This window comes from Sphingomonas sp. Leaf343 (assembly GCF_001423765.1).
Taxonomy (GTDB): Bacteria; Pseudomonadota; Alphaproteobacteria; order Sphingomonadales; family Sphingomonadaceae; genus Sphingomonas.
The window spans coordinates 1-56856 of record NZ_LMPG01000002.1; the positions used below are offsets into that span (position 1 = coordinate 1).

A 56856-nucleotide genomic window follows, 5' to 3' on the forward strand; every position below is an offset into this window, starting at 1 on the left:
CGATGATCTGCTCCTCGCTGAACCTCGTCTTCTTCACTTCCGTCTCCTCGCGAAGGCGGACTCTAGCTCAAATTGGCAGAGTTTCTGGGGAGCACGTCATCACGCGCGCAGCGACTGCAGCCCGTTGGAAACGCAGATCGTTCACCTTCGCTGTCAGGCCCTGTATCGTCTCGATCCGATTGCCGAGCGTGTCAGTCGGCACAATCTCGTCATAATGCCAGGCAGGATCGATCGCCTTGATCTGAGCTGAAAGCTGCCGCGTTTGATTCTGCAGCACCTCCGCGGTCATTGCCTCTGCGGGGCCGGTGAGATCGAAGAGGTTGTCAGCCACTGCGACCACCGCGCCGCCGGGCGAGTTGCGAAGTCCTGGGAACGACTGTTCCAGGGTCATGGGGTCCTCGAAGGCTCGGGTGTTCCCACCCCGCCCAACGACCATTCTCTGTGGAGGCGCCGCAAGTTGCGCTTCGATAGGCTGTCCGATTGCCAGCGTGTTTAGATGGGAAGATGCCCGACGGACTCCCGTCTGCCCACCAAATGTCATCGCGGGGTCCAGCGCGTCCGAGTTCCGGGGGCGGACATTCGCATATCGTGCCGAAATCCCGCCAGTGCCCGACGCTCCGACGGGGGCAAAGGTGAACCGCCCGTTGCGGGGATCGTGGTAGGGATTGAACTTGAGCTCGGTTCCGTCAGCCAGCCGAACCGTGGGAAGACGCCCTGTCCTCAGCCAGCGCCCGAAAGCGCGCCCTTGTCCCTGCAAGTCGATGTCCATGATGCCGCCCCGCTCCAATGCAGCTGGAACATAAGAGCAACATTCTCCAACAAGTCAAGCCCAGGCTAGCGCGCGCGTTCTCGAGTCACCATCAGGTGACCAGTTCCGTCCTCTACGGTCCTAGATTCTATAGATTGGTGCCCCTGGCCGGACTCGAACCAGCATGCCTTGCGGCAACCGATTTTGAGTCGGTCGCGTCTACCAATTTCGCCACAGGGGCAGCGGCCGGCTGGCTAGACCAGCCCCCGCCCCCATGCAACCCGTTTCAAGTGCGATGCGCCTCGCGCGGTTCAGGAGAAGATCTCGCTGGGATCGCTCGGCCCCTTGGGATCCTCCCCGTAACGATTGGGGCCGCCCGTCCCTTCCATGCAAAAAAGGGCCAGCAACGCGATCGAACCGAGGATCGGGATCAGACTGATCCAAACCCACCATCCGGACCGTTCCGTATCGTGCAGCCGCCGGACCGCCACCGCGATCGACGGCACCGTCACGGCCAGCGCCACGATCGGTCCGGCCGGCCCTTCGCCACTCTCATACCCGATCGCACGATCGATGAACCCCGCGACGATCAGCAGCAGGATCTGGAATAGCGCGAACATCCAGAACTCGCGACGCCGCGACCGTCCCCGGAATGCGGCATAACGCTTCAGCGGCAGGATCATCCATTCCATCGGTCTTCCCCCTCAAACGGCTGACGCCCCCTTGCGCCGGCTGATCCCCCGAACGGCTCATCAGGCCCGCGGCGGCTGCCGGCGATAGCTGAGCGCCTCTGCGATATGGATGCGCGCGACATCCTCGTTTTCCGCCAAATCGGCGATCGTCCGGGCCACGCGCAGGATGCGGGTATAGCCGCGCGCGGTCAGCCGCATCGCCTCGGCCGCCTGCGTCAGCAGTTTGCGACCGGCCGCGTCCGGCGTGGCGACCGTGTCGAGCAGCGCGCCGTCGGCCTCGGCATTGGTCCGCACCGGATGATCGCGATAGCGCGAGGTCTGGATGGCGCGCGCCGCCGCGACGCGCGCCGCGATCTCCCTCGATCCTTCGGCGGGCGACGGCAGCATCAGGTCCGCCGCGCTTACCGCCGCGACATCGACGTGCAGGTCGATCCGGTCGAGCAGCGGCCCCGATACCTTGGACTGGTAATCCGCCGCGCATCGCGGAGCCCGGGCGCAGGCGAGCCCGGCATCGCCCAGATGCCCGCACCGGCATGGGTTCATCGCCGCGATCAACTGCACCCGCGCCGGAAACGTCACATGCGCGTTGGCGCGCGCGACGCTGACCGTGCCGGTCTCCAGCGGTTGCCGCAACGAGTCGAGCACCGCGCGCTGGAACTCCGGCAGTTCGTCGAGGAACAATACGCCCAGGTGCGCGAGACTCACCTCGCCAGGCTTCACCTTTAACCCACCCCCGGTCAGCGCCGCCATCGACGCGGAATGATGCGGACTACGGAAAGGCCGCGCCCGCGTCAGCCGCCCGCCGGCCAGCGTTCCCGCCACCGACTGCACCATCGACACTTCCAGCGCCTCGGCCGCATCCAGCGGCGGGAGTATCCCCGGCAGGCACGCCGCCATCAGCGACTTGCCCGCGCCCGGCGGCCCGCACATCAACAGATTGTGCCCGCCCGCCGCGGCGATCTCCAGCGCACGCTTGGCCGTTTCCTGGCCCTTCACCTGGCTCAGGTCCGGTCCGTGCCGCACCTCCTCCACCTCTCCCGCCGGGGGAGCCGCCAGTAATCCGCGGCCGTTGAAGTGGTTGAGCAGCGCCAGCAGGTCGGGCGCGGCGACCACCTCGACGGACGCCGCCCACGCCGCTTCCGACCCTTGCGATGCGGGGCAGACCAGTCCCTTCTGCTCGCTGCTCGCATGCAGCGCGGCCAGCAGCACGCCGGGCGACGGCGCGATCCGGCCGTCCAGCCCCAGTTCGCCGACCACGACGTAGTCGGCCAGCATCTCGACATCGACAACGCCCATCGCTCCGAGCAGCGCCAGCGCGATCGGCAGGTCGAAATGCGATCCCTCCTTGGGCAGGTCGGCCGGGCTGAGGTTCACCACGATCCGCTTCGGCGGCAGCGCGAGACCCATCGCCGCGATCGCGCCGCGCACCCGCTCACGGCTTTCGCCGACCGCCTTGTCGCCCAGTCCGACGAGGTTGAAGGCCGGCAATCCGGCGATCAGTTGCACTTGCACCTCGACCGCGCGCGCCTCGAGTCCCAGATACGCCACCGTCCGGACGATCGCCGCCACCATATGCCCCCATCAATCCACTTTTACCTATAGCAGTGTATTTTGAACAAGCGAGCGCGAGGCCGTCTTGCAAACACAATACACCCGTTCCAGATGCAGCGCGTGAGCCCCGCCCCACCCGTCCGCCGACCCGCGATTCGCCCGGTTTTCCGAATCGCGCAGCTGGTGTTGGGTGGCGTGTTGATCCTCGCTGCGCCGCTGCTCGCGCCGGTGCCGGGGCCGGCGGGCATTTTCCTGTTAGCGGGCGGTCTGGTGCTGATCCTGCGCAACTCCCCCGCCGCGCGGCTCCGGTTCGCGCGGGCGAAGCGGAAATGGCCGCGCACCGGCCGCATGATCGACCGCGCGATGCGCCGCGAAAGCGCGCTCCGCCGCCTTGCCCGGGAGCGCCAGAAGGTGCGGCGGGATACGCCCCGGTGATGCCCGATCCGTTGACTTCGCCGGGACCCTCGCCTATGCGACCGCCAACAAGGCCGTCCGCGTGGCGGCCCTTTCTGTTTGAACGATACCCAAGGGAATGAACGATGAAGCGGACCTTCCAGCCGAGCAACCTGGTTCGGGCACGCCGGCACGGCTTCCGGTCGCGCATGGCGACGGTGGGCGGCCGCTCGGTGATCCGGGCGCGTCGTGCGCGCGGTCGCAAGAAGCTGTCGGCGTAACGATTATCTCCCGCCGCCGGGATTTCCTGGCGGCGAACACCGGTCGTCGCGCGCCGATGCCGGGTTTCGTCCTGCTGGTGCGCGATCGCCGCGATGGGGATCCGGCCATGCGGGTCGGTTTTACCGTAACCAAGAAGATCGGCAACGCGGTCGTCCGCAACCGGATGAAGCGCCGGTTGCGATCGCTCGCGCGCGAACTGCTACCCTCGAACGGTGTCGGTGGTGCCGATCATGTGCTGATCGGGCGCAATGGTGGCATCGAGCGCGACTATGCCGCGCTTCGCACCGAACTGGTGAAAGCCCTGAAGAAGGTCGCGCGGTGAGTATCGCCTCCCGCGCCCTGATCCTCGCCGCGCGGGCGTGGCAGGTCGGGCCATCGGCGATCCTGCCGCCATCGTGCCGCTACGATCCCTCCTGTTCGGCCTATGCAATCACCGCCCTTCGCCGCTATGGCGCGATCAAAGGGGGTTGGCTGGCGGTGAAGCGTATCGCCCGTTGCCATCCATGGGGCGGTTACGGCCCCGATCCCGTGCAATGACGCGTGACCACCCTCTACCTGGCCGACCTCAACCGGGGCGACCTCCTTTACCGGGGCTGACGACTTGAAGAACGATCGCCAGAATTTCGTGCTGTTCGCGGTGATCGCGGCGCTGATCCTGTTCGGCTGGCCGCTGATCCAGAACCGGTTCTTCCCGGCCGCGAACCCGCCCGCGACCAAGATGGTCGACGGCAAGCAGGTCGCGCTGCCACCCAGGCCCGGCACCGATCCGACCGCGGACAGCCCCGCCGCCGTCCGCGACCGCCGCGTCGTGCTAGCCGAAGCTCCGCGCGTGCAGATCGAGACGCCGACGCTGCGCGGATCGATCAACCTGCGCGGCGCGCGGATCGACGACCTCGTGCTGATCGGCTACAACGAAACGGTCGCGAAGAATTCCGATCCCATCCGCCTCCTGTCCCCGGCCGGTGCGCCGCAGGCGTATTTCGCCGGCTTCGGCTGGCGTGCCGAAGGCTTGACGCCGCCCGCGCCCGACGCCGTCTGGACCGCCTCCTCGCAAAAGCTCGCGCCCGGCCAGCCGGTGATGCTGACCACGACCAACGCCACCGGCCAGCGCTTCGGCATTCAGCTGGCGGTCGACGACGGGTATATGTTCACCGTCCGCCAGACCGTGCAGAACGCCGGCCAACGCCCGGTGCCCGTCGCCGCCTACGGCTATGTCAATCGCAGTGGCGTGTCGAAAGACCCGGATAGCTGGACGATCCACACCGGCCCGATGTCGGTCGCGAATGGTGCCGCCAACTACAAGCCCGACTTCAAGGACGTCGATGCCGGACCTCAGCGTTTCACCACGCAGGGCGGCTGGCTCGGCTTCACCGACAAATACTGGCTGACCGCGCTCATCCCGGATCAGGCCGCGACCTTCGACGGCCAGTTCCGCGCCGGCGCGAACAGCGCCTATCAGGCCGACTTCGCCGTCCAGCCGCGCGTCGTTGCGCCCGGCCAAAGCCTGACCCAGACTTCACGCTTCTTCGCCGGGGCCAAGGAAGTCCGACTGCTCGACCGCTATACCGACGATCAAGGGGTGGCGAAGCTCGATTACGCGATCGACTGGGGCTGGTTCCGCATCGTCGAAAAGCCGATCTTCTATTATCTCGACTGGATCTTCCGCCACGTCTTCAACTTCGGCATCGCGATCATCCTGCTGACGCTGACGATCCGTCTGCTGCTCTTCCCCATCGCCCAGCGTCAGTTCGCCTCGATGGCGGCGATGCGCGCGATCCAGCCCAAGATGAAGGCGCTGCAGGAGCGGCACAAGGACGACAAGGTCCGCCTGCAGCAGGAAGTTATGGCCCTCTACAAGCAGGAAAAGGTCAATCCGCTTGCCGGCTGTGTGCCGACCCTAATCCAGATCCCGATCTTCTATGCGCTTTACAAGGTGCTGATGCTGACGATCGAGATGCGGCACCAGCATTTCGTCGGCTGGATCAAGGATCTGTCCGCGCCCGATCCGGCGACGATCATCAACCTGTTTGGCCTGATCCCCTTCACCCCGCCGCATTTCCTCGCGATCGGCGTTGTGCCGGTCCTGCTCGGCATCAGCATGTACTTCCAGTTCAAGCTGAACCCGCAGGTCATGGACGAAACGCAGAAGCAGGTCTTCGCCTTCCTGCCCTGGGTGCTGATGTTCGTGATGGCGCCGTTCGCGGTGGGACTTCAGGTCTACTGGATCACGACCAACTGCGTTTCGATCCTTCAGCAGCGTCTGCTCTACGCCCGCCATCCGGGCCTGAAAGAGCCGGTGAAGAAGTGAGCTTCACCGACGAGCAGCTGGAGGTCGCACGCAAGGCGTTCGCCGGGCCGGTCGCATTCCTCAAGTCCGCGCCCAAGCTGGAGCATCTGCCCGATCCGCTGGTGCCGGAGGTCGCGTTCGCCGGCCGCTCGAACGTCGGCAAGTCGTCGCTGCTGAACGCGCTGACCAACCGCAACGGCCTCGCTCGCACATCGAACACGCCGGGCCGCACGCAGGAGCTGAACTTCTTCGACGTCGGCAACCCCCTGGCGTTCCGGCTGGTCGACATGCCCGGCTACGGCTTCGCCAAGGCGCCCAAGGACATGGTGCGCCAGTGGCGCTATCTCGTGAACGACTTCCTGCGCGGGCGCGACGTTCTCAAGCGCGCGCTGGTGCTGATCGATTCCCGCCACGGCATCAAGGAGGTCGACCGCGACATCCTCGGCATGCTCGACAAGGCCGCCGTCAGCTACCGGATCGTCCTGACCAAGGCTGACAAGGTCAAGGCCACCGACCTTGCCGCCGTCACCGCCGCGACCGTGGAAGAGGCGCGCAAGCGCCCCGCCGCGCACCCGGACATCATCACGACGTCCAGCGAGGGCGGCATGGGCATCCCGGAATTGCGCGCTGCGGTGCTGGAAGCGATCGGCTGACCATTTCCCCCCTTCCCGAGCGGAAGGGGAGAAGAGCACATCACACCAGACCGCGCGCCACCGCGATCCGTTCGCGCAACGCCTCGGACCGGCTCGGCAATGCGGCACCGTCACGCCCGAATACGAACGTCGGCGCGGTCACGAACGCCGGTACGCGCGACGCCAGTTGCGCGCACAACGCGGCGTCCCTGCCCGTCGCGCCCGATGGCGACGATGTCACGGTGACTGCGGTCAGTGCGTTCATGCGATAGCTCATGCCAGGCATCCTCCGGGGCGTCGTGCCCCATGTCCGGCATAGCGCCTCTTCCGCTGACGCCCGGTGGACGAACGCGGTTAAGCAATCTTGCCGCCGCAGATCGCGCGTTCTACGCTTGCCATCAAACGGGGGACTTCCATGACATCATCGATCCGGGCCGCCGCCGCCCTGCTGCTCGCCTGCGCCACGTCAGCCGTCGCTCGGGAGTCCATTGCTCAGGATAGCGTTCGGCAGGACACCGTCACCCTCGCCTCCGTCCGCGCCCACGAACGCTTCCTGACCAGCGACGCGATGCGTGGCCGCGGCAGCGCAACCGCGGATGAGGCGCTCGCCGCCGCCTATGTCGCCGCACAGTTCGAGGCGGCGGGGCTGGTGCCGGTGCCCGGCATGACCAGCTACATCCAGTCGGCACCGGTGATCCGCCTGCGCGTAACCGGCCCCACCCTCCTGACCATCGGCGGCGCAGCGATGCCTGGCGCGCGTCTCGCCAGCGGCGCTGGACCGGCCGTCACCGGCACGTTGTTCGTGACCGACAAGGCCGGTGCCAAGATCCCGCGCGGCGCGGCCATCCTCTTCACAGGCCCCGCCGCCAAGCACCGCGCGATCTACAGCGCCGCCTCGAAAGCCGGCGCGACGATGTTGATGATCGTCGACGACAGCCCGGCCGACACCACACCGCCGCGCGATACCGTTCGCCTTGCAGACACGCCGCAGCGCGCGCGCATGGCGATGGTGGCCATTCCCGCCGCCGCGGTCGGAAAACTGAAGTCGGGCGCTGCCGTGACGCTCGCCACGCCGTTCGTGGAGGAAAAGGCCGCCACGACCAATGCGATCGGCTTCCTGCCCGGCACCGACCCCACCGCCAAGCTGCTGCTGCTGACCGCGCATCTCGATCATCTGGGCGTTCAGGACGACGGCATTTGCGCGGGTGCGAACGACAACGCATCGGGCACAGTCGCCGTCATCGAACTCGCGAAGGCGCTCGCCAGCGGCCCGAAGCTGAAGCGCGGCGTGATGTTCGTCGCCTATGGCGGGGAGGAGGCGGGGCTGCTCGGCTCGCGCTATTTCGGCGAGCATCCGCCCGTTCCCCTCGACACGATCGCCGCCAATGTCGAGTTCGAGATGATCGGCGCGCAGGACCCGAAGCTGCCGAAAGGCGCGCTGATGATGACCGGCATGGAACGCTCCGATCTCGGCGCGACGATGACGGCGCAGGGCGCGAAGCTGGCCGCCGATCCCTATCTCGACCAGCACTTCTTCGAACGGTCGGACAACTACTCGCTCGCGGTGAAGGGCATCGTCGCCCACACGCTGTCGGGTTGGGCTACGGTGCCGACCTATCACACGAAGGACGATAATTTCGCGAGCATCGACCTGATTTTCATGACCGACGCGATCCGCTCGCTGGTCACGCCGCTGCGCACGCTTGCGAACAGCGACGTGCAGCCCGCGTGGAAGCCGAATGGAAAGCCCAAGGAGTAGATTGCCCGATCCGGCCTCACCCCCTAACCCGGCGGGCATGAAGCTCATCATCGGCAACAAGGCCTATTCCTCCTGGTCGCTTCGCGGCTGGCTCGCGGCGAAACAGTCGGGGCTGCCGTTCGAAGAGGTCGTCGTGCCGCTGTACGACGACGACTGGGACCGCCGCCGCGCCGGCGACGAGTTCGCGCCGTCCTCCGGCAAAGTGCCGATCCTGTGGGACGGCGAGGCGGTGGTCTGGGACAGCCTCGCGATCATCGACTATCTGGCGGACAAGGTCGGCCGCGATGCGTTCTGGCCCGCCAATGACGCCGCCCGCGCGATGGCGCGGTCGATGGCGGCGGAAATGCACTCCAGCTTCCCCCATCTCCGCCGCCAGCATCCGATGAACATCCGTCAGGTCTTCCCACCCCAGCGCCCGACCGACGAGGTGCTGGTCGAACTGCAACGGGTCATGGAGTTGTGGGCGCAGGCCCGCGCGCGGTTCGGCGGCCAAGGCGAGTTCCTGTTCGGCGCATTCGGGGCGGTCGACATCATGTTCGCGCCCGTCGCCACGCGGATCGTCACCTACCAACTGCCGATCGCGCGCTTCGCCACGGGCTACATGCAGGCGCTGCTGAACCACCCCTTCATGCAGGACTGGATCGCCTCCGCGCAGGAAGAGGAGTGGATCATCCAGAAGTTCGAGCAGCCGGCGGCATGATCGATCCGGTCGCGCTCGCCGCGGCGTTGCTGCGTGCCGACAGCGTCACGCCAGCGCGCGGCGCGGTGTTCGACGTACTGGAGGCGGCGCTGCTGCCTCACGGCTTCGCGATCGGCCGCTTCGTGACGGGTGAGGCACCGGACGGTCCGGTCGAGAACATGCTCGCGACCCGCACTGGCACCGGTCCGCATCTCGCCTTCGCCGGGCATCTTGATGTAGTGCCACCCGGCGAGGGCTGGCGGGGATCGCCCTGGTCCGGCGAAGTTCGCGGCAACATGCTCTACGGGCGCGGCGCGGTCGACATGAAAGGCGCGATCGCCGCTTTCGCCGCTGCCACCGCGCGCGAGGACGGCCCGCCGTTGACCCTCATCATCACCGGCGACGAGGAGGGCCCCGCCACCTTCGGCACGCTCGCGCTGATCGACCGCATGGCCGCGCGTCGCATCACTCCCGATCTGTGCATCGTCGGCGAACCCACCTGCGCCGCGCGGCTGGGCGACACGATCAAAATCGGTCGGCGCGGCTCGGTCAACATCCACATCGACGTCACGGGCAAACAGGGTCACGTCGCCTATCCCCATCTCGCCGACAATCCCGTCACCCGGCTGGTCGCGATCCTGGCGGAGGTCGAGGCCATCGTCCTCGATCACGGCAATGCGTGGTTTCAGCCATCGAATATCGAGGTCACCGACCTCGTCTGCGGCAACCCTGCGCACAACGTCATCCCCGCCTACGCCGGCGCGCGCCTGTCGATCCGCTTCAACGACGAACAGCGCGGTGCGGCGCTGATCGACCGTATCGCGGAGATCGCCACCCGCCACGGCGGCACCGCGCACGGCCGCGTTTCGGGCGAGGCGTTTCTGACCCAGCCCGGCCCGCTGTCTGCCACCGTCTCCGCGGCGATCGAGGCGCGGCTCGGCATCGTCCCCGAACTATCGACCACCGGAGGTACCTCCGATGCCCGCTTCCTGTCGCGGCTCTGCCCGACGGTGGAGTTCGGCCTGCTCAACGCCACGATGCACAAGGTCGACGAAGCCGTGGCGGTCGCGGACCTGCTGGCGCTGACCGATGTCTACGCGGACGTGATTCGACGGGTCCGGGGCGTTTAGCGACACTGGATGTCTGTCGTTCCGCACCCATCCCTCACCCCGGGCCACACCGGGCAGCGAGCTTGCCGGGAAGAGGCTCGACGTATGTAGCTCCCGGCTTCGAGCCTCGGAATCAGTCAGACGTGCCGAAGGGGGCGCGCAATATCGAGACCTCGCAAAAGCCAGGAATCTGTTCGCGCGGAGGCGCGGAGCGCAGCGAGAAAATGGGTGGAGCCGGCCTCCCGACCGATCCGTCGTCGCGAGCGCAACGACGCGATCCAAAGCCGCGTGGAGCCAAGCTGGCCACACCTTACCCCACGTTCAGCCAGCATTCGCCAGCCAGCCTTCCAAGGCAAGAGAGTTCGAGAGTCAGTGTCGATCCACCCATCTTTGCGCTCCCTGAGCCTCTTGGCCTCCGCGCGTCCGCTCTTCTTCTCCGCGCCTCCGGGTGAACGAACATTTTCATGTCTTCGCGTCGTCGCGATTCCCCTCGTCGGGTTCCCGCGCGACGAGCTAACCCTGCTCGCGCCCCCGCCGCAGGATGATGTACAAAGCCCCCTGACCACCGTGCCGCGGATGCGCGCCCCGCACCGCCGCGATCGCATCGCAATGTCGCGAGGAGCCCAGCCAGTCCGCCACCGCCGCGCGGATCGCGCCGCGCGCATGTGGGCGCTCGCTCTCCGGCCGCGGCGGCTTGCCCGTCACCAGCAGCAGCACGCGATCGCCTCGCCGGATCGCCCGCTCCAGCCCCTGATCGAGCAGCGCGTGCGCCGACGCCAGCGTGTGTCCGTGTAGGTCGATCGAACTATCGGGCGAAACGATCCCCCGCCCCAGCTTCCGATCCCACGACGCGTCCAGCGTATTCTGCGCCACCCGCGCAGCCGAAACAGGTCTGACCGCGACCGGAGCCACCGTGCGCCGCACCTCCTTCACCCGCTGCGGAAACTCGACCTGCCTGGTCGCATCGGGAGCAACCGCCGCCACCGGCCGCATCGCGCGCAGCGGGCGGACCGTCGCCATCACCTTTCCCCAGGCGTTGGCCTCGTCAGGGTGCAGGCGACGCACCGAGGATCCCGTCGAGCCGCCCGGTCGGCGCGGAAGGCACCGGTGCGACATAAGGAGCGGCCGGCACCCGTCCCGCGTTCAGCCGCGCGACCGTGCCTACCGGCAACAGCAGGAACGCAGTTCCACGCCCGGACATGCCCCCGGCCGTCGTCTCCGCACCGGCACCCGCGCCCCAGAATGTATCGAACCGGTTGCTGCCCTTGATCGCGCCTCCGGTATCCTGCGCCACCCACAATCCACTGGCGTCCGTCCGGTCGAGCGACAGGAACACCGGCGCGCCCAGCGGCACGAACTTCGGATCGGTCGCCGCGCTGACCTGTCCGGTCACCGCATAGCCCATCGCGCCCTGCGGCGGTCCGTCCAGCTCGCGGAAGAACACGAAGCTCTTGTTCTCGCGCATCAACGCCCGGCCCTGCTCGGGATTCGCGCGCAGCCACGCAACGATGCCCTGCATCGACGCCTGCCCCGGCTGCAACAGCCCGCGCTGCCGCATCAGCGACCCGATACCCGTATAGGCGCGGCCATTCTGCGTATCGTACCCGATCCGGAGGATGTCGCCGTCAGATAGCCGCAGCCGCCCCGAACCCTGTATCTGCAGGAAGAACATTTCCACCGGGTCAGCCGCCCAGGCGATCACCGGCGCGGATTTTGCGAGCGCCCCCTCCTCGATCTGCGTGCGGTCGTAATAGGGCACCAGCGCGTTGCCCTCGACCCGCCCGCGCACCTTCTTGCCCTTCAGATCGTCGGAGAACTTGCCGAGGTCGACATCGATCAGGTCGATTGGCCGACCATAAACCGGCACTTCGTACCCCGATCGCCGATCCAGCGACCCGCGGATTTCCGGCTCGTAATATCCGGTCGCGAACGCCTTGCCGTCACCGACCTGCACCGCCTCGAAATAGCGCACGAAGAACGCCCGCGCGTCGCCGCCCGCCGCAGCCGCCGCACACGCCGGCTGCCAATCCACACCGCGCGTCAGCCCGGACGTCTCCGTCCGTCGCATCAATCCAGGACACGAGCGTGCGAACGCCGCACGCGCCGCGTCCGCCTGCGCGGGCGTCAATGGCAGCGAGGCGACCGGCGGCCCGGCCATCACTCCCGCGGCCACCGCCGTAACTGCCCCGGTGACCGGAACGACCGGCACGGCCGCCATCGGCACCGCACCGACGATGCGTCCGTCGGACGGCCGGACATTGACGCGAGCATCCGGGCGGGAGGAATGGTGCACGACCTTGCCGGGCGCGCGAGCCGGTATGCCAGGCAGGCTGGAAACGGGTGTCGGCGGCACGATACGCCCGCCGCAGGCCGCCAGCGCGAACGCCAACGGCAAAGCCAGATGAACCTTCATCCGGTGGCGATTATCAGGCTTCGTCGGTATCTACGAGCTTCCAGTTCGGATCACCGCTCTTCAACCGGCGCGCGAACGTCCACACGTCGTGCGTCTCGACCGCGTCGGTCAACGATCCTGCAATCACCTGCCCTTCGGCGTCCCGCGTGATCGCCGCGATATCGGCATCGAAACGCACCGTGATGCGCGCCTCGCCCGCCTGCACCGTCGCATCGGCGATCACCGCCTGTTCGATCCGGATCAGACGATTGTCGAGCGTCTGGCCAGCGTCACGACGCTGCCCGATCGCATCGTTGAACGCGCCCAGCACCGGCTCGTCGACCAACTCGGCCAAAGCCGCCTCGTCACCGCGCCAGAACGCTTCCAGAACCATCCGGTATGCGCCCTGCGCCCCGCTCAGAAACTGCCCGACATCGAAGCCGCTCTCCGCGCCGACGATCTGCCGCAGACCCGCCTCGGCACCGCTTTCGATGTTGCGAATGACTGGTTCGCGCGTCTCCGTCGTAACGTCGACCGTACGCGGCGCGGACGCCAGGGCACTGCGATCCTCGGCGGCACGCGCCAGCGGCTGCTGCTCGGCCCCCGTGCGCTTCCCGAGCATGGCGTACAGACGCAAACCGAGAAAGGCAGCGATCATCGCGAACACTATTACGTAGAGCACCATGCCTCCGATCCAGTGTGCCAACATAGGCCGCACCGCGCGTATTTCCAACCCGGCCCGTGAAACGCTCCCCGTTGAACGGAAGAGGAGGCGCTGCTAGGCGACCGACCTGATGGGTCGAACGCGCGAGCGCGCCGCTTCGCTCCGCCACCTAAAACGAAGGAAGACCAGATGGCTCAGGACAACGGCCCCGAATTCGGCGGTGATTTCGGCGGCGATTTCGGCGGGCAGGATGCCGCCCAGCCGCTTGCGAACGGTGCCGACACCGCCCCCGCCGCCGGCATGATCTCGCAGTACGTCAAGGATCTGTCCTTCGAGAATCCGACCGCGCCCGCCATCTATCAGGTGCAGACGCCGCCGCAGATCGACGTGCAGTTCAATATCGCCGCCAATCAGGTCGCCGACGACGTCCACGAAGTCGTGCTGAAGATCGACGTCCGCGCCGAAACGGAGGGTCAGGTCGCCTTCATCGTCGATCTCGCCTTCGCCGGCCTGTTCGGCTTCCGCAACGTCCCCGCCGACCAGATCCAGCCCTTCCTGCTGGGCGAGGCTCCGCGCCTCCTCTTCCCGTTCGCCCGCCGCGTCCTCGCCGACGCCGTCCGCGACGGCGGCTTCCCGCCGCTGCTGCTGGAGCCGATCGACTTCGGCCAGCTCTATCTTCAGCAGGCGCAGCAGCAGGGTCAGTCGCCCGTCGCCGGCGTCGCCTAAACGGATCAGGGTCGGGGCTCATCTCAGCGATCCCCGCCCCCTTTCCCCTCGTTGAAAGCAGAGCGGGGCAACCCGGTCCCGGATCTGCCGCACCGGATCACCCGCCGCTACTCCCTTCGCGACGACTAACGGCCCACTCCCCGGGTGTGCCGGGCCCGGTCGAAGCACAGGTCCCACGACCTGCATCAAGAGACTTCGCATGGGGCGAACGATAAAGCGGATCCCCTGCCGCCCCCGATCGGAAAACGCCATGCAATCTCGTCGCCTGACATGAAACTCGCTAGGGCGCTTGGCTCGATCGGCGGACTTACACTGGCAAGCCGGGTGCTCGGTGTCGCCCGCGACATGCTGTTCGCACGCTTCGTCGGGGCGAACTTCGCGTCGGACGCGTTCCAGATCGCGTTCCGCCTTCCCAACATGTTTCGCGCGCTGTTCGCGGAAGGCGCCTTCTCCGCCGCCTTCATCCCGATGTTCAACCGCAAGGTCGCGGACAAGGACGGTAAGGGGCTGCCCGACGGCGTCGCCTTCGCGGAGGACGCGCTCTCGGTACTCCTGCCGGTCCTCATCGTCATGACCATCGTCATGGAAGTCGCCGCGTGGCCGATGACCTGGCTGCTGTCGGGCGGTTTCCACGATGCCACGCCGGAGCAATTCGCGTTCGTCGTCTCGCTTGCGCGCATCACCTTCCCGTATCTGCTGCTCATCAGCATCGTCTCGCTGCTCGGCGGCATCCTGAACTCGCTGCACAAATTCTGGGTCAACGCCGCCGCGCCGATCCTGCTGAACCTGACGCTGATCGCCTCGCTGCTGCTCTTTCACGCTCACGAACCGCTCTTCACCGCCCGTAATCAGGCGATCGCCGTCACCGTGTCGGGGGTGCTGCAACTGCTCTGGCTGATGGACGCCTGCCGCCGCTCGGGCGTGCGGCTGCGGATCAAGCGCCCGACGCTCAACCCGGACGTGAAGAAACTGTTGTCGCTGATCTGGCCCGCCGCCGCCGGGTCGGGCGCGGTGCAGATCAACCTCGTCGTCTCCACCGCGCTCACCGCCGCGCTGCTGCCGGCCGGTTCGGTCAGCTACATCTATTACGCCGATCGTCTGAACCAGTTGCCGCTCGGCCTGATCGGTATCGGTCTCGGCACCGTCCTCCTCCCCACCATCTCGCGCCACCTCGGCCGCGGCGAAGAGGCGGAGGCGATGGCGACGCAGAATCGCGGCATGGAACTGGCGCTGTTCCTGACTTTGCCCGCCACCGTCGCGCTGATCGTGTGCGGGACGCCGATCACCGCCGCGCTGTTCCAGCATGGCCGCTTCACCGCGCTCGACAGCCTGCTGACCGCGCAGGCGCTCGCCGCCTTCTCGATCGGGCTGCCCTCCTACATACTCGTGAAGGTGCTGACGCCCGGCTATTACGCCCGCTCCGACACGCGAACGCCGGTGCGCTATGCCACCCTGTCGATGGCGGTGAACCTCATCCTCAACCTCGCCTTCATCATCCCGCTGAAACATGTCGGCCCGCCGCTGGCGACTGCGATCGCCAGCACGGTGAATGTCGGCCTGCTCTATCGCACGCTGGCGCAGCGCGGCCACTTCGTGCCGGACGCGCAACTGCGCCGCCGCGCGCCGCGCCTGCTGGTCGCCGCGGTGATGATGGGCGCAGCGATGTGGTTCCTGAACGCGCAGTTCCATCCCTATGTCACCGGCTCCAATCTCGAACGCTGGGGTGCGCTGGTCGTGCTGGTCGCTACCGGTGGCGTCGTCTATGCCGGCGCCACTATTCTGACCGGCGCGGTCCGCAAGAGCGACCTCGCGCGTCTGGTCCGCCGATCCACCTGAAGGAATTTCCGTTGCGCGTCGTCTCCGGCATCCAGCCCACCGGCAACCTCCATCTCGGCAATTATCTCGGTGCGATCCGCCAGTGGGTCGACATGCAGCATCAGGCGGAGTCGCTGTTCTTTCTTGCCGATCTGCACGCCCTGACCGTCGCCATCGATCCGAAGGAACTCGCGTCGAATACGGTCGAGATGGCCGCGACCCTGCTCGCCTGCGGAATCGATCCCACGAAGGCGATCCTGTTCAATCAGGCGCGCGTGCCGGCTCATGCCGAACTCTGCTGGCTGCTTCAGGGGACCGCCCGCATGGGCTGGCTCAACCGCATGACGCAGTGGAAGGACAAGGCGGGCAAGAACCGCGAGGGGGCCAGCGTCGGCCTGTTCACCTATCCCGTCCTGCAAGCCGCCGACGTTCTCCTGTATCAGGCGACCCATGTGCCGGTCGGCGACGATCAGAAACAGCATCTGGAACTTGCCCGCGACATCGCCACCAAGTTCAATCAGGATTTTGGCGTCGAGCTATTCACCCTGCCCGACCCGTTCATCTCCGCCGCCGCCCCGCGCATCATGTCCTTGCGCGACGGCACCGCCAAGATGTCCAAGTCCGATCCGTCGGAGGCGTCCCGCATCGCCCTCGTCGACAGCGACGATGCCGTCGCCCAGAAACTGCGCAAGGCGAAGTCCGACGCCGGCGAACTCCCCGCCACCGCTGCCGAACTCGCCGACCGACCGGAGGCACGCAACCTCGTCACGATCTATGCCGCGCTTGCCGGGACCGGGGTCGACGCGGTCCTGACCGAATTCGCCGGCAAGGGCTTCGGCACCTTCAAACCCGCCCTCGCCGATCTCGCGATCGGCGTTCTCGCCCCGATCCGCGAACGCCTTGTTCATCTGCTGGATGACCGCACCGCCGTCGCGAAGGTCCTGGAAGACGGCGCCGACCGCGCCCGCACGCTGGCGGCTCCGACGCTGCTCGCGGCCCAGCAAGCGATGGGCTTGCAAATCTGACCCGCAACCACTCCCCTCCCCTTCAGGGGAGGGGCTGGGGGTGGGGCGTCGCCACGAGCGCCCGGCACATGACGACTGCCGGCTGTCCTACACACCCCGAATCCTGCATAGACAGCCGGAGACATCAGCCCCACTGCGCGCTCGCCGAACCAAGCACGTTGGACTAACCTTAGCCTAGCTTTCCGATCGCTCGATCAAGCCAACCCGCTCGAACTCACCCGTAATGCCCCCGAAACCACGCGGCGAATCGCTCCAGTCCCACGTCCAGCATCACCTTTGGCCCATACCCCGTCAGCGCGTGCAGCTTCGACACATCGGCGAAAGTCGCCGTCACGTCGCCCTTCTGCATCGGCCGCATCACCTTTTCGGCCGTTCGCCCGAGCGCCCGCTCCAGCGACTCGATCATCTCCATCAGCCCCACCGGGTGGCTATCCCCGATGTTCAGCACCCGGTGCCGCGCCGCCCCCTCGCCTGCCGGCGGGTGATCCAGCGCTCCGAGGATGCCGTCGACGATATCGTCGATATAGGTGAAGTCCCGCGCCATTCGCCCTTCGCCGAACACCTCGATCGGTTCGCCCGCCATGATCTTCTGCGAAAACGAGAAATACGCCATATCGGGCCGCCCCCACGGTCCGTACACCGTAAAGAATCGTAGCCCCGTCTGCGGCAGGCCATAGAGCGCCGCATAGGACTGGCTCATCAACTCGCACGCCCGCTTCGTCGCGGCGTAGAGCGACACCGGCGCATCGACCGGATCGTCCTCGCTGAACCCCTGCCCGCCGATCGGCCTGTCCCCATAGACGCTGCTCGACGATGCATAAACCAGATGCTCGACGCCGGGCGCATGCCGGCATGCCTCCATCACCGACAGATGCCCGGCCAGGTTCGACCGCTCATAGGCGAACGGGTTCTCGATCGAATAGCGGACCCCCGCCTGCGCCGCGAGGTGGACGACCCGCGTCACCCTTTCGCGGCGAACCACGTCCGCCACTGCCGCCGCATCGGCGATATCCAGCCGCTCGAACGTGAAGTCCGGCAGCCCGTCGAATGTCGCCAGTCGCGCCGCCTTCAGCGCCGGATCGTAATAATCGTTGACGATGTCGATCCCGACGACCCGCTCGCCGCGCGTCAGCAGGCGATGCGCGGTCGCATGCCCCACGAAGCCCGCGGCTCCCGTCACCAGCACTGTCATGATCGTCTCTCCGGCATTCCACTATGCCGTCCCTGCTTAGCCAGCGCAGGTTACCGAAACCAGCGGTGCCTCAGGCTTCCAGTTCGCGCAGCAGCACGCGGACTGCCGCGTCGACATCCCGATCGCTGTCGCGCAACGCCTCGATCCGCCGCACCGCGTGGATCACCGTCGAATGATCCCGCCCACCGAACTTGCGCCCGATCTCCGGCAGCGACCGTGTCGTCAGCCGCTTCGACAGGTACATCGCGATCTGCCGCGGCCGGGCCACCGCACGCGCCCGCCGGGCCGATATCAGGTCGAGCGGCTTCAGGTCGAAATGCTGGCTGACGAGCTTCTGGATCTCGTCGATCGTCACCCGCCGTTGCGCCCCCCGCAGCGAGTCGCCCAGCGTCTGCACCGCGAAGTCGAGATCCAGCGTCTCCCCCGTCAGCGATGCATAGGCCACGACGCGCATCAGCGCGCCTTCCAGCTCGCGGATGCTGGAATGGATCCGCGCCGCCAGCAGATCGAGTACGTCGGCCGGTACGTTGGCGTCGGGCAGGTCTTCGACCTTGCGCATCAGGATCGCGCGCCGCAGCGGCAGATCCGCCGCCTTGATGTCCGCGACCAGCCCTGCGCCGAGCCGCCCGACGATCCGCGGCTCGACACCGTCCAGATGTTGCGGCGCACGATCGGCGGCGATCACCAGCCTTTTGCCCGCACCGACGATCTCGTTGATCGTATGGAAGAACTCCTCCTGCGTCGCGTCCTTGCCAGCGATGAATTGCAGATCGTCGATCAACAACAGGTCGGCGGAGCGCAGCCGCGCCTTGAACGCGAAGGTATCTCGCGCCCGCATCGCCGCCACGAAGTCGAACATGAACCGCTCGGCGGACATGCACAGCACGCTGGCGTTCGGATTGGCCGCCAGAAACGCATGCGCGATCGCGTGCATCAGGTGCGTCTTGCCTTGCCCGGTGCCAGCATGGAGGAACAAGGGCGAGAAGCGCGGGGGACCCGGCTCGGCGACGGTTCGGGCCGCGTTGAACGCTACCCGGTTGGACTGATCCACCACGAAACGATCGAACGTGTAGCGCGGGTCGAGCGCCGGGCGCTCCACCGCAACATCTGCAGGGAGAGCCGTCACGATCGCTGCGGGAACCGGCGACTCGACCGTCAGCACTTCCGCTACGGCACCCGGCCGCCGCGTCTCCACCTCGACGCTGCGAACGTGCGGCAGATGCTGCCGGAACTCCAGCGCCAGCCGATCCGCATAATGGCTGCGGACCCAATTGGTCATGAACGCGGACGGCAACGCCAGCCGGACAGTATCGGCCTCGTCCGTCGCCACCAGCTCGATCGGTTTCAGCCACTGGTCGAATACCCGCGCACCGGCCGACTCCCGCAGGCTGGAACGCACGTGCGCCCAGGCCTTCGCCTGCTCGCCCGCTGTTTCTGCCTGCCTCTCGTTCACGCGCGCACTCTCCCTCCGGCAAGGGCACGATGCCCCGCCGCTCTTCATCTTCCAGCGACAAAAAGCCCCCGAGGTCACCCCTCAGGATGACCGGCTTTGGTTCGGCTGATTCTGACGCCGCGGTGGTCACCGGCGGCGTGCGATCAGTTATGAAGAGAGGCGGGGCGCGATCAAGTCACGAAAAAGAAACATACGGGATTGACTCACGCAAACGCGTTAGAAATCTCACAAGCTATTGAAATACTAGGATTTTCTGCGATTTGACAGGGTCTCGGTCAAGCGAATCGCGGCGAATCCTTGAGTCACCTCCACATCCGTTCGGTTCCTTCGGGATCAAGGTTTCAGCCACGAAAAAGCCCGCCGGGATTGCTCCCGGCGGGCTTTTTGATCGATCGACGGCATCGGCATCGCGCCGATACCCGTGCCGTCATGCCAGACCGGACAAGGCCTTCGTCAGACGCGAGAACTTGCGGCTGGCGGTGTTCTTGTGGAGCACGCCCTTCGACACGCCGCGCTGCAGCTCAGGCTGCACCGCCGCCAGCGCTTCGGTCGCCGCAGCCTTGTCACCCGACGCGAGTGCCGCCTCGACCTTCTTCACGAAGGTACGGATGCGGCCGACGCGTGCGCCGTTGACTTCGGCGCGACGCTCGTTGCGACGGATACGCTTCTTGGCTTGCGGCGTGTTCGCCATGCTGGGTCGTTCCTTAGGTGGTCATCATTGGAAAAGAGGCGCCGGGAACACCCTACGCCTCTCGAAGGCGACGCCCTTAGCGTTTGCCGCTTCGCGGGTCAACTATGTGCGCTGGCATTTGGGGCACCAGAAGGTGGATCGTCCCGCCTCCGTCCGACGCTTCACCGGACCGCCGCATGCGCAAGCCTCACCCTCGCGACCATAGACCAGGAACTGTTTGGAGAAATAGCCGAGTTCGCCATCGGGCGCGGCGAAATCGCGCAAGGTTGATCCCCCGGCCGCGATCGCCGACTCGAGCACCGCTCGGATTGCCGTCACCAGCCGCTCCAGCCGGTACTCCGAAATCCGCCCGGCCGCCCGCGCCGGCGCGATCCGCGCCATGTGCAGCGCCTCGCACACATAGATGTTGCCGAGTCCCGCGACGATGCGCTGGTCCAGCAGCATCGCCTTGATCGGAGCGGCCCGCCCCGCCAGCGCCTTCGCCAGATAGCCCGCCGTCAGGTCTGGTCCCAACGGCTCCGGCCCCATCGCCGCGAACGGCGGATAATTCGCCACCGCCGCCGTCGCCACGAGGTCGAGGAAGCCGAACCGCCGCGGATCGTTCAGCGCAAGCCGCCGGCCACCGTCCGTCTCGATCACCAGATGATCGTGCGCCAGCAACTCCCCCGGATCGACCCGCCAACGCCCCGACATGCCGAGGTGGAAGATCATCGTATCGCCACGATCCGTATCGATCATCCCGTATTTCGCGCGCCGCCCCAGCGTCGTCACCGTCGCCCCCTGCATCCGCTGCCGCAGGTCGATGGGGATCGCCTTGCGCAGATCGGCACGCCGCGGCTCGACCAGCGTCAGGCGCTGGCCCGACAGCACGGGTGTCAGCCCCCGCACCGTGGTTTCGACTTCGGGTAATTCAGGCACACCGATCAGCTAGGTTACGTTTGCCCGTGCCACAAGCGCCCGCTAGGGCAAGGACATGACCGATACCGTCTCCTTCGGCTACGAAGACGTCGCCCCGACCGAAAAGACCGCCCGCGTCGGCGGCGTCTTCACCAGCGTCGCCTCCAGCTACGACCTGATGAACGACGCCATGTCGGGCGGTATGCACCGGCTGTGGAAGGACCGCTTCGTCCGCCGCGTGAAACCGCGCGGGCACGAGCAGATTCTCGACATGGCCGGCGGCACCGGCGACATCGCCTTCCGCATGGCCGAGTCCGGTGCATCGATCACCGTCGCCGATATCAATCCGGCGATGCTCGAAGTCGGCATGGAGCGCGCCCAGAAGCGCGGCATGGACGGTCTGGTCTGGACGGAGGCGAACGCCGAAGTGCTGACGTTCCCGGATCGCTTCTTCGACGCCTACACGATCGCCTTCGGCATCCGGAACGTCACCGACATCCCTGCCGCCCTAAAGGAAGCACACCGGGTCCTGCGCCGCGGCGGACGCTTCTTCTGCCTCGAATTTTCCACCGTGACGTGGCCGGGCTTCGCGGACGTGTACGACGCCTATTCGCACAGGCTGGTGCCGAAGCTGGGCCAGCTGCTCGCGCGCGACGCCGACAGCTATCGCTATCTGATCGAGTCGATCCGCCGCTTCCCCGACATGCCGAAGTTCCAGCAGATGATCGGCGACGCCGGGTTCGTGAATACGTCGGTCGAACCGATCATGGGGGGCCTCGTCGCGATCCACTCCGGCTCGCGGATCTGACCGCTTCGTGACATCACCCATCGTCCATAGCTGGCGGCTGCTGTCGTGGGGGCGCACTCTCGCTCGCCACGGCGCATTGACCGGGATCGAACGCGACCCGAACACCCCCGCGCCCCTACGCCGTCTCGCGCGCATCGCCCGGCTCGGCGCGCGCGTGCCGGCGCAACCCCGCTACGCCGACGCGTTCCAGGCGATCGGCCCCGCCGCGATCAAGCTGGGCCAGACGCTCGCGACCCGTCCCGACCTCGTCGGCGAGGACGCAACGCGCGACCTGCTGCGGCTACAGGACCAGCTTCCATCCGTTCCGTACGAGATCATTCGCGAGGCGATGCGCGCGGGCCTCGGCCGCGATCTCGACACGCTTTTTTCCCGCATCGAGGAAACGCCGGTCGGCGCCGCGTCGATCGCGCAGGTTCACCGCGCCGTCACCACCGATGGTCGTCAGGTCGCGGTCAAGGTGCTGCGGCCCGGCGTCGAGGAGGAATTCACCCGCGCGATCGACACCTATCAATGGGCCGCCGCGCAGCTCGAAGGCATGAGCATCGAGGCACGCCGACTCCGCCCCCGCCTGACGATCGAGAATTTCCGCCGCTGGACCCTGCGCGAACTGAACTTCCGGCGGGAGGCCGCATCCGCGTCCGAGCTCGCCGAATCGATGACGGCCGAGCCGGATTTCGTCGTTCCCGCAGTCGACTGGGCGCGCTCGACGGCGAAGGTGCTGACGATCGAATGGATTGACGGCATCAAGCTGTCCGATCGCGCGGCGCTGATCGCCGCCGGCTACGACCTGCCCAAACTCGCGCAGACTTTGGTCCGCGCCTTCCTGCGACAGGCGATCGCCGAGGGGTTCTTCCACGCCGACATGCACCAGGGCAATCTGTTCGCCCTGCCCGGCAACAAGATCGCAGCGATCGATTTCGGCATCATGGGACGGATCGACCGTCGCGCCCGCGTGTGGCTCGCGGAGATCCTCTACGGGCTCATCACCGGCAACTACAAACGCGTCGCCGAGATCCATTTCGAGGCGGGCTACGTCCCCAGCCACCACAATGTCGCCGAGTTCGCGACGGCGTTGCGCGCCGTCGGCGAACCCATGCGCGGCCTGCCGGTCAAGGACATGTCGATCGGCATGATGCTCGACGGCCTGTTCTCGATCACCCGAGATTTCGACATGGTCACCCAGCCGCATCTGCTGCTGCTCCAGAAGACGATGGTGATGGTGGAGGGCGTGGCGACCGGTCTCGATCCCGACATCAACCTCTGGCACACCGCCGCCCCTTTCGTGACGGAGTGGATTCGCACCGAACTGGGGCCGGAGGCGGCGCTGGCCGACCGGCTGATCCTCGATTTCAAAACGCTCGCGGGCCTGCCCGATCTCGTCCGCCGGATCGAGGCGCGCTATCCCGCCCCCGGTGGCGAACCCCCCGCCCCGCCCCTGAAGGAGATCGAGGTCGTCCGCATCGGCGGCTGGCGCTACGCGCTCGTGGCGGCGCTGTCGGCCGCGGCCGGCGTCGGCGCGGCGCTGGCGGTGCTGCACTGAGCTACCGCACGCGGTAGGATACCCGGACGGCGAAGCTGGACGTCTTCGCCATCGTTCCGCGCCCACGGACCCGGACATGCGTTACCGCCTGTTCCGACACTGCATTGCCCGGCACAGGCAGATAGGCCCAGGATCGACCGCCATCGGCAGAGAAGTCGACATCGTCTCCGGCATCGCCCGCATCGGTGTAGCGCAGGGTCATCGACGATGCCGGCGATCCCTCCACCAGCTCGATCGCCGGCCCGGTCCAGCCGTCGCCACTCCCCAGCGCGATCGCGCTGCCGTCCGGCGTCGGCACCACGACCTCCACCGGTCCCCCGTCCAGCGGCACGATGTCGGGATTGGCGAACACGACGGATACCGATCCGCGGCTTCCGGGAATCGCCTTGGGATAGGTCGCGCCGTTGACCGGGTCCCACAGCGTCGCCGTGCTCATCGCGATCGTCGCGGTGACCGGCGTCACGCTCAGCGTCACGTCAACCACCGAACGGCCGGTGTCGACGTCGGAGTCGCCCAGGCAGATGCCCAGCAGGCCGATACCGCCGTTGCACATGTTCCAGTCCCAATCGATCGTGATCCGGTCCTTGTAGACGCCGACCGGCGGCAGCGTCGCCTCGTCGGGCCGCACGAAGAACGGCAGGTCCGCCGTACTGCCGCCGAGCAGCCCCAGCAGGTTCAACAGATTGTTCTGGAGGTAGTTGATCGTCGACCCTTGCGTGAACGGATAGGCACCGCCCGCATCCGCCGATGCCTTGTACGCGATGCTGCCGCCGCCGGTCCGCAACAGCTTGAACCCGTTGGCGCTTCTCACTGTTGCGCGGATGTAGTTGCCGTTCAGCAGCACGAGCAGTGCAGTGCCGCATTTCAGCCCCGCCCGGCTTTGCAGCGCCGGCACCGCCTTCGCCCTGACCGCGCCCGGCGAATAGGTACCCAGTTGCGTAGTGACTGTCTGCGACACGGTACAGGCCGTGGCTGGATCGGCGATCAGGAACATGACCATGCCACAGGCGGCAGCTGATATACGGGAAAGCAAGGCGAAGTTCGTCCCACTGTTGGCGACCCCGACTTCATCCCGCACCACGCCTAACGGAAGGTAACTGCCCCGGAGCGGCAACATTCCCGTTTCGGACCCGTCATGCGCCGGTGCTGTTCAGGGGCATCGCCGCTCGCTAGACCGGGCCGAAACAAGGGGAACCCATGTCGACCATGTCCCGGCTTCTGCTCGCCGCCGCCTGCTTCGCCACACCCGCCGCCGCCCAGATCAAGGCGCGCGATCCCGGCTCGGCCGCCCCTGTCCAGTACGACGTAGCCTTTCCGAACGCCGTACATCACGAGGCACGGATCACCGCGACGTGGCACAACGTCCCAGCCGGCCCTTTGCGCGTACAGATGGCGCGCTCCTCGCCCGGCCGCTACGCGATCCACGAGTTCGCGAAGAACGTCTACGACCTCAGCGCCGTCGACGGCACCGGCCGCGCGCTGACGCTGACCCGCACCGATCCCTATGGCTGGAGCGTGGCGGGTCACGACGGCACCGTCACGGTCACCTACACGCTGTATGGCGATCACGGCGACGGCACCTACGCGCAGATCGACACCACGCACGCGCACCTCAACATGCCTGCGACGTTCCTCTGGGCGACCGGCTATGACGCACAGCCGATCCGCGTTCGCTTCCGGCCCGCCGACCCGAGCTGGAAGGTCGCGACCCAGCTTCCCCCCGCGACCGGTGAAGCGACGACCTTCTGGGCACCAGACCTTCAGTATCTGATGGATAGCCCGACCGAACTCAGCAACTTCGGCCTTCGCGAATGGCAGGACGCCGGCCGCACCTATCGTCTCGCCGTCCACCACGACGGCACCGACGCCGATCTCGACCGGTTTGCGGAAAAGGCGAAGAAGGTGGTGCACGCGCAGATCGCGCTGTTCGGCGCACCGCCCGCCTACGACTTCGGCACCTACACCTTCATCGCCGACTATCTGCCATACATCACCGGCGACGGGATGGAGCATCGCAATTCCACGATCATCGCCGACAGGCGTTCGCTCTACGCGGCCAACGACGCGCAGCTGAACACGCTCAGCCACGAATTCTTCCATTCCTGGAACGTGGAGCGCATCCGCCCTGCCGAACTGGAGCCGTTCGACTTCGCCCGCGCCAACCCGACGCCCTCCCTGTGGGTCGCGGAGGGCTTCACCCAATATTACGGGCCGCTCGCAATCCGCCGCGTCGGGGAAATGTCGGTCGACGCCTATCTGGCGAACCTCGGCGGAACAGTGAACGCCGTCGTCAACAGCCCCGCCCGGGTCCATGGCGGCCCGAAGGAGATGAGCCTGCGCGCACCCTTCGTCGACGCAGCGAAGTCGATCGACTCGGTGAACCCGAACATTTTCGTGTCCTATTACACCTACGGCGCGACCCTGGCCGCCGCCCTCGATCTGGAACTACGCGGCAAATACCCCGGTCAATCCCTCGACACCTATATGCGCCTGCTCTGGAAGCTCCACGGCGCGCCCGAGAAACCCTACACGACCGCCGATCTGCGTACCGCGCTGGCGACGTTGACGGGCGACCAGCCTTTCGCCGACCGCTTCTTCGCGACGTCGGTCGAGGGAAGCGACCTGCCCGACTTCGCCGCACTGTTCGCGCAAGCCGGTTTGACGTGGCAAGCCGCCAACCCCGACGGCGGATGGATCGGCGCGGCCGACGTGACCGCCGACGGCCCCGCCGTGACGCTCAACCAGTCGCCCGCGGCCGGGACCGCGCTCTACGCCGCCGGTCTGGAGCGCGGCGACCGCATCGTCACGCTGGGCCGCACGACGGTGACGAGCGCACAGGACTGGCAGTCGGCGCTTGGCCGGCTGAAACCCGGCACCTCGCTGGACATCCGCTACATCCAGCGCGGCAAGGAACGCACCGCCACGCTCACCCCTCGCAACGACCCGGCCATGCGACTGGTCCGAAGCGAAACTGCCGGCAAACCCCTCACCACCAAACAGCGCGCGTTCCGGGCTGCGTGGCTGGGTGGCGAGTAAAGGACCGGCATTATCAGCGCGCGCGTTCAAGAACGACGCTCACCCTAACCACATTCGTCATGCCGGGCTCGTCCCGGTATGACGACAGCGCGTTAGACGGCCGGAAAATCCCTCACGCCGCCGCGAGCACATCCTCTGGAGCCAATCGGATCAGGTGATCGAACGCCGCCAGCGCCGCGGTCGAGCCTGCGCCCATCGCCACGACGATCTGCTTGAAAGGCTCCGTCGTCGCATCGCCCGCGGCGAAGATGCCCGGCCGCGACGTGTGCCCGCGATGATCGATCTCGATCTCGCCGCGCGGCGACAACGCCACCGCGTCGCCCAGCCATTCGGTGTTCGGCACCAGCCCGATCTGCACGAACACGCCCTCCAGCGGGACCTCATGCAGCGTATCGTGGTTGCGGTCGCGGTATGTGAGACCCGTCACCCGCTCGCCGTCGCCGGTGACTTCGGTCGTCAGCGCGGAGGTGACGATCCGGACGTTCGGCAGGCTGGCGAGCTTCCTCTGCAACACGGCGTCGGCGCGCAGATCGGCGTCATACTCGATCAACGTCACGTGTGCGACGATCCCCGCCAGATCGATCGCCGCCTCGACGCCGGAATTGCCGCCGCCGATCACCGCCACCCGCTTGCCCTTGAACAGCGGTCCGTCGCAGTGCGGGCAATATGCCACGCCCTTGTTCTTGTACGCCTCCTCGCCCGGCACACCCATCTGCCGCCAGCGTGCGCCCGGCGACAGGATCACCGTTCGGCCCGACAGCGTCGCGCCGTTTTCCAGTGTCACCTCGTGCAGACCACCGACATCGGTCGCCGGCTTCAGTGACGCGGCACGTTGCAGGTTCATGATGTCGACATCGTATTGGCGCACATGACTCTCCAGATGCGCGGCCAACTTCGGTCCCTCGGTGTGCTGCACCGACACGAAGTTCTCGATCGCCATCGTGTCGAGCACCTGCCCGCCGAAACGCTCCGCCGCAATGCCGGTGCGGATGCCCTTGCGCGCCGCATAGATCGCCGCCGCCGCGCCGGCCGGACCGCCGCCGACGATCAGCACGTCGAACGGCTCCTTGTCCGCCAGCTTCGACGCGGCCTTCGCGATCGCACCCGTATCCAGCTTCGCGACGATCTGCTCCAGCTCCATACGGCCCTGACCGAAACTCTCGCCGTTCAGGAACACCGTCGGCACCGCCATGACCTTGCGCTCGGCGACCTCGGACTGGAACAGGGCACCGTCGATCGCCGTGTGCGTGATGCGCGGGTTCAGCACTGCCATCAGGTTCAGCGCCTGCACCACGTCCGGACAGTTCTGACACGTCAGCGAGTAATAGGTTTCGAACGCATAATCCCCGTCCAGTCCGCGCACCTGATCGAGCAGGTCCTGCGCCGCGCGCGACGGATGGCCGCCGACCTGCAACAGCGCCAGAACGAGCGACGTGAATTCATGTCCCATCGGCAAACCGGCGAACCGCACCGCGACGGCGGCATCGGACACGCGGCGTATGAGGAAGCTCGGCGTGCGCGCATCATCGCCGGGCACGACCGTGATCGCGTCGGACAGCACCGCGATCTCGCCGAGCAAGGCGGCCATATCGCGACTCTTGCCGTCGTCGCCGATGCTGGCAACCAGCTCGATCGGCTCGCGGATGTTGACCAGATAGGCCTGCAACTGCTGCGTCAGATTGGCGTCGAGCATCACGATAACTCCGCTTGAAACAGAAACGACCCGGGGCGCAGGGGTGCCCCGGGCCGTGATCCGACCTCCCGTCGGGGGAGGATTGGAGGCCGGAAACCGGTAAATTCAGATCTTGCCGACGAGGTCCAGCGACGGAGCGAGCGTCTCCTCGCCCTCTTCCCACTTGGCGGGGCAGACCTCACCCGGATGCGCGGCGATATACTGCGCGGCCTTGATCTTGCGCAGCAACTCCGCGGCGTTGCGGCCGACGCCCTCGGACGTGACCTCGATCAGCTGGATCACACCCTCAGGATCGATCACGAACGTGCCGCGATCCGCCAGCCCCTGACCTTCACGCAGGATGTCGAAGTTCGTGCTGATACTGTGGTTCTGATCGCCCAGCATGTAATAGTCGATCTTGCCTATCGCGGGCGAGCTGTCGTGCCATGCCTTGTGGCTGAAGTGGGTGTCGGTCGACACGCTGTACACCTCGACGCCCATCTTCTGCAGGGTCGGGTACACGTCCGCCAGATCCTCAAGCTCGGTCGGGCAGACGAAGGTAAAATCGGCGGGGTAGAAGAAGAAGACAGCCCACTTGCCCGTCACGTCGGTATCGCTGACGGTGACGAACTTGCCCTGACGATACGCCTGGGTGGTGAAAGGCTTCAGCCTGGTGCCGATGAGAGACATTGCGACGTCCTTGGTCAGTGGAAGATTGCTCCCTCCATGTAGGGACAAATGCTGCACTGCAAAATTGAGTTTGCCGCATAGCTTGATCGGCAAATTCGATCAGTGCCGCAAGATACATCGATCGAGCCGATGATGGGGTCGGAGCTCGTGCGTCGATATAGCACCGACCAACGCGGCCGGCGTCGGCACACGTCACCCGCTTGCGTTCACGCGGGCAGCGCGGTCTCACCTACGATCGCAGCGCGCCAAACCATTCGCCCTCCGCAAAATCCATGCTACCGCACGATTGCCATGCGCCGCCGACCGCTCGCCCCGCTGCTGCTTGCCCATCCGTCTCGGTTCGCCGGCTGGCCCCGTAATGCCGCGTGGATGATGCTGGCGGCGATCGCCGCACTGGTTTTGGCGGCATTGATCGCGACAGGCACACCCAATCCCGATGTCGGCGCGCCGGGCGACGGCATGGGTGACGCCGTGCTGTACGGAACGATCGTCGACAATGTCCGCCACGGCGGCGACTACTATTCGGTCGCGGCGGATGCTCTCCGATCAGGGAATTACCCGCTGCGGCCGTTCGTGGCGTTCCGGCTGCCGACGCTGGCGGTCGTGTCCGGCGCGATGCCCGCGATCGTCGTGACGGGAATGCTTTGGGCGCTCGCGGTCGGAGTGGCGCTGGCCTGGTACGCGCGGCTGGCCCCCGCACTGGCCCGCACGCCCGCGCGGGTCGCGACGATGGTATTGCTGTTGATGGGCCTTGCCGCCGCCGGTGCGCCCGAGCTCGCCATCTTTCACGAACTCTGGGCCGGACTGTTGATCGCGCTGTCGCTGGCGCTGCATCGTCCGGCGGGCCGGCGCGACAGATGGATCGAGGCCGTCGCGATCGGCCTCGCCGCCGCCCTGATCCGCGAGACGGCGTCGGTCTACCTCCTCGTAATGCTTGCGCTCGCGGTTTACGATGGCGCACGACAGGAAGCGGTCGGTTGGGCGGCGGCGCTCGTCATCCTCGCCATCGTTGTCGGCGTCCACGCCCACGCCGTCGCGCAGGTCGTCCGTCCGCTCGATCCGGCGTCGCCCGGCTGGGGCGGGCTGCTCGGGCCGGGCTTCGCGGTGCGGTCGACGATCCTGTCGAGCGGGTTGCAATTCATACCCCTGTGGCTCGCCGCGCCGCTGCTCGCGCTGGCTCTCGCAGGATGGGCGGCATGGCAGGACCCGATCGCCGCGCGCGTTCAGGGGACGCTTGCTGCCTATGCGCTGGTGCTGGCGATCGTCGCGCGGGCGGACAATTACTACTGGGCGTTGCTCGTCGCGCCCCTGTCGATCGTCGGGCTGATCTTCGCGATCGACGCCGTGCGCGACCTGACCGCCGCGGCCCGCGATACGCGACGCATCACCGTGACGCGCGTGGTGCGCTGATGCGGATTCTGCTGATCGTCGGCGGCGGCATCGCGGCGTACAAGGCGTGCGAACTGATCCGCCTGTTGCGTAAACTCGGACACGGCGTGCGCTGCGTCCTGACGGAAGGCGGCAGCCACTTCGTCACGCCGATGACGCTCGCGGCGCTGTCGGAGGATCAGGTCTTTACGACGCTGTGGGATCTGAAGGACGAGGCGGAGATGGGCCATATCCAGCTCAGCCGTCAGGCGACTCTGATCGTCGTCGCCCCGGCGACCGCGGATCTGATTGCGCGCATGGCGGCCGGGCTGTCGAACGATCTCGCCACGACATTGCTGTTGGCGACCGACAAACCGGTGCTGTGCGTCCCGGCGATGAACGTGCGGATGTGGCAGCATCCGGCCACCGTCCGCAACGTCGCACAGCTTCGCGCCGATGGCATCATCGTTCTGGAACCGGATGAAGGGCCGATGGCGTGCGGCGAGTTCGGTCCGGGTCGGCTGCCCGAGCCGCAGGCGATCGTCGCCGCCATAGAGGCCGCGACGGCGACCACCGCGTCGCTGGCCGGCAAGCACATCCTCGTCACCGCCGGTCCGACGCACGAGCCGATCGATCCCGTTCGCTACATCGCCAATCGCTCGTCCGGCCGACAGGGTTTCGCCATCGCCGCCGCTCTCGCCAGCCGCGGTGCGCGTGTCACGCTCGTTGCAGGACCGGTCAGCCTGACGACGCCCGCCGGGGTGGACCGCGTCGACGTTCAGTCCGCGCTCGATATGGCCGCCGCCGTCGACGCCGCGCTGCCGGTCGACGCCGCCGTGATGGTCGCCGCCGTCGCCGACTGGCGTGTGGAGGCGATACCGCAAAAGGTGAAGAAAGGCACCGCGCCGCCCACCCTGACGCTGGTCGAGAACCCGGATATCCTCGCCACGCTGGCCTCGTCGTCACGACGCCCCGCGCTGCTGATCGGCTTCGCCGCGGAAACCGAGAACGTGGTCGACCATGCGATTGCCAAGCGCTCGCGCAAGGGCTGCGACTGGCTGGTCGCGAACGACGTATCGGGCGACGTTTTCGGCGGTGGCGAGAACACGGTTCACCTCGTCACCGACGCCGGCGTCGAAAGCTGGACACGCCTGCCGAAGGAGGAGGTCGCCGCCCGATTGGCGGATCGGATCGCCGAAACCTTGTCCTGACGGCGCGCGCACGTTACCTGTCGGGGGACATGACGACCGCGATCCGCATCGCCCTGAAGCGCCTGCCTCACGGTGCCGACCTTCCCCTCCCCGCCTACGCTACGGCCGGCGCGGCAGGAATGGATGTCGTCGCGGCGGAGACGCTGACGCTGTCACCCGGCGCGCGCGCAGCGATAGCGACCGGGTTCGCGATCGCCATTCCGGCGGGCTACGAGGTGCAGGTTCGGCCCCGTTCCGGCCTTGCGCTGAAGCATGGCATCACCTGCCTCAACACGCCCGGGACGATCGACGAGGATTACCGGGGCGAGGTGAAGGTGATCCTCGCCAATCTCGGCACCGCCCCGTTCGAAATCGTGCGTGGCGACCGAATCGCGCAACTCGTTCCCGCCGCCGTCCAGCGCGCCGGCTTGATCGAGGTCGACACGCTTGACGATACTTTGCGCGGGGTCGGCGGCTTCGGGTCGACCGGGACGGGCATGATCGGGTGATGATCGCCCTCGCCCTCCTTGCCCAGACGGCGGCGCCGACACCGCCACAGCCTTCGCCGCCGCAGGACTGGACCGCGCTGCCAGCCTATCCGCTTGTCCGCGCAGGCATCACGCCGGAGGCGACCTCCTATGTCCGCGGCGAGGTACAATCCGATCGCTGCCGGATCGCCACGCCGGCGACGGACGGCGCGCAGGTCATCGCACCGGTGGCCATCCTCGTCGGCCCGGCAGGCGGCGTGCGTCAGGTCGTTCCGGCGGCGATCGGCTGTCCCACGGTCGAGCAATATACCGTGGGCTACGTCATCGCGCTGACCCGTGGTGGCAGCACGGCGTCTCGGCCCGGCTGGTACCGCCTGTCGGTCGCCTACCGCTGGTGACGCCGCTTTCCGACGAGGAACTTGCCCGCTACGCCCGTCACATCGTTCTGCGGGAGGTCGGCGGCAGCGGCCAGATGCGGATCAGGGGCGCATCGGTGGCGATCGTCGGCTGCGGCGGAATCGGCTCGCCCGCGATCCAGTATCTTGCGGCGGCGGGCGTCGGCCGGCTCGTCCTGATCGACGGCGATCGCGTCGACCTGTCCAACCTGCAGCGGCAGACGATCTTTTCGGCCGCGGATGTCGGGGAATCGAAGGCCGCAGCGGCCGCCCGTTCCGTCGCTGCGATCAACCCGAACGTCGCGGTCGACATCCATGACGCGCGGATCGATGCCGATAACGCCGCCGCGCTGTTGGCCGGCACCGATACGATCCTCGACGGGTGCGACAACTTCGCGACGCGGCTGCTGGTCGCGGACACCGCGCTGACCCTGCGGACACCGTTGGTGTCGGCGGCGGTCGGACAATTCGATGGACAGCTCGCTGTCTTTCGCGGCTGGGAAGCTGGCGCGCCCTGTTATCGCTGTTTCGTCGGCGATGCGCCCGGTCGCGACGAGGCGAGTTGCGCGGAACAGGGCGTACTCGGCCCGGTGACCGGCATCCTCGGCAGCCTTGCGGCGCTGGAGGTTCTGCGGGTGATCGCTCCGTTCGGAGACGATCCGGCGGGCAGCGTCATGCTGATCGATCTGCTGTCGAGCCGTTTCCGTTCGATCCGATTACCAAAGGATCCCGGCTGCTCGGCCTGCGCTGGATAGACGATCCCTCCGGGCCTTCTCGCCCGAAGGGATCGTCCGGCCGATGTCAGCCCAGCCGGGTTTCGGCGAACGAGCGCACCGCCGGCCCGATGTCGTCGCGCACCAGCGCCAGCGCGAGGTTCGCGCAGATATAGCCCGCCTTGTCGCCGCAGTCGTAGCGTTCGCCGTCGAATGTGAAGCCATGGAACGGCTGCCGGCCGATCAATTGCGCCATCGCGTCGGTCAGCTGGATCTCGCCACCCGCGCCCTTTTCCTGCCCTTCCAGGATCCGCATCACTTCGGGTTGCAGGATATAGCGGCCCGGGATCATCAGGTTGGACGGCGCGGTTCCCTTCGCCGGCTTCTCGACCAGCGCCGTCACCTCGACCGTGCGATCGTCGATCCGCGCGCCCGGCGAGATGATGCCGTATTTGTCGGTCTCGCTGTCCTCCACCTCCAGCGCGCCGATGACGTTGCCACCGACCCGGCCATACGCCTCGACCATCTGCTTCAGGAACCCCGGCCTGCCGACCATCAGCTCGTCCGGCAGCAGCACCGCAAACGGCTCGTCGCCGACGATCTCGCGCGCGCACCACACCGCATGGCCCAGACCCAGCGGTTCCTGCTGGCGGACATAGACCGGCGAACCCGGCTTCTGGCGGATGCCGTCGAGCACGGTCAGCGACTTGCCGCGCGCGCGCATCGTCGCCTCCAGTTCGTAGGAGATGTCGAAATGATCCTCCAGCGCGGACTTGTTGCGGCCCGTCACGAAGATGATCTGGTCGATCCCGGCCTCCAGCGCCTCTTCCACGGCATACTGGATCAACGGCTTGTCGACGACGGTCAGCATCTCCTTCGGCATCGCCTTGGTCGCCGGGAGGAAACGCGTCCCCAGACCCGCAACCGGAAACACGGCCTTGCGCAATGGCTTGATCGTCATCGTCTTCTGTCTCCCTGTCGGTCTGCGTAGCCGGCGGCTCGTATCCCGCCGCCCTGAGCCAGCCGCGCCTGGACGATGCGCGGTTAGCATGATCGTAAACCCTGCCGCCTTACTAAACTGGTATGGCTCATACCATCCTCGTCGTCTTCGGCACGCGACCCGAAGCGATCAAACTCTTCCCCGTCGTCCGGGCGCTCGGCGGGACGCAAGGGCTGCGCGTCCGCACCTGCGTGACGGCACAGCATCGCGGCCTCTTGGATCAGGTGCTGACGATCGCCGGACTCGTACCCGACCGCGATCTCGACATCATGGAACCGGGCCAATCGCTCGACCGGCTGACCGCACGGCTGCTGATCGGGATCGGTGACGCGATCGACGCGGAGCGGCCGGACATGGTACTGGTGCAGGGCGACACCGCCACCGCGATGGCGGGCGCGCTGGCCGCCTATTATCGTCGCATTCCGGTCGCGCATGTCGAGGCGGGTCTGCGGTCCGGCGACATCTATCATCCCTGGCCGGAGGAGGTGAACCGCCGCATCGTCGCACCGATCGCGCAATACCATTTCGCGCCGACGCGCACGGCGGCCGACGCCCTGATTCGCGAGGCGATCGATCCGGCCAGCATCCACGTCACCGGCAACACGGTGATCGACGCGCTGCACTGGACACGGGAGCGGATCGCCACCGATCCGGTGCTGGCACAGTCGGTCGCACCAGTCCTGTCGCAAATGGACGGGCGCCGCATCGTACTGGTCACGACCCACCGGCGCGAGAATTTCGGCGATGGCATGGCCTCGATCGCGCGGGCGATCGGCCGCATCGCCGAACGCGAGGATGTCGGCGTCGTCTTTCCCATACATCCCAACCCGAATGTCGTCGCGGTCATGGACGATCTGCTGGGCGACCGGCCCAATGTCGCCCGCATCGCACCGCTCGATTATCCCGGCTTCATTGCCGCGCTGGCCGCCGCCGACATCGTCCTGACCGATTCGGGCGGCGTGCAGGAGGAGGCGCCGGCACTCGGCAAACCGGTGCTTGTGATGCGCGAGACGACGGAGCGGCCGGAGGGCGTCGTGGCAGGAACCGCCAAGCTGATCGGAGCGGACGAAGATCGCATCGTTTCCGAAGTCTTCACGCTTCTGGACGATAGCGACGCCTATGCCGCCATGGCCCGCGCCCACAACCCGTTCGGCGACGGTCACGCCTCGGCCAGGATCGGAAAGGTGATCGCCGATGGCTTCCGCCGCTGAACTCGACGTCGTCGTCATGGGGCTGGGCTATATCGGCCTGCCTACCGCCGCGGTGATCGCCCGCACCGGCGCACGGGTGCTCGGCGTCGACGTGACCGCGTCCGTCGTGGAAACGGTCAACTCCGGCCGCGTCCATATCGAGGAGGTCGATCTCGATGGCCTCGTATCCGGCGTTGTCGCGCGGGGCACGCTGCGCGCCTCTACGCAGATCGCACCCGCCGACATCTTCGTGATCGCCGTCCCCACGCCGTTCGCGGCGGACCACCAGCCCGACATCGGCTATGTCCTGCAAGCGGCGACCAGCATCGCCGCCGTGCTGAAGGCGGGCGACACGATCATTCTGGAGTCGACCTCGCCCGTCGGCACGACCGAACAGGTCCGCGATCTGCTGGCAGTTCTGCGCCCCGACCTGCGCGTACCCGGCCACGGCGGCATCGGTGAAAGTGCGGACATCGCGATCGCCTACTGCCCGGAACGCGTGCTTCCGGGCCGCATCCTTGTCGAACTGATCGACAACGACCGCGTCATCGGCGGGGTCACGCCGCGGTGCGCGCGCAAGGCCCTGGCCTTTTATCGACGGTTCGTGCGGGGGGCCTGCGTCACCACCACCGCCCGCGCGGCGGAGATGACGAAGCTGACGGAGAACGCATTTCGCGACGTCAACATCGCCTTCGCCAACGAACTCAGCCTCGTCGCCGACCGGCTCGGCGTCGATGTGTGGGAGGTGATCCGGCTCGCCAATCGCCACCCGCGCGTCAACATCCTGTCGCCCGGTCCGGGCGTTGGAGGCCATTGCATCGCGGTGGATCCGTGGTTCCTCGTCGCGGCCGCGCCAGACAGCACGCCACTGATCCGCACCGCCCGCGAAGTGAACGACCGCAAGACGGACCACGTGATCGCGCAGGCCGTGGCGATGATCGAGGCGATGCCGGGCGTCCCGGTCGGCTGCATGGGATTGGCGTTCAAGGCGAACATCGACGACTTTCGCGAAAGCCCGGCCCTGCGTGTCGCGGTGGCGCTGGCCGGGCGCTTCGGCGAGCGAGTGCGGATCGTGGAGCCCCATGCCGACGCGCTTCCGGAGGCGTTGGAGGGAACGGGCGCACGCCTGATCGACGTGGATACGGCGATCGAAACCTGCGGCATCATGATCCTGCTGGTCGACCACGACCTGTTCCGGTCGATCCCCCTGCAGGAGCGGCAAGGCAAGGCCGTCCTCGATACGCGCGGTATCTGGCCCGATCAGCCGCCCTTCTCCCACGAAATGGTGCGGCCGGAGTTACGGCTGGCAAGCTGATCGCGTTCATTGCAGCGCGGCACGCAAAGACGTAATGGGATTGTTCCCGCCGGCGGTCCCTGCTGGCCATATCCCTGAAAAAGCGATGCTGCTCAAGTTTCTCAAAAGGGCGACGCCCGTGCGGAGCGCGCCAGTCATTCCGACGGGCCAGCGTGTCTACGCGATCGGTGACGTGCACGGCCGACTCGATCTGCTGGATAGACTGCTCGATACGATCGAGGCCGACGACGCCGGCCGTAGCGCCGCGCAAACGACCTATATCTTCCTTGGCGATCTGGTCGACCGCGGTCCGGATTCCGCCGGCGTCGTCGAGCGCATCCGGCATCTCGCTCTTGCCAAGTCCGACGTTCGGCTGCTCTCGGGCAATCACGAAGAAATATTCCTGGGCGCAATCGGGGGCGACGACAAGGCGCTGCGCCTGTTCTGCCGAATCGGCGGACGTGAAACGGCGATCAGCTACGGGATCGCCGCGGCTGACTACGACGTGATGGATTATGCCGAACTTGCCGCGGCGCTCCAGCGCGTCGTTCCGGAGGATCATCGGCTCTTTCTCGCAGCTGCGGCCGATATCGAAGTGATCGGCGGCTACGCCTTCGTTCATGCCGGCGTGCATCCCGATCGGCCCCTGTCCGAACAGCGGCCAAGCGACCTCCGCTGGATACGAAATCCGTTTCTCGATCATCGTAACCCGCTGGAAAAGATGATCGTCCACGGGCATACGGTTTCACCCGCGATAGAGTTTCGGCCGCATCGGATCGGTGTCGATACCGGGGCCTACCAGTCTGGACGGCTGAGCGCGCTGGGCCTCGAGGGCGACCGATCATGGCATTGCGATACCCTCTGATCCCCGTGGTATTGCTGCACTACGGCAGTTTACTACTTTTTGTTCGTAGTTTTTGCTGTAAGACACCCGCGATCGGAGTGTTGCATGGCCGCAACCGCGGTGGCGTAAACGCGCCGGTCGGGTGGAACTGTTGCAAGGCCGTATGCTTTATGGCACTGCGCTGATCGACGGACATTTGAAGGGAGTTCTACATGCGTCTTGCTAAGTATCTCGCGGCTGCTGCCGCTGCGACGATGGTCGTTGCGCCTGCGGTCGCCGCTCCGGTGAACGCGGCATCGAGCCTGTCGGTCGCCAAGTCGGCCCGCGTCGGCTCGGCGTCGGCCAAGAAGAACGAGCTGGCCGGTGGCGGCTTCATCGTTGCTGCTCTGGCCGCTGCTGCGGTCGTTGCCGGCATCGTGATCGTTGCCGACAGCGATGACGAGCCGGACAGCAACTGAGCTGATCCAGCTTCGGCTAATAGAATAGCGGCCTTCGGGCCGCTATTTTTTTGTCCGGTAGAGGGTGATCGTCATCGCCATGCGGCAAATATGAGCTGCTTGCACGATGAGGTTTGGATGATCGGTGACTTTGCAAGCGTCGGCAGCGTTTCACCGAGGGATTGCTCTAGCGATAAAAGGCACGCGTTTGATCCGGGACGCGAGGCTGCTGCGGATCACTGGGCCGACATTGTGCGAAGCACGAATTAGCCATCCCAACGATAAACGTCGCGGAAAGCGCCGTAAAACCCGTGCCTGCTTACCGTTGCCGCAAATAGGGCAACGGAAATCCGCCGCGCGATATACGCATCGCCGGGCCGCGTCAGTCCGACGTCATGTAGCGACGATCCGGGAGCCGGCGCTTTGCGATAGATTACAGCGGTCCTCGCCGACGTTCGTCGATACCCCCACCGCGCCCGTGTGTCGGCGTGCCGGTCATGCCGGCACGATCAGCTATCTGTTCGGCGAAATCGCGACCGCCTGAAAAGACGCCCACTCGATACGTTAGCGCTGGGGTTGAGCGCCCTGGGGCATGCCGCCGCCCGCTCCGCCCATCATCATCTGCTGCTGCTGCATCCGCTGGACGACTTCCTGCGGCAGGAAGTCGACTAGTTCGATGTCGAACACCAACGTCGAGTTCGCCGGGATCGAAGGGCTGGGCGATTTGTCGCCATAGCCGAGCGCGGCAGGGAGCCAGACGCGATATTTCGCGCCTTTGGGCATCAGCTTCAGCGCTTCGGAAAAACCGGGAACGACGCCGGCCACGGGCATCGGCGTCGGCTGCTGCGACTTGTCGAAGGTGGAGCCGTTGAGCAGCTTCCCCTCGTAGTTGATGAGAGCGACATCCGTGTTGGTGGGCTTCGCGCCCGCACCGGGTTTCAGCACCTTGTACTGAAGGCCGGAGGCGGTGGTCACCACGCCCTCCGCCCGCGCATTGCGGCTCATGACGTCATCGCCCTGCCGCGCCAGCGCGAAGGCGCTGACCAGTGCCAGCGCGAGTCCGATCCACAGATAGACCAGATAGCTGCGCTTGACGGGGCGGAGGGGAACGGCGGTGACGGTCGACATGGATACACCTGGAGTTGGGGGCACCCGGGTCGGTGCCGTCACCGAAGATCAGTCTCGAAGTGGAGGAAGTGGAGGCCCTCCACGGGGTCCCTCCACTTCGCTCGAACGCCTCTTACCGGGCGCCGTCACGCTCGGCGCGCTTGCGCTCCAGCTTGCGGGCGCGGCGCACGGCAGCGGCACGCTCGCGCGCACGCTTCTCCGACGGCTTCTCGTAATGACGACGCAGCTTCATCTCGCGATACACGCCCTCACGCTGCAGCTTCTTCTTGAGCGCGCGCAGGGCCTGGTCGACATTATTGTCGCGAACGATGATCTGCATAAAACCAATGAGCTCCAATGGATAAAGCGGCCGCGAACCTTGGTTCGCGCCGTGTGACGGAGGCGGTTAGCAGCGCCGGTCCCAAAACGCAACCCGAACCGGCACCGCCAAAGCTGTGGCGGCACGGCCACAGCCGGACCTGTTTCACCCTATGTTGCAGCCCTGCAATGCGACGGATACGCTGGGTGGACACCGCTGCCCCATGCTCAGGACCGCAGAACCCTCCGATCTGGACCTCGCCCCGGACATGGCCACCCGCCTCCTCATCGTCGACGACGATCCCGGCATCCGCGAACTGACCGCCGCCTTCCTGTCGGGACACGGTTATCTCGTCGACGTCGCGGTGGACGGCGCGGGGATGCGCGCGGCGCTGGCGGCGGAACGCTATGCGCTGGTCGTGCTGGATGTGATGATGCCGGGCGAGGACGGACTGTCGATCCTGCGGTCGCTCGACCGGGCCACCGCACCCGCGATCATCATCCTGTCGGTGATCGGCGAGGAGGTGGACCGGATCGTCGGTCTGGAGATGGGTGCGGACGATTATGTCGCAAAGCCGGCAAATCCGCGCGAGTTGCTGGCGCGCATCCGGTCGGTGCTGCGGCGGCATGGCGAACACCGGCCGACTCGCATCGTGTCCGGTGGCGGTGCGCCACCACGCCCGTTCCAGCGTTTCGCCGATTGGCGTCTGGACGCGGCGGGGCGGCAGTTGTTCGACCCGGACGATGTCGTTATCAACCTGTCGGACGGCGAGTTTCGGCTGCTGATGACGCTGGTCGAGCATCCCCGCCGCGTACTGACACGCGATTTCCTGCTCGATCATTCGCGCGGGACCAATGCCGAGCATTTCGACCGCGCGATCGACGTCCAGGTCAGCCGTCTGCGGCGGAGGCTGCATCGCACCGACGGCAGGGGCGGCGACGACCTGATCCGTACCGTCCGCAACGAAGGCTATATGTTCGCGGCCGATGTCGAGACGCGCTGACATGACGAACCGGGCGCGCTCGATCGCATGGCCGATCTTCGCGCTGGTGCTGGCGTCGGTCGTGGTTGCGACCAGCGTGATCTTCGCCGTGACGTTCAGCGGACCACCGCCGCGCGAAAGCACAGGCACGGCCGCTGCCGTGGCCCGGGTGATGCGTGGCGGCGGTGGAGCCGGTCGGCTGAGCGTCATCAGGCAGGATCGCCCCCCTGCCCCCGACCACCTGTTCCGGCCCAATCCCGCCGGGGCGGAGCGGCTGGCGACGCTGCTCGGCGTGCCGGCACGCGACGTAGTGGCCTATACGATGCGGCCACCGGAGGATGAGCAGGGCAGTTTCGGCCGCGATTTCGTGCTGGGCTGGCGCACGGCGGACGAGTGGCGGGTGGTGTCCAGCCCCGACCCGCTGCTGCGGCCATGGCATTTGAAAACGCTGGCGGCGATGCTGATCGCGGTGCTGGCGCTGGCGGTTCCCGGCTGGATGCTGGCGCGGGCGATCTCCCGCCCGCTGGCGCAGGTGGCGCAGGCGGCGGAGCAGGCGCGCGCGGGTGCGACGCTGCCGCCGTTGCCGCAAGGCGGCGCACGCGAGGTGCGGACGCTGTCGCGGGCGGTCGCGGCGATGCACGCGCGGCTGGCCGCGCACGCGGAGGGGCGAACGACGATGCTGGCGGCGATCGCGCATGACATGGGAACGCCGTTATCGCGACTCGCCTTCCGCATCGAATCGCTGCCCGATGCCGCGCGGGAGCGTGCCGCGGCGGACATCGCCGAGATGCGCGCGATGATCGCGGCGGCGCTGTCCTTCGCGCGGGACGAGACGAGCGACGTGACCAACCGGCTGGATCTCGGCAGCCTGATCGACGCTCTGGTCGATGACATGGGCGAATCGGGCCAGCCGGTGACGGCAGCGCCGGGACCGCGCGCAATCGTCCGGGGTGATTCGGGTGCTCTACGGCGGCTATTTGCGAACCTGATCGAGAATGGGGTGCGATACGGCGACCGGGTATCGATCGGATGGCGTATCGAAAGCCGCGACGTGGTGGTGACGGTCGACGATCATGGGCCGGGGATCGATCCGGCTTCGGTGGAGCGATTGTTCGAGCCCTTTGTGAGGGGCGACCCCTCCCGGAACCGTGCGACGGGCGGGACCGGGCTGGGTCTGGCGATCGTGCGGTCGATCGCGGGGCGGCATGGCGGCGAAGTGACGCTGGAGAACGGGCCGACCGGGGCGCGGGCTCAGGTGATCTTGCCGCTGGCATGAAGGGCGATGCTGCCGCACGGCGACCGTCCTGCCGATGAGCCATGCCCGCCGCTTTCGCAACATCCCGTAACAATACGACGCTTGCCGGACATACGGTGGTGACCCGCCGCCGCGACATGGTCCCCACCGATCCCAGGGGAACCCAGATGAGCGACCACAACCACGACGATCACGGCCACAGTCTGGCGGAGGACCTGCCGCGGATGAACGCGCTGGTCGCCCGGCGACGGGCGCTGAAATGGTTCGCGGGGGCGGGTACGGTGGCAATGGTCACCGGGTGTGGCGGCAACGGGGAATCGTCCACGGTATCGGTCGTCAGCGGCGGTGCGACCGCCACGCCCACGCCGGCCGCCACGCCGACCCCGGCTGCCACCGCGACGCCCACCCCGACGGGATCGTGCATCGTCGATCCGACCGAAACCGGTGGCCCCTATCCTGCGGATGGGACCAACACCTCCAGCGGATCGACCAGCAACGCGCTGGTGGCGAGCGGCATCGTGCGCAGCGACATCCGGCCCAGTTTTCTAGGCAGCAGCACGACCGTCGCGACAGGTGTCGAGCTGAAGCTGACGCTGACCGTCGTGAACGTGAATGCGGCGTGCGCGGCGCTGGCCGGGTATGCGGTGTATCTGTGGTGTTGCGACCGCAACGGCAAATACTCGCTCTATACCGCTGCCGCCGAGAGCTACCTGCGCGGCGTGCAGGTGACCGACAGCAACGGGCAGGTGACGTTTACGCTCGTCTTTCCGGGCTGTTACGACGGACGCTGGCCGCATATCCATTTCGAGGTGTTCTCGACGCTGGCGACGGCGACCAGTGGCCGTTACGCATCACTCGTGTCGCAACTGGCGATGCCGGCGGCGGCGTGCAGCACGGTCTATGCCGACGCGATGACCTATCCGTCCAGCGCCGGCAACTTCACCCGCGTGTCGCTGTCGAGCGACAACGTGTTCGCCGACAACACTGCCGCGCAGATCGCGCAGCAGACGCCGACGCTGACCGGCAGCCCGTCGGCCGGCTATGTCGGAACCGCGATCGTCGGGCTGGCGCGGTAGATTTCGCGCGGTGGTGCGGCGTCCCCCTGCCGCTCTCCTGATCCGGTGTTCAGCCCAGCTAGGTCGCCCCACTTGGCCGGGGACCCCATCCGCCGCTAAGGACGGCGGCATGAACGGCGTTCCCCTGATCCTCTATAACAGCCTGTCGCGCATGACCGAGACGTTCGTGCCGATCGATCCCGCGAACGTGCGGGTCTATTCCTGTGGACCGACCGTCTACAATTACGCGCATATCGGCAATCTGCGCGCCTATGTCTTTACCGACACGCTGGGGCGGGTGCTGCGGTGGAAGGGGTGGCCGCTTACCCACATCATCAACATCACCGATGTCGGCCACCTGACGTCCGACGCAGATGCCGGCGACGACAAGATGGAGGCGGCGGCGAAGGCGGCCGGGCAGGACATCTGGGCGATCGCGGCGCATTATACAGCGACGTTCAAACAGAATCTGCGCGACCTGAACATCGTCGATCCAGCCCGGTTTCCGCTGGCGACGGACCATGTCGCGGGGATGATCGACTGGGGCACGGCGATCGAGGCGAAGCATTGCTATCGGCTGCCCGACGGCCTGTATTTCGACACGGCGAGCGTGCCGGATTACGGCAGCCTCGCGCGGCAGAAGAGCGACGAGGGCGAGAGCCGGATCGATCCCGTCGCGGGGAAGCGCAACGCGGCGGACTTCGCGATCTGGCGCACATCCGCGCCGGGCGAGAACCGGCAGATGGAGTGGGATTCGCCCTGGGGTCGAGGTGCACCGGGCTGGCACCTGGAATGTTCGGTGATGAGCCGGCAATATCTGGGGCCGAAGTTCGACATCCATACCGGCGGCATCGACCACCGCGAAATCCATCACCCGAACGAGATCGCGCAGAATCAGGCGATGAGCGGGACCGCCGATACCGGCGCGAATGTCTGGCTGCACAATAATTTCCTGGTCGAACGCGCCGGCAAGATGTCCAAATCGTCGGGCCAGTTCACGCGACTGCAGACACTGGTCGATCGCGGTTTCCACCCTTTGTCGTACCGGATGATGTGCCTTCAGGCGCAGTATCGGTCGGAGATGGAGTTCTCGTGGGAGGGTCTTGCCGCCGCGCAGACCCGACTGAAGCGGCTGGTGCAGAGTGTCGAGGCGCTGCGTGCACGGCCGGATGCGCCCTCCGCCGGGCCCGCAGGCGCCTATGTCGAGCGGCTGGATGCGGCGGTGTCGGACGACCTGTCGACTCCGCGCGCGCTGATCGCGCTGGACGAGTTGCTGGCGGACAAAAAGGTGTCGGCGGGCGATCGGCTGACGGCGCTGGCCGAGTTCGACGCGGTGCTGGGTCTTGGCCTGGCGACGCTGACGCGCGCCGACCTGAGGACGCGTCCCGCCGACGCTCCTATCGACGGCGATGGCGTGGCGGCGAAGCTGGCGGAGCGGCGCGAGGCGCGGGCGGCGAAGGATTTCGCGCGGTCGGATGCGATCCGCGACGAACTGGCAGCGTCGGGCGTCGAGGTGATGGACGGCGATCCGCTGGGCTGGGACTGGCGACCCTCAGTCTAGCGGCTGGTCGCGGGTCGCCAGCAGCGGCGGAGTCCAGGTCCGGCCGGCGCCGGCGGGGATGCGGGCGGCCTCGGCGTCGATCGCGGCGGCGCGGTCCTTGCTGGAGGCGTGGGTGCGGCTGCGGAACAGGCCGCCGTCGATATCGCCGCCATGCTCCCGCCAGAAGCGCGCGGCGGCGCGCGGGTCGTAACCCGCATTGTGCAGCAGCGCGACGGAGAGCTGGTCCGCCTCGTCCTCGGTGCGGCGGAACAGCCGCCCGTTGCGCCCGAATTCCGACAGGACGCCCCATTTCACGCCCGCCGCCTCCAGCCGGTCGCGGTGGTGGAGGACGTTGTGCGACAATTCGTGCGCGACGACGGCGGCGACCTCCGTATCGCTATAGCGTTCGAGGAAGCGGACGCCGATCCGTACCGTCGTCCCGTCCGCCTCGGCGGTCATTTTCGGGCCGAGGATCAGCTCGAAATCGGTGCGGCAGCCGGGACTGGCGGCCACGGTGACGCTGCGATCGGAGAGCGTCAGCGCCAGCGGCTGGTCCGCGGGACGCGCCGCCAGCGCCTTCAGCGTCGCCTCCCGCGTGGCGGAGGTCGGTGGCTTCGCGGGCTTCGGCACGGGCGTTCCGTCGATCGCGAGCAAACCGTCGTCCGCCCGGGCTCCGGCGGCGGCGGCGGTGCTGCCGGGCACGACCGCCTCCACCGATACGGGCGCGGTGAAGCGGAAGATGGCGCGCGCCGCGGGCTGTTCCCCGGTCGGGTATTGATCGAGCGTGTGGATCACAAGGCCGGGCGCGGGCGCGCGCCGGTCGCACAGCGCGACGTTGGCGATGGCAAGGCGGTGGCCGATCGTGGCGAGGCGCAGATCGGCGGCGCGCAACGTCTCCAGATCGGGACCTTGCAGGGCGAGCAGCAGCAGCGCGATCATGGGTGCAGCCTTGCGATGCGGACGATGGGACCGCCGATCCGGCCGGGTTCGGGGCGAAATACCGCGACCACCCTGCCCCGCCCGACGACGGCGCGATAATTGGCGATCTCCAGCGGATAACGCCACGCCTCCGCCAGATAGCGGTCATAGTCGATGAAGATCGCATAATCGGCGCGGCACGTCCCCGAAGTGCCGGGCTTGATCGTGCCGATATCGACGATCGCCCGGTTGCCGCGCCACTTCTCGATCGTGGAATAGCGGATCTTGGCCTTCAGATTCGCCGCCACGTCGACGCAGCCTGCTTCCCCCAGAGGATAGAGGAGGCGCCAGTCCTGCCGGAGCAGGTCGAACGCGAAATGTTCGACGATGACGGTGCTGCCCGCCGGAATGTGCGCGCGCGCCCAGGCGGAGGCGAGGCCGCGCGTGTCGGTCGCCCGCTCCCTCGCTTCGCCCTGCGTCGCGAGGAACGGCGGCAGCAGCGCCGCGACAAGCAGGATCGGCGCGGCCCACCGCCGCCGGACCCAGCCGACGATCGCGGCGACCGCCATTGCCTGCGCGATGGCGACGACGGCGAGCAGCGGGACCGCCCAGCGCGCCCATATCATCGACTGCGCCGCGATCGAGACGAGGAACACCGCCGCGAACGGAAGCACCGTCCAGCGGAATGCGGCGCTGCGCCGGCCGCCGACGACGAAACCCAGCAGCGCCAGCGCCAGCCCGAACCAGCCGCCCGCCGCCTGCCGCAGCGGTTCGCCGAGATACCAGCCCAGATTGTGGAACAGTCCGCCACCGCTCGCGCCCAGATGATGCGGCTGCACCTCCCCCACGACATTGTCGAGGACGGTTCGGTAGTCGAGCAGCAGATAGGGCGAGGCGATCAGCGCACCGGCGACCGTCATCGCGGCCGCCATCGGTAGCAGGCGTGCGTGGCGCGCCCGTTCGTCGGGATGCGCCAGCGCACGACCCATCGCCGAGCCGGCGATGGCGAAGAACGCCGTACCTGCCGGCCATTTCGACGCGATCGCAAAGCCCAACATCACTCCCGCCAGTGCATAATCACGGGCGCGGCCGTAACGCACAATGTCCGCGGCGAAATACAGGCTGGCAAGCACGAACATGCTGGCGGGCATGTCGGTGCGGATGATCTGCGAATAGCGGACATGGAGCGGGTCCACCGCCAATAATGCCGCCGCCAGCAATGCGACGCGCCACCCGCCGAACCGGCGCGCGGTTGCGAAGGTCAGCACGATCGAAACCAGCGCGAAGGCGAGCATCAGATAGCGGCCGGGCAGCAGGACGATGCCCGGATCGGCGTAGAAGGCGCGGCCGAATGCCTCGACATCGGCGAAGCGGCCGGTGGCGATGCCCAGCCCGACGACGCCGATCTCCACCAGCGCCAGCCCATAGATGGTCGTCGTACCCGGATGGCCGAACCAGCCGGGGTTCAGCGTGTGATCGCGCAACAGCTTCATGCTTTGCAGGATGAAGATGCCCTCATCCGCATCGTACATCGCCGGCAGGCCGAAACCGATGCCGCGCACGCGAAGGATCGCCGCCACCAGCACGATCGCCGCCAGCGCGTACCGCTTCCAAGACGCGCCGCGCGCCCTTCCCCCTCCATCGATGGTCATCGACCGCGCGATAGCCGCAGCCGGGCGCGTCGGGAAGCGTCCGCGCGATTGACACCGTGCCGCCCGCGCCTAAACCGCCGCGGATGCGACAAATGGAGGCGATGTGAAGGCGGTAATCCTGGCCGGAGGGCTCGGCAGCAGGATCGGCGAAGAGACGTCGGTCCGCCCCAAGCCGATGGTCGAGATCGGCGGCATGCCGATCCTGTGGCACATCATGAAAATCTATGCCGCGGCCGGGGTCAACGACTTCGTCATCTGCCTCGGCTACAAGGGCTATGTCATCAAGGAGTTCTTCGCGAACTACTTCCTGCATACCGCCGACGTGACGATCGACCTGACGAAGAATGCGATCGAAGTGCACCGGGCGCGCAGCGAACCGTGGCGGATCACGATGGTCGAAACCGGCGCGAACGCGATGACTGGCGGGAGGCTCGGCGCGATCCGGCCGTATCTGACCGAGGGTGAGCCGTTCTGCTTCACCTATGGCGACGGCGTCGCCGATATCGACATCGCCGCGCTGATCGCCTTCCACCGCGCGCACGGGCGACGCGCTACGATCACCGCCGTAGCACCTCCGGGACGCTTCGGTGCGCTGGAGTTCGACGGTGACGTCGTCACCAGCTTCCGCGAGAAGCCGGCGGGAGACGGTGGCCTCATCAATGGCGGGTTCTTCGTCGCCGATCCGTCCGTGCTCGACCTGATCCGCGGGCCGGAGACGGTGTGGGAGCAGGAACCGCTCAACACGCTGGCGCATAGCGGCGATCTGGTCGCGTACCGGCATCATGGATTCTGGCAGCCGATGGATACGCTGCGCGACAAGCAGCATCTGGAAGAGCTGTGGAGCAGCGGCAACCCGCCCTGGAAGAAATGGTGATGGACTGGGGCGGCCGCCGCGTCTTCGTGACGGGTCATACCGGATTCAAGGGAAGCTGGCTGGCGCTATGGCTGCACCGGCTCGGCGCGGACGTCACCGGCTTCGCGCTGCCGCCGCCGACCACGCCCAGCCTATTCGAGGCAGCGCGGATCGCCGACATCGTCCGCCACGTCGAAGGCGACATCCGCGACCTGCCGGCGTTGCAGGCGGCGATGGCGGAGGCGCAGCCGGAGGTGGTGTTCCACCTCGCCGCGCAGCCGCTCGTCCGGCTGTCCTACGACGAACCGGTCGAAACCTATGCGACCAACGTCATGGGCACCGTGCACACGCTGGAAGCGGCGCGTCGCGCGGGCAGCGTCAAGGCGTTCGTCTGCATCACGACCGACAAATGCTATGAGAATCGCGAATGGGTCTGGCCCTATCGCGAAAGCGACCCGATGGGCGGCTACGATCCGTACAGCAGCAGCAAGGGCGCGGCCGAGCTGGTCGTCTCCGCCTATCGCCGCTCCTTTTTCGAGCGGGACGGCATCGGGCTGGCGTCGGTCCGCGCGGGCAACGTCATCGGCGGCGGCGACTGGGCCGCGGACCGGCTGATCCCCGATCTCGTCCGCGCCTTCGAAGCGGGCGTCGCGCCGGAAATCCGCGCGCCCGACGCGGTACGTCCGTGGCAGCATGTGCTGGAGGCACTGGGCGGTTATCTGCTGATCGCCGAGCGGCTGCTGGCCGGCGAGCCGGGCTTCGCCGACGCCTGGAACTTCGGACCGGCGGACGACGATGCCCGGCCGGTGTCGTGGATCGTCGAGCGGATGCGCGCGGCGTGGGGCGGCGACGCGGCCGCGCCGGTCGCGTTTTCGGGCGCGGTGCCGCACGAGGCAGGGCTGCTGCGGCTGGACTGTTCGAAGGCGCGGGCGATGCTGGGCTGGCGACCGGCGCTGCCATTGGGCGAGGCGCTGGGCTGGATCGTCGAATGGCATCGCCGTACGGCTGAGGGCGAGGATGCGCGCGCGGTCACGCTGGCGCAATTGGCGGACTATGCGGCGCGGTCGGGTATCGGCCCTACGCCGGCCTGACCGCCTGCCCCTCCCCCGACATGATCGGCAGGTCGCGCCGGAACCGCCAGCGGGACCGCCATCCCTGCACCCGGATATCCACCCAGACCTCCCGGATCGTGACGCAGGCGAGCGCGAACGGGATCGACATGAACAATAATGGCCGGATCAACGGCCCAATCATGAACGCGTAATCGATCATTACAGAACGGTTTGCAAGAAAGCTGAAGCTGATGTCCGATCCTACCCGCCCCGTCGAGATGTCGGCGGGTATGGAGATGATGAATGCAGCAACAATCGCCCATTTTCGACCAAAACCCTGCCAGCGCTCCATCAAGGCAAAGAAAATACCGATACTAAGCGAATACCCACTCGTTTCGGTACTGATAATAGCCAACGATGCTCCAAGGCCGGTCAATCTGAACATCGGCACAGCCTCTGGCCGAATCCAGGCTGCGATCCAGGATAGCAGGATCGTCAATTGCACGATACGGGTCAGCGTCGGCAAAACAACCAGTAGCATCTCGACGTTCTTCGATCCAATCATCGAAGTAATCGGCAGGCTATCGCTGTTAAGCAAGCCAACGAATGGCTGGTACGTCGTGGCAAACCAGATATCGAGAAAGTTATTGATGACGTAGACTTTTTCTACAGTTAGATTCTCGTACAACTGTAGTGGTGACCCGTTACCCTGTATCACGAACGTCGCAATATAGATCAATATCGTTGCCAGAACCGCACCCTCAAACCATCGCCATCGGCGACGCAGAAGCTGCGGTGCCAGCGCCGATATCAGATAAAGCTTGAAGTTGATCGCCAACCCTACATTCACCCAGCGCCACCGCGCGGAGGCAAGCAGAGGGCCGAACGCCAATATTATCGTGGTGAAGGTCAGGATGAACGGATTGGCCCGCTCCAGTGCAAACAGCATTGGCAGCCCAGCCGCAACGGCGATCGATCTTGCAGTCGCGGTTTTCCTGTCGATCTTCAGGAAGGTCAACGATATCAGAACGACATTAAGAATGAAGAACGCATGAAATGTCGCGATGCCGACCCAGTCGCAATAGCGAACCCACGGATCACCCCCGCTGGCCGGGACATAGCAGGACGAGTCCCCAAACAGCCGCATGACAACAAAGGTCAATGGAGGGTAGACGCTCTCCCAAACATCGTAAGCACCTTTGTCACGTGCCCAATAGGCTGTGTTGAACCAGTCCATCCAGACGTCGCCCGGATCATAGAAGAATGGTTGCGGAAGATGGCCGTATATATTCAGAAAGACGAATGCACGAACCAGCGCGATCAGGATCGCGGCTGCCAGCAGCGGTTCCAGCCAGCGATTGACCGGGGTCAGTCGCGGCTTCCTCATGAGGACGCGGTGTCGCGGAACACCAGATGTTTCAGCACGAAGTAATTGAGGAGCGAGGTCAGGACGAGCGAGATGAAGCCCGCCAGATAATCGGAATGGACCAGCCGGTCCGCCCCCGCCAGCGTCGCCAGGCTGATGACGTAGTTGACCGCATAAGAGGTCGCGAAGCGGAGCTTGGCCGGCCCGGCATCGCGAAAGACGTGGCGGGAATAGGTGACGTAGTTGAACGCGACGCCGATCACATGCGCGACGATCTGCGCGACGTACAGGTTCAGACCCAGTCGCACGAACAGCGCGAACAGCCCGAACCCGAAAGCCGCGTTGAGGATGCCGGCCTGATAATAGCGCCAGATCTGCGTCAGCCGCGCCCATACTATCCGGTTTATCACGGGTGCGGCTCCACCGGAAAGTTCACCCGCTCGCGCTCGATCACCAGCGGGGTGCCGCGGGTACGCTCCGACACCAGCCGCGCCTGATCGCCGATCAGGCCGATAAAGCCGAACAGCAGCGCGAACTGCAACTGAACGACGGCCGCGACCAGCCACCAGCCACCCGCGCCACCGAGCAGCCATGCGACCGGTGCGGCGAGCAGCGAGATCGCCGCCAGCAGCCCGCACAGGGCGGCGACGGGAAAGGTCAGCCGGATCAGGTTCTTGGACGAACTTGCCAGCCCCGACAGAGCGAAATCGAGCAACGTCAGGAAGTTGTTCTTGGATATCCCGCGCAGGCGGCCGGGCCGCGGGTAGCGGATGATATCGACGGGATAGCCCGTCTCGACGAGCATGCCGCGGAAGAATGGCTCCGGCTCCCGCAGCGACGCGATCGCATCCACCACCTTGCGGTCGTACAGGCCGAAGCCGGTGGCGTCGGGGATGATCCGGTATTCGCCGACCTTGCCCGCGAACCAGTAGAAGATGCGGCGGAGCGAGCCGAACAGCAACGTCGATCGCCCCTGCTCGCGCACGCCCAGCACGATCGCGAAGCCCGCGCGCCACCGCTCCACGAAGCGGCCGAGCAGTTCGGGCGGGTCCTGGAAATCGGCGCACATGCCGACGACGGCGCGTCCGCTCGCCTGGAAGATGCCGTGAGTCGGCGACCGCATCTGGCCGAAGTTGCGCGTGTTGACGATCAGGCGGATGCGCGGGTCGGCCGCGCACAGCCCGCGCACGATCTCCACGGTCCGATCGGTCGAGGCATTGTCGATGAAGATCAGCTCGAAACTGGCCTGCGCGCGTTCCAGTTCGGCCACCACCGCGGCGGCGATCTGCGCGGCGTTATCCTCTTCGTTGTAGCAGGGGATGACGACGGAGACGTCCGGCCGTTCAGTCATCCCGCCGCCCCTCGCCCACGGGCGGCCGCCAGCCGTAGAACTCGACGCCCAGGCCGACGAGCAGGATGAGGACGCCCAGCGCCGCGGGGATCAGGTTCAGCTGACGCGCGGTGTCGATATAGGCCGGCTCCAGCACGCGAACCGTCGCCGTCGAGGTCAGATCCTCGACCGCGGTACCTTCCAGATACCGGGTATAGCCATCGTAGAGTTGCTGCGCGATATTCAGCTCGCGCTCCAGCTTGCGGACCTGCGTCGACTGACGGACGACGCGGCCGATCGAGTTGTTCTCGGTCGGGTTCAGGGCCTGAAGCTGGGCGAGCTGGCTTTTCAGGGCATCGAGCTGCGCGATGATCTGGCGGACCGAGATGTTCTCGTCGGTGGCGAACTGACGAGCGGCATTGAGCTCGACCTCCTTCGCCTTGATCGCGGCCTGCAGCACCGGGATTCGCTCGCCGATCGCACCGATCGCGAACCGGGGATCGGAATAGCGGGTACGGAGACGGAAATCGTTATAGGCCGCCTCCGCCTGGTCGCGCCGCTCTCCCGCTTCGCGGACCAGCCGTTCGAGGATGCCACGCTTGTATTCGGTCTGGCGGCGCGCGATCTCGCCCAGTCGCGCCTGCGTGGCGTTCTGATAGGCGGTCACGATCTGGCGGCCGAAAGCAGCGTCCGGGGTCTCGATCTCCATCTGGACGATACCGCCGCGCATCGTCCGGATGTCGACGTTCTTTTCCAGCCAGCGGCTGGCGTGAATGTCATCCCGAAGCCCGAGCCGCTTGACCAGATCGAGCTGCTTGATGACGGCCTGACGGACATAGACGCTGCGCGCCACGCGCATGCTGACCTCGACCGCGGCCTGATTGCCGAACACGCTGTTGAGCGCGCCGAGCTGGCCGAGCGTCTGGCCGAGGCCGAGACTGGCGGGGTCGGTCGGCGTCAGCGTCACCGCCGCGCGATAGCGTTCGGGGAAGAGCGTCAGCACGGCGCAAATCGCCAGCAGGACGACGATGATCGCGCGACGCAGCCACGGGCTGCGCACCAGCGGCGCACGGCGGAGCGAGCCGATCAGGCTGGGTGGCGGGGTCAATTGTTGATCGCCGCGATGGTCGCCGCGCCCAGCCCCAGCTGGAACACGATCGTCGTGATCTCGCGGATCTTGGCCCACAGCGACCCCGACTGCGTCTTCACCGGCACGAAGATCACGTCACCCGGCAGGACATAGGCATTGAGCGCCCCGGTCTTCTTCGACAGCACTTCGCCATTGGCGCGGACGACGAAGATCGCGCCCTTGTCGGCGGCGCGCAACGGCCCGCCGGCGCGGGTCAGATAGGCGGACACCTTCATCGGCTTCGCACCGTCGATCGCGAAGGATGCGGGGCGATACACCGCGCCGAACACGCCGACCGTGGTCGGGCGGGCGGGCACGACGATCCGGTCGTTATTCTCAAGCACGAAATCGGCCGGCAGCGTCGTCGCGGCGGGTGGCAGGTCCAGCACCACGCGGCCGTCCGGCTCGGCGGCGCGCAGCCGTTCCAGCACCTCGCGCGCGGCCTGCTGCTGCGCGGCGCGCTCCCCGGCGGCGATCGACTGGTCGGAGGTCAACGGCGCGGCCGACAGCGAGATCTCAAGCTGGCGGATGGCATCGCGATACGCCTCCGCCTGCTGCCGCCGGACGGAGATGCGTTCGAAGCGGGTGCCGTAGACATAGGCGCGATCGGTCAGACCGCCGGCCCTGGCGACGACATCGGTCAGGCGGGTATTGGCTGGCAGGTAGTAGCTGCCGGGCGTCCCCACCTCGCCCTCGATCCGCACCAGCACGGACTGGGTGGCGGTCGGGCGCTGCAACGTGCCCTCCGACAGGACCTGGACGATATCGCCGCCGCGCGCGGGCGCGCTGGCGGCCGCGAGCTGCGGGACCTGCTGCACGCCGACGGCATTCGCGTCCGACAGGCGGTACAGCATCAACCGGCTCTTGTCGGCCAGATCGCTGGGCCCGCCGGCATAGCGGACGAGCTGTTCCAGCGTCTCGCCGGGCTTCGCCTCGTAGATTGCGGGGGCGTTGACGCTGCCCGCGACCGCGACCTGTGCGCCGAGCGGCGGGATGTAGAGGACGTCCTCGTTCTGGAGGACGACGTCGTTGGTCCGGTCGCCGCCGCGGACGAGTTGATACAGGTCGAAATCACTGACGAGCTGGTTGTTGCGATAGAGCTTCACCGAGCGGAAGCTGCCGCCGGCATTGGGACCGCCCGCAGCCAGCACCGCATTGACCATCGTCGACAGGCTGTTGACGGAGAACGAGCCGGGATTGTTCGCGAAGCCGGTGACGTAGACGCGAATGCCGCGCAACTGGCGCACCGATACGTCGACGGTGAAGCCACGGAAGCGCGTATCGATCGCACGGGTCAGTACGTCCTTCAGGTCGCCGAAACGGACGCCGGAAAGGTTCACCGCGCCGACGCGCGGCAGGAAGATGCGCCCGCGGGTGTCGATCTCCCGCTCCACGCTGCCCTCGATCGATCCCGCCATCGAGATCGCGACGACGTCACCGACGTTCAGGACATAGCCGGGTGGCACGGTCGAGGTCGCCGGCCGCGCATAGTCGCGGTCGCCCGGCAGCAGCAGGTCCAGCCCGAACCGCGGCAGCGGCTCTCCCAGCGAGGTCGCGACGAAGCGCTCGAACTCGTTGGGCTGGGCCGGGGCACGCAGCCGGGTGCCAGCGCTCGGGTCGTCGGCGCGGGTCGAGGGAACGTCGGAGCCACCGATCTGGACCGGTTCGATCCGGCTCGACGGCACGGCGTCGTTGGCCGACGCGCGCGAGCGTTCGTCGCCGTCGCCATTGTCGGAGGAATTGCCGTTCTGGCGCTGCCCCACGGGTGACCCGTTGGGCACATTCTGCTGATTCTGCTGCTGAAGGATCTGCGCCTCCACCGGTCCGAGGGCCAGTCCCCCGACCGCGACGCCGGCCAGCAGGCCCGCCGCCATCCCCGCCGTCCGCCGCGCGATGCGCCCGCGACGATCCCCAACACTCACGCTCATGACATTCCTATCAATTCGATCCGGTGGACGGCCGACCGGCCGGCCTCCCGATGCGGCCATCGCCCGCGCCCGATCCGCAGCATCGTGGTAAATGAAGGCTCACCCTGCCGCAACGCCAGACTCAGACGGGCCAGACCCGGACGGAACAGACCCAGGTGGGCCAGACTCCGCCGCCATCCCTTCCGCCGTGTCGGCGATCTGCTCCGCCAGCGGCACGGCACCGATCCCGTGGTGCGCCAACAGGGCGTCGTAGACGGTGCGATCGCCGATGTAGCGATCGATCCGATCCGACGTGACCGGCGCGCGTTCCACGCCGCCGCCCAGCACGGCCGCGACCGCGCCGGCAACGTCTGCGAGTTCCAGCGGATCGCCGCCCGTATCGAAGCTGTGCGTCACAGGTGCATCGCCGAGCAGGAGCAGGATCACGAGCGACATCAGTTCGCGGATCGCGACATAGCCTCGCATCACCCTGTGCGGCGCACGGACGGTGATCGCGCGCCCGGCGAGCGAATCGAGGATGAACGCCGCCATCGCATAGGCCTGATGCTTGTTCATATAGGGGCCGGCGACGTTGAATATGCGGGTGACGACGGCGATGTTGCCGCTCGTCTCGGCCCAGGCCGCGAAGTCCAGTTCGTCGCGCCGCTTCAACTGTCCGTACAGGCGCATGTCGGGCGCGGCATCGCTATCGTCGGCGAAGCGCGCCGCACCCGACGAGGCGACGAACACGCCCGTCGCGCCGATCCGGTCGAGCGCGTCGAGCACCGTGCGGCTGAGCGCCGCGTTCGCCGCCGCATAGTCTTCCGCCGCCATCCCCGCGACCCGGTCCTTGGTCAGGAAGGCGAGGTGCAGGACCAGCGTCGGCTCCGGCCGCAGCCCGGCGATCGCGGCGAGCGGGCGTTGATCGATCGTTGTGCCATCGCGCAGCGCCAGCGTACGTGCGGATGCCCCGAACGCATGCACGCGCCCGGCAAACGCGTCACCGAGCGCGAACCGGAGCAACTCCAGAGTCGCCAGTCCTAGCCAGCCGCCCGCGCCCGTCACGACGACGCGCCGGCCGCTGGCGGCGAGCGCATCGGCAGCGGCCGGCGTCAGCCGCTGACGGGCACGAACGCCCGCCCGCCAGTCGGTCATGTCGCCATCATCTCCGCGAGCTCGTCGCGTGGCAGAAACGGAGCCATGTCCTCCAGCGGCGACGTGACCATCGTGCCGTCGTCCAGCCGGCGCGACGACAGGCGTGGTGCGAAACCCTGACGCTTGTCGATCATCACCTCGCACAGGTGCGGCCCCTCCCCCGCCAGCGCGGCGCGGATCGCGGAGGGCAGGTCGGTGTGGTTGTCGACGCCCGACGCGGGAATGCCGAAACCGCCGGCCAGCCGCTGGAAATTGGGGAAGGTGACGCCGCTATCGGGTCCGCAGCCGACGATGTTGGTCGGGAAATAATTCTGCTGCGCCTGACGGATGGAGTGGTAGCCGTCATTGTTCAGGAGGAAGATCTTGATCGGCATCTGTGCGCCGACGATCGTCTGAAGTTCCTGAAGGTTCATCATGATGCTGCCGTCGCCGGCCAGACAGACGATGCGCTTCGCCCCCGACGCGTAGAACGCGCCGATCGCCGCCGGCAAATCATACCCCATCGAGGCGCAGCCGGAGTTGGTGTAGAGGCGCTGCCCCTTCTTCAGCACCGCCGCCTGGAAGATTGTGACGCAGGCGGTACCGTCGCCGGTGACGACGATATCGCCCTCCTCCAGCTCCGCGAACAGCGCGTCGCCGAAGACATAGGGATTAATCGGTGATTCCTGCGCCCGGTATTCGTCGACGACGACCGGGTAACGCTCCGTTCTCGCCTTGCTGTGCGCCAGGAAGGCGGCGCGGGCTTCGCGATTGTCGCTGGCCGGCACCGCAGCGGCGGCGGCGGACGCGAAGAAGGCGCGCAGGTCGGCGTGGATCGGGCGATCGATCGACAGCGTAGGCTTGGCGAGTTCGGCCGCATCGACCTCGACCATCGCCACCTTCGCGTCGCGCGCGAAACTCTGCCAGTTGAAGCTGATCTGGCGGATGTTGAGGCGCGATCCGAGAATCAGGACGTAATCCGCCGTCTGCACGGCGAAATTACCCCCGCGATTGCCGAGCGAGCCGGGCCGCCCGACATAGAGCGGGTGATCGTCGGGCACGGTATCGTGGGCGTTCCAGCCGGTGACGACCGGCACGCCGATCCGCTCCACGAATTCCAGGAACCGGGCGTGCTGCCCCGACAGGCGCACGCCCGCGCCGGCCAGCACGACCGGGCGTTCGGCGGCGTAGAGTTCGTCGAGCAAGGCCGCGACCTCGGCATCGAGCGCGTCGCCGGTGAGCAACCCGACTTCGGCGGCGGTGTTCGCCGATTCGCCGCGGTGATCGTCGGCGGCAGGGTCATAACCCTCCAGTTCGGCAGGATCGACCAGCGCGCCCTGCACGTCTCCGGGAACATCGATCCAGACCGGGCCGGGACGGCCCCGGACGGCCAGATGCAGCGCCTTCTCCACCACCTTGCGGACGTCCGTCGGCTGATCCAGCACCACCGCATATTTGGTGATGCCGGCCACCATCCGGACGATGTCGACCTCCTGATCGCCCAATTGGCGCAGGCGCGGGTCGATGAAGGGGGCATAGGTCTCGCGCTTCACCTGTCCCGACACGACCACCATCGGGATCGAATCGACATAGGCACCATAGACG

General features: G+C 66.9%; 56 protein-coding genes and 1 tRNA gene (1 of these 57 only partly in view). 30 read left to right on the forward strand and 27 right to left on the reverse strand.

The window, feature by feature from the left end; genetic code table 11:
- Positions 1–67: 67 nt before the first annotated feature.
- The 4 genes from ASG07_RS04410 to ASG07_RS04425 form a co-directional block, all read right to left on the reverse strand.
- Complete coding sequence (locus ASG07_RS04410; RefSeq protein ID WP_201780960.1) at positions 68–391, reverse strand: hypothetical protein; 324 nt, start codon at positions 389–391, stop codon at positions 68–70.
- A 513-nt stretch (positions 392–904) separates the two neighbouring features.
- Positions 905–989, reverse strand: a tRNA-Leu gene (locus ASG07_RS04415).
- A 70-nt stretch (positions 990–1059) separates the two neighbouring features.
- Positions 1060–1440, reverse strand: coding sequence for a DUF805 domain-containing protein (locus ASG07_RS04420; RefSeq protein ID WP_055843023.1), 381 nt, complete (start codon positions 1438–1440; stop codon positions 1060–1062).
- 60 nt (positions 1441–1500) lie between these two features.
- Complete coding sequence (locus tag ASG07_RS04425) at positions 1501–3009, reverse strand: YifB family Mg chelatase-like AAA ATPase (protein ID WP_055843124.1); 1509 nt, start codon at positions 3007–3009, stop codon at positions 1501–1503.
- 165 nt (positions 3010–3174) lie between these two features.
- Between ASG07_RS04425 and ASG07_RS04430 the strand changes: the two genes are divergently transcribed.
- The 6 genes from ASG07_RS04430 (at position 3175) to yihA (ending at position 6606) form a co-directional block, all read left to right on the forward strand.
- Complete coding sequence (locus ASG07_RS04430; RefSeq protein WP_236694555.1) at positions 3175–3426, forward strand: hypothetical protein; 252 nt, start codon at positions 3175–3177, stop codon at positions 3424–3426.
- A gap of 104 nt (positions 3427–3530) precedes the next feature.
- A complete protein-coding gene (gene rpmH, locus ASG07_RS04435; RefSeq protein ID WP_055843128.1) occupies positions 3531–3665 on the forward strand; it encodes a 50S ribosomal protein L34 in 135 nt (44 codons plus the stop codon).
- 5 nt (positions 3666–3670) lie between these two features.
- Entirely contained in the window at positions 3671–3988 is a 318-nt protein-coding gene (gene rnpA / locus ASG07_RS04440) for a ribonuclease P protein component (RefSeq protein WP_055843130.1), read from the forward strand.
- A gap of 2 nt (positions 3989–3990) precedes the next feature.
- Positions 3991–4203, forward strand: coding sequence for a membrane protein insertion efficiency factor YidD (gene yidD / locus ASG07_RS16810; RefSeq protein WP_082474528.1), 213 nt, complete (start codon positions 3991–3993; stop codon positions 4201–4203).
- Positions 4204–4267: 64 nt separating this feature from the next.
- Entirely contained in the window at positions 4268–5974 is a 1707-nt protein-coding gene (gene yidC / locus ASG07_RS04445) for a membrane protein insertase YidC (RefSeq protein WP_055843025.1), read from the forward strand.
- Complete coding sequence (gene yihA, locus ASG07_RS04450; protein WP_055843027.1) at positions 5971–6606, forward strand: ribosome biogenesis GTP-binding protein YihA/YsxC; 636 nt, start codon at positions 5971–5973, stop codon at positions 6604–6606. The genes yidC and yihA overlap by 4 nt, the downstream gene beginning before the upstream one ends.
- A gap of 40 nt (positions 6607–6646) precedes the next feature.
- Here yihA and ASG07_RS04455 read toward each other — a convergent pair whose 3' ends face one another.
- Positions 6647–6862 carry a hypothetical protein gene (locus ASG07_RS04455; RefSeq protein WP_055843028.1) on the reverse strand — a complete coding sequence of 72 codons (216 nt, stop codon included), beginning with the start codon at positions 6860–6862 and terminating at the stop codon, positions 6647–6649.
- Between the two features lie 138 nt (positions 6863–7000).
- On the opposite strand from ASG07_RS04455, the gene ASG07_RS04460 reads away from it, so the two are divergent.
- Genes ASG07_RS04460 through dapE form a run of 3 tightly spaced genes read left to right on the forward strand, consistent with a single transcriptional unit; the run spans position 7001 to position 10153 of the window.
- Positions 7001–8344 (forward strand): M28 family metallopeptidase, encoded by a 1344-nt coding sequence (locus ASG07_RS04460; RefSeq protein ID WP_055843031.1) that lies wholly within the window; start codon positions 7001–7003, stop codon positions 8342–8344.
- A 37-nt stretch (positions 8345–8381) separates the two neighbouring features.
- Positions 8382–9044: a glutathione S-transferase family protein gene (locus ASG07_RS04465; RefSeq protein ID WP_055843033.1), complete on the forward strand. Its 663-nt coding sequence runs from the start codon at positions 8382–8384 to the stop codon at positions 9042–9044.
- Positions 9041–10153, forward strand: coding sequence for a succinyl-diaminopimelate desuccinylase (gene dapE / locus ASG07_RS04470; RefSeq protein WP_055843035.1), 1113 nt, complete (start codon positions 9041–9043; stop codon positions 10151–10153). The genes ASG07_RS04465 and dapE overlap by 4 nt, the downstream gene beginning before the upstream one ends.
- Positions 10154–10645: 492 nt before the next feature.
- On the opposite strand, the gene ASG07_RS04475 is transcribed toward dapE, so the two are convergent.
- The 3 genes from ASG07_RS04475 to ASG07_RS04485 are packed head-to-tail and all read right to left on the reverse strand — an operon-like array spanning position 10646 to position 13209.
- Positions 10646–11197, reverse strand: coding sequence for a Smr/MutS family protein (locus ASG07_RS04475; RefSeq protein ID WP_443024589.1), 552 nt, complete (start codon positions 11195–11197; stop codon positions 10646–10648).
- On the reverse strand, positions 11178–12545 hold the full coding sequence (mltA, locus tag ASG07_RS04480) for a murein transglycosylase A (RefSeq protein WP_082474523.1): 1368 nt from the start codon (positions 12543–12545) through the stop codon (positions 11178–11180). The genes ASG07_RS04475 and mltA overlap by 20 nt, the downstream gene beginning before the upstream one ends.
- A gap of 13 nt (positions 12546–12558) precedes the next feature.
- The gene (locus ASG07_RS04485; RefSeq protein ID WP_156361742.1) at positions 12559–13209 is read right to left on the reverse strand and encodes a Tim44/TimA family putative adaptor protein; all 651 of its coding nucleotides are present in this window, start codon (positions 13207–13209) and stop codon (positions 12559–12561) included.
- 168 nt (positions 13210–13377) lie between these two features.
- Here ASG07_RS04485 and secB point away from each other — a divergent pair, with 168 nt between their 5' ends.
- The 3 genes from secB to trpS all read left to right on the forward strand — a co-directional run bounded on the left by secB (position 13378) and on the right by trpS (position 16754).
- Entirely contained in the window at positions 13378–13914 is a 537-nt protein-coding gene (secB, locus tag ASG07_RS04490; RefSeq protein ID WP_055843037.1) for a protein-export chaperone SecB, read from the forward strand.
- 270 nt (positions 13915–14184) lie between these two features.
- Positions 14185–15750 (forward strand): murein biosynthesis integral membrane protein MurJ, encoded by a 1566-nt coding sequence (gene murJ, locus ASG07_RS04495; protein ID WP_055843039.1) that lies wholly within the window; start codon positions 14185–14187, stop codon positions 15748–15750.
- A gap of 11 nt (positions 15751–15761) precedes the next feature.
- Positions 15762–16754 (forward strand): tryptophan--tRNA ligase, encoded by a 993-nt coding sequence (trpS, locus tag ASG07_RS04500; RefSeq protein WP_055843042.1) that lies wholly within the window; start codon positions 15762–15764, stop codon positions 16752–16754.
- A gap of 214 nt (positions 16755–16968) precedes the next feature.
- Here the strand turns inward: trpS and ASG07_RS04505 are convergent, their stop codons facing one another.
- The 4 genes from ASG07_RS04505 to mutM form a co-directional block, all read right to left on the reverse strand.
- Positions 16969–17946: an NAD-dependent epimerase/dehydratase family protein gene (locus tag ASG07_RS04505; protein ID WP_055843044.1), complete on the reverse strand. Its 978-nt coding sequence runs from the start codon at positions 17944–17946 to the stop codon at positions 16969–16971.
- Between the two features lie 70 nt (positions 17947–18016).
- Positions 18017–19399 (reverse strand): chromosomal replication initiator protein DnaA, encoded by a 1383-nt coding sequence (gene dnaA, locus ASG07_RS04510; protein WP_055843046.1) that lies wholly within the window; start codon positions 19397–19399, stop codon positions 18017–18019.
- A 427-nt stretch (positions 19400–19826) separates the two neighbouring features.
- Entirely contained in the window at positions 19827–20090 is a 264-nt protein-coding gene (rpsT, locus tag ASG07_RS04515) for a 30S ribosomal protein S20 (protein WP_055843048.1), read from the reverse strand.
- Between the two features lie 102 nt (positions 20091–20192).
- Positions 20193–21008, reverse strand: a complete 816-nt coding sequence (gene mutM / locus ASG07_RS04520) for a bifunctional DNA-formamidopyrimidine glycosylase/DNA-(apurinic or apyrimidinic site) lyase (RefSeq protein WP_055843050.1) — start codon at positions 21006–21008, stop codon at positions 20193–20195.
- A gap of 55 nt (positions 21009–21063) precedes the next feature.
- Between mutM and ASG07_RS04525 the strand changes: the two genes are divergently transcribed.
- Together ASG07_RS04525 and ubiB are read left to right on the forward strand one after the other, a co-directional pair.
- Positions 21064–21795 carry a class I SAM-dependent methyltransferase gene (locus tag ASG07_RS04525; RefSeq protein ID WP_055843052.1) on the forward strand — a complete coding sequence of 244 codons (732 nt, stop codon included), beginning with the start codon at positions 21064–21066 and terminating at the stop codon, positions 21793–21795.
- A gap of 7 nt (positions 21796–21802) precedes the next feature.
- A complete protein-coding gene (gene ubiB, locus ASG07_RS04530; protein ID WP_055843054.1) occupies positions 21803–23335 on the forward strand; it encodes a 2-polyprenylphenol 6-hydroxylase in 1533 nt (510 codons plus the stop codon).
- Position 23336: 1 nt separating this feature from the next.
- On the opposite strand, the gene ASG07_RS04535 is transcribed toward ubiB, so the two are convergent.
- The gene (locus tag ASG07_RS04535) at positions 23337–24329 is read right to left on the reverse strand and encodes a spore coat protein U domain-containing protein (protein WP_236694557.1); all 993 of its coding nucleotides are present in this window, start codon (positions 24327–24329) and stop codon (positions 23337–23339) included.
- A gap of 203 nt (positions 24330–24532) precedes the next feature.
- Here ASG07_RS04535 and ASG07_RS04540 point away from each other — a divergent pair, with 203 nt between their 5' ends.
- Positions 24533–26371 (forward strand): M61 family metallopeptidase, encoded by a 1839-nt coding sequence (locus ASG07_RS04540; RefSeq protein WP_201780961.1) that lies wholly within the window; start codon positions 24533–24535, stop codon positions 26369–26371.
- 112 nt (positions 26372–26483) lie between these two features.
- Here the strand turns inward: ASG07_RS04540 and ahpF are convergent, their stop codons facing one another.
- Together ahpF and ahpC are read right to left on the reverse strand one after the other, a co-directional pair.
- Positions 26484–28064 (reverse strand): alkyl hydroperoxide reductase subunit F, encoded by a 1581-nt coding sequence (gene ahpF / locus ASG07_RS04545; protein WP_055843060.1) that lies wholly within the window; start codon positions 28062–28064, stop codon positions 26484–26486.
- A 105-nt stretch (positions 28065–28169) separates the two neighbouring features.
- Complete coding sequence (ahpC, locus tag ASG07_RS04550; RefSeq protein ID WP_055843062.1) at positions 28170–28733, reverse strand: alkyl hydroperoxide reductase subunit C; 564 nt, start codon at positions 28731–28733, stop codon at positions 28170–28172.
- 291 nt (positions 28734–29024) lie between these two features.
- Here ahpC and ASG07_RS04555 point away from each other — a divergent pair, with 291 nt between their 5' ends.
- Genes ASG07_RS04555 through ASG07_RS04575 form a run of 5 tightly spaced genes read left to right on the forward strand, consistent with a single transcriptional unit; the run spans position 29025 to position 32929 of the window.
- Positions 29025–30143 (forward strand): hypothetical protein, encoded by a 1119-nt coding sequence (locus ASG07_RS04555; RefSeq protein WP_055843064.1) that lies wholly within the window; start codon positions 29025–29027, stop codon positions 30141–30143.
- Entirely contained in the window at positions 30143–31312 is a 1170-nt protein-coding gene (gene coaBC / locus ASG07_RS04560) for a bifunctional phosphopantothenoylcysteine decarboxylase/phosphopantothenate--cysteine ligase CoaBC (RefSeq protein WP_168377305.1), read from the forward strand. Before ASG07_RS04555 ends, coaBC begins: the two co-directional genes overlap by 1 nt.
- Before the next feature lie 29 nt (positions 31313–31341).
- Complete coding sequence (gene dut, locus ASG07_RS04565) at positions 31342–31800, forward strand: dUTP diphosphatase (RefSeq protein ID WP_055843066.1); 459 nt, start codon at positions 31342–31344, stop codon at positions 31798–31800.
- Entirely contained in the window at positions 31800–32177 is a 378-nt protein-coding gene (locus tag ASG07_RS04570) for a hypothetical protein (RefSeq protein ID WP_082474524.1), read from the forward strand. Before dut ends, ASG07_RS04570 begins: the two co-directional genes overlap by 1 nt.
- Positions 32174–32929, forward strand: a complete 756-nt coding sequence (locus tag ASG07_RS04575) for a HesA/MoeB/ThiF family protein (protein WP_055843070.1) — start codon at positions 32174–32176, stop codon at positions 32927–32929. The genes ASG07_RS04570 and ASG07_RS04575 overlap by 4 nt, the downstream gene beginning before the upstream one ends.
- A gap of 46 nt (positions 32930–32975) precedes the next feature.
- Here the strand turns inward: ASG07_RS04575 and galU are convergent, their stop codons facing one another.
- Positions 32976–33848, reverse strand: a complete 873-nt coding sequence (gene galU, locus ASG07_RS04580; protein ID WP_055843072.1) for a UTP--glucose-1-phosphate uridylyltransferase GalU — start codon at positions 33846–33848, stop codon at positions 32976–32978.
- A 122-nt stretch (positions 33849–33970) separates the two neighbouring features.
- Here galU and wecB point away from each other — a divergent pair, with 122 nt between their 5' ends.
- The 4 genes from wecB to ASG07_RS04600 all read left to right on the forward strand — a co-directional run bounded on the left by wecB (position 33971) and on the right by ASG07_RS04600 (position 37673).
- Positions 33971–35098, forward strand: coding sequence for a non-hydrolyzing UDP-N-acetylglucosamine 2-epimerase (gene wecB, locus ASG07_RS04585; RefSeq protein WP_055843073.1), 1128 nt, complete (start codon positions 33971–33973; stop codon positions 35096–35098).
- On the forward strand, positions 35082–36392 hold the full coding sequence (gene wecC / locus ASG07_RS04590) for a UDP-N-acetyl-D-mannosamine dehydrogenase (RefSeq protein WP_055843075.1): 1311 nt from the start codon (positions 35082–35084) through the stop codon (positions 36390–36392). Before wecB ends, wecC begins: the two co-directional genes overlap by 17 nt.
- An 85-nt stretch (positions 36393–36477) precedes the next feature.
- Positions 36478–37236 carry a metallophosphoesterase family protein gene (locus ASG07_RS04595; RefSeq protein WP_055843077.1) on the forward strand — a complete coding sequence of 253 codons (759 nt, stop codon included), beginning with the start codon at positions 36478–36480 and terminating at the stop codon, positions 37234–37236.
- A gap of 191 nt (positions 37237–37427) precedes the next feature.
- A complete protein-coding gene (locus tag ASG07_RS04600) occupies positions 37428–37673 on the forward strand; it encodes a hypothetical protein (protein WP_055843079.1) in 246 nt (81 codons plus the stop codon).
- 543 nt (positions 37674–38216) lie between these two features.
- On the opposite strand, the gene ASG07_RS04605 is transcribed toward ASG07_RS04600, so the two are convergent.
- Positions 38217–38780 carry an FKBP-type peptidyl-prolyl cis-trans isomerase gene (locus ASG07_RS04605; RefSeq protein WP_055843081.1) on the reverse strand — a complete coding sequence of 188 codons (564 nt, stop codon included), beginning with the start codon at positions 38778–38780 and terminating at the stop codon, positions 38217–38219.
- Between the two features lie 112 nt (positions 38781–38892).
- Positions 38893–39099, reverse strand: coding sequence for a 30S ribosomal protein S21 (rpsU, locus tag ASG07_RS04610; protein WP_007404630.1), 207 nt, complete (start codon positions 39097–39099; stop codon positions 38893–38895).
- 247 nt (positions 39100–39346) lie between these two features.
- On the opposite strand from rpsU, the gene ASG07_RS04615 reads away from it, so the two are divergent.
- The 4 genes from ASG07_RS04615 to cysS all read left to right on the forward strand — a co-directional run bounded on the left by ASG07_RS04615 (position 39347) and on the right by cysS (position 43931).
- A complete protein-coding gene (locus ASG07_RS04615) occupies positions 39347–40081 on the forward strand; it encodes a response regulator (protein ID WP_236694558.1) in 735 nt (244 codons plus the stop codon).
- Position 40082: 1 nt separating this feature from the next.
- Complete coding sequence (locus ASG07_RS04620; RefSeq protein ID WP_055843083.1) at positions 40083–41336, forward strand: sensor histidine kinase; 1254 nt, start codon at positions 40083–40085, stop codon at positions 41334–41336.
- Between the two features lie 146 nt (positions 41337–41482).
- Positions 41483–42391 (forward strand): intradiol ring-cleavage dioxygenase, encoded by a 909-nt coding sequence (locus tag ASG07_RS04625; RefSeq protein WP_055843085.1) that lies wholly within the window; start codon positions 41483–41485, stop codon positions 42389–42391.
- A 109-nt stretch (positions 42392–42500) separates the two neighbouring features.
- A complete protein-coding gene (cysS, locus tag ASG07_RS04630; protein WP_055843087.1) occupies positions 42501–43931 on the forward strand; it encodes a cysteine--tRNA ligase in 1431 nt (476 codons plus the stop codon).
- On the opposite strand, the gene ASG07_RS04635 is transcribed toward cysS, so the two are convergent.
- Positions 43923–44849, reverse strand: a complete 927-nt coding sequence (locus ASG07_RS04635) for a M48 family metallopeptidase (protein WP_055843089.1) — start codon at positions 44847–44849, stop codon at positions 43923–43925. The genes cysS and ASG07_RS04635 overlap by 9 nt on opposite strands.
- A complete protein-coding gene (locus ASG07_RS04640) occupies positions 44846–46480 on the reverse strand; it encodes an ArnT family glycosyltransferase (protein ID WP_055843092.1) in 1635 nt (544 codons plus the stop codon). The genes ASG07_RS04635 and ASG07_RS04640 overlap by 4 nt, the downstream gene beginning before the upstream one ends.
- A gap of 103 nt (positions 46481–46583) precedes the next feature.
- On the opposite strand from ASG07_RS04640, the gene rfbF reads away from it, so the two are divergent.
- Entirely contained in the window at positions 46584–47354 is a 771-nt protein-coding gene (gene rfbF, locus ASG07_RS04645) for a glucose-1-phosphate cytidylyltransferase (protein WP_055843094.1), read from the forward strand.
- Entirely contained in the window at positions 47354–48424 is a 1071-nt protein-coding gene (gene rfbG / locus ASG07_RS04650) for a CDP-glucose 4,6-dehydratase (protein ID WP_236694560.1), read from the forward strand. The genes rfbF and rfbG overlap by 1 nt, the downstream gene beginning before the upstream one ends.
- On the opposite strand, the gene ASG07_RS04655 is transcribed toward rfbG, so the two are convergent.
- From ASG07_RS04655 to ASG07_RS04685, 7 genes are all read right to left on the reverse strand, one after another.
- Positions 48411–49772: a glycosyltransferase family 87 protein gene (locus ASG07_RS04655; protein ID WP_055843095.1), complete on the reverse strand. Its 1362-nt coding sequence runs from the start codon at positions 49770–49772 to the stop codon at positions 48411–48413. The two genes, rfbG and ASG07_RS04655, sit on opposite strands and share 14 nt — an antisense overlap.
- Positions 49769–50161, reverse strand: a complete 393-nt coding sequence (locus ASG07_RS04660) for a GtrA family protein (protein WP_055843097.1) — start codon at positions 50159–50161, stop codon at positions 49769–49771. The genes ASG07_RS04655 and ASG07_RS04660 overlap by 4 nt, the downstream gene beginning before the upstream one ends.
- Positions 50158–51102 (reverse strand): glycosyltransferase family 2 protein, encoded by a 945-nt coding sequence (locus ASG07_RS04665; protein WP_055843099.1) that lies wholly within the window; start codon positions 51100–51102, stop codon positions 50158–50160. The genes ASG07_RS04660 and ASG07_RS04665 overlap by 4 nt, the downstream gene beginning before the upstream one ends.
- On the reverse strand, positions 51095–52189 hold the full coding sequence (locus tag ASG07_RS04670) for a hypothetical protein (RefSeq protein WP_055843101.1): 1095 nt from the start codon (positions 52187–52189) through the stop codon (positions 51095–51097). Before ASG07_RS04670 ends, ASG07_RS04665 begins: the two co-directional genes overlap by 8 nt.
- Positions 52186–54138 carry an SLBB domain-containing protein gene (locus ASG07_RS04675; protein ID WP_156361744.1) on the reverse strand — a complete coding sequence of 651 codons (1953 nt, stop codon included), beginning with the start codon at positions 54136–54138 and terminating at the stop codon, positions 52186–52188. The genes ASG07_RS04670 and ASG07_RS04675 overlap by 4 nt, the downstream gene beginning before the upstream one ends.
- A gap of 99 nt (positions 54139–54237) precedes the next feature.
- On the reverse strand, positions 54238–55272 hold the full coding sequence (locus ASG07_RS04680) for an NAD-dependent epimerase/dehydratase family protein (RefSeq protein WP_055843105.1): 1035 nt from the start codon (positions 55270–55272) through the stop codon (positions 54238–54240).
- Positions 55269–56856, reverse strand: the 3' portion of a protein-coding gene (locus tag ASG07_RS04685; RefSeq protein ID WP_055843107.1) for a thiamine pyrophosphate-binding protein. It continues 281 nt past the right edge of the window; only the last 1588 of its 1869 coding nucleotides appear in the window; its start codon lies beyond the right edge, outside the window; the stop codon is at positions 55269–55271. The genes ASG07_RS04680 and ASG07_RS04685 overlap by 4 nt, the downstream gene beginning before the upstream one ends.

Coding starts and splice junctions, on each gene's coding strand:
- ASG07_RS04620 (WP_055843083.1), top strand. CDS start 40,083: ATGACGAACCGGGCGCGCTCGATCGCATGGCCGATCTTCGCGCTGGTG.
- wecC (WP_055843075.1), top strand. CDS start 35,082: ATGGCTTCCGCCGCTGAACTCGACGTCGTCGTCATGGGGCTGGGCTAT.
- murJ (WP_055843039.1), top strand. CDS start 14,185: ATGAAACTCGCTAGGGCGCTTGGCTCGATCGGCGGACTTACACTGGCA.
- galU (WP_055843072.1), bottom strand. CDS start 33,848: ATGACGATCAAGCCATTGCGCAAGGCCGTGTTTCCGGTTGCGGGTCTG.
- coaBC (WP_168377305.1), top strand. CDS start 30,143: ATGCGGATTCTGCTGATCGTCGGCGGCGGCATCGCGGCGTACAAGGCG.
- ASG07_RS04680 (WP_055843105.1), bottom strand. CDS start 55,272: ATGACCGACTGGCGGGCGGGCGTTCGTGCCCGTCAGCGGCTGACGCCG.
- rpsT (WP_055843048.1), bottom strand. CDS start 20,090: ATGGCGAACACGCCGCAAGCCAAGAAGCGTATCCGTCGCAACGAGCGT.
- ASG07_RS04525 (WP_055843052.1), top strand. CDS start 21,064: ATGACCGATACCGTCTCCTTCGGCTACGAAGACGTCGCCCCGACCGAA.
- ASG07_RS04540 (WP_201780961.1), top strand. CDS start 24,533: ATGTCGACCATGTCCCGGCTTCTGCTCGCCGCCGCCTGCTTCGCCACA.
- ASG07_RS04675 (WP_156361744.1), bottom strand. CDS start 54,138: ATGAGCGTGAGTGTTGGGGATCGTCGCGGGCGCATCGCGCGGCGGACG.
- secB (WP_055843037.1), top strand. CDS start 13,378: ATGGCTCAGGACAACGGCCCCGAATTCGGCGGTGATTTCGGCGGCGAT.
- ahpF (WP_055843060.1), bottom strand. CDS start 28,064: ATGCTCGACGCCAATCTGACGCAGCAGTTGCAGGCCTATCTGGTCAAC.
- ASG07_RS04555 (WP_055843064.1), top strand. CDS start 29,025: ATGCGCCGCCGACCGCTCGCCCCGCTGCTGCTTGCCCATCCGTCTCGG.
- dapE (WP_055843035.1), top strand. CDS start 9,041: ATGATCGATCCGGTCGCGCTCGCCGCGGCGTTGCTGCGTGCCGACAGC.
- ASG07_RS04600 (WP_055843079.1), top strand. CDS start 37,428: ATGCGTCTTGCTAAGTATCTCGCGGCTGCTGCCGCTGCGACGATGGTC.
- ASG07_RS04485 (WP_156361742.1), bottom strand. CDS start 13,209: ATGGTGCTCTACGTAATAGTGTTCGCGATGATCGCTGCCTTTCTCGGT.
- ASG07_RS04605 (WP_055843081.1), bottom strand. CDS start 38,780: ATGTCGACCGTCACCGCCGTTCCCCTCCGCCCCGTCAAGCGCAGCTAT.
- ASG07_RS04635 (WP_055843089.1), bottom strand. CDS start 44,849: ATGATCGCGCTGCTGCTGCTCGCCCTGCAAGGTCCCGATCTGGAGACG.
- cysS (WP_055843087.1), top strand. CDS start 42,501: ATGAACGGCGTTCCCCTGATCCTCTATAACAGCCTGTCGCGCATGACC.
- ASG07_RS04570 (WP_082474524.1), top strand. CDS start 31,800: ATGATCGCCCTCGCCCTCCTTGCCCAGACGGCGGCGCCGACACCGCCA.
- dut (WP_055843066.1), top strand. CDS start 31,342: ATGACGACCGCGATCCGCATCGCCCTGAAGCGCCTGCCTCACGGTGCC.
- ASG07_RS04420 (WP_055843023.1), bottom strand. CDS start 1,440: ATGGAATGGATGATCCTGCCGCTGAAGCGTTATGCCGCATTCCGGGGA.
- ASG07_RS04410 (WP_201780960.1), bottom strand. CDS start 391: ATGACCCTGGAACAGTCGTTCCCAGGACTTCGCAACTCGCCCGGCGGC.
- rfbG (WP_236694560.1), top strand. CDS start 47,354: ATGGACTGGGGCGGCCGCCGCGTCTTCGTGACGGGTCATACCGGATTC.
- ASG07_RS04465 (WP_055843033.1), top strand. CDS start 8,382: ATGAAGCTCATCATCGGCAACAAGGCCTATTCCTCCTGGTCGCTTCGC.
- ASG07_RS04535 (WP_236694557.1), bottom strand. CDS start 24,329: ATGTTCCTGATCGCCGATCCAGCCACGGCCTGTACCGTGTCGCAGACA.
- wecB (WP_055843073.1), top strand. CDS start 33,971: ATGGCTCATACCATCCTCGTCGTCTTCGGCACGCGACCCGAAGCGATC.
- ASG07_RS04615 (WP_236694558.1), top strand. CDS start 39,347: ATGGCCACCCGCCTCCTCATCGTCGACGACGATCCCGGCATCCGCGAA.
- ASG07_RS04595 (WP_055843077.1), top strand. CDS start 36,478: ATGCTGCTCAAGTTTCTCAAAAGGGCGACGCCCGTGCGGAGCGCGCCA.
- ASG07_RS04655 (WP_055843095.1), bottom strand. CDS start 49,772: ATGAGGAAGCCGCGACTGACCCCGGTCAATCGCTGGCTGGAACCGCTG.
- ASG07_RS04640 (WP_055843092.1), bottom strand. CDS start 46,480: ATGACCATCGATGGAGGGGGAAGGGCGCGCGGCGCGTCTTGGAAGCGG.
- mltA (WP_082474523.1), bottom strand. CDS start 12,545: ATGAAGGTTCATCTGGCTTTGCCGTTGGCGTTCGCGCTGGCGGCCTGC.
- rpsU (WP_007404630.1), bottom strand. CDS start 39,099: ATGCAGATCATCGTTCGCGACAATAATGTCGACCAGGCCCTGCGCGCG.
- ASG07_RS04625 (WP_055843085.1), top strand. CDS start 41,483: ATGAGCGACCACAACCACGACGATCACGGCCACAGTCTGGCGGAGGAC.
- rpmH (WP_055843128.1), top strand. CDS start 3,531: ATGAAGCGGACCTTCCAGCCGAGCAACCTGGTTCGGGCACGCCGGCAC.
- ASG07_RS04455 (WP_055843028.1), bottom strand. CDS start 6,862: ATGAGCTATCGCATGAACGCACTGACCGCAGTCACCGTGACATCGTCG.
- ASG07_RS04460 (WP_055843031.1), top strand. CDS start 7,001: ATGACATCATCGATCCGGGCCGCCGCCGCCCTGCTGCTCGCCTGCGCC.
- ahpC (WP_055843062.1), bottom strand. CDS start 28,733: ATGTCTCTCATCGGCACCAGGCTGAAGCCTTTCACCACCCAGGCGTAT.
- ASG07_RS04665 (WP_055843099.1), bottom strand. CDS start 51,102: ATGACTGAACGGCCGGACGTCTCCGTCGTCATCCCCTGCTACAACGAA.
- ASG07_RS04505 (WP_055843044.1), bottom strand. CDS start 17,946: ATGACAGTGCTGGTGACGGGAGCCGCGGGCTTCGTGGGGCATGCGACC.